General features: G+C 71.9%; 47 protein-coding genes (1 of these 47 running past the window's edge). 9 read left to right on the forward strand and 38 right to left on the reverse strand.

Annotated elements, in window-relative coordinates:
- Window positions 1-39 precede the first annotated feature (39 nt).
- From ACFC1X_RS29370 to ACFC1X_RS29380, 3 genes are all read right to left on the reverse strand, one after another.
- Complete coding sequence (locus ACFC1X_RS29370) at window positions 40-237, reverse strand: acyl-CoA carboxylase epsilon subunit (protein WP_064729996.1); 198 nt, start codon at window positions 235-237, stop codon at window positions 40-42.
- A gap of 17 nt (window positions 238-254) precedes the next feature.
- On the reverse strand, window positions 255-1,838 hold the full coding sequence (locus ACFC1X_RS29375; RefSeq protein WP_376359055.1) for an acyl-CoA carboxylase subunit beta: 1,584 nt from the start codon (window positions 1,836-1,838) through the stop codon (window positions 255-257).
- 154 nt (window positions 1,839-1,992) lie between these two features.
- Window positions 1,993-4,347: a polysaccharide lyase 8 family protein gene (locus ACFC1X_RS29380; RefSeq protein WP_376359058.1), complete on the reverse strand. Its 2,355-nt coding sequence runs from the start codon at window positions 4,345-4,347 to the stop codon at window positions 1,993-1,995.
- A gap of 173 nt (window positions 4,348-4,520) precedes the next feature.
- On the opposite strand from ACFC1X_RS29380, the gene ACFC1X_RS29385 reads away from it, so the two are divergent.
- Complete coding sequence (locus ACFC1X_RS29385; protein ID WP_376359061.1) at window positions 4,521-5,078, forward strand: YceI family protein; 558 nt, start codon at window positions 4,521-4,523, stop codon at window positions 5,076-5,078.
- On the opposite strand, the gene ACFC1X_RS29390 is transcribed toward ACFC1X_RS29385, so the two are convergent.
- The gene (locus tag ACFC1X_RS29390; protein ID WP_376359064.1) at window positions 5,065-5,616 is read right to left on the reverse strand and encodes a cysteine hydrolase family protein; all 552 of its coding nucleotides are present in this window, start codon (window positions 5,614-5,616) and stop codon (window positions 5,065-5,067) included. The two genes, ACFC1X_RS29385 and ACFC1X_RS29390, sit on opposite strands and share 14 nt — an antisense overlap.
- 4 nt (window positions 5,617-5,620) lie before the next feature.
- Entirely contained in the window at window positions 5,621-6,244 is a 624-nt protein-coding gene (locus ACFC1X_RS29395; RefSeq protein WP_376359067.1) for a TetR/AcrR family transcriptional regulator, read from the reverse strand.
- An 87-nt stretch (window positions 6,245-6,331) separates the two neighbouring features.
- Between ACFC1X_RS29395 and ACFC1X_RS29400 the strand changes: the two genes are divergently transcribed.
- Window positions 6,332-7,288 carry a DMT family transporter gene (locus ACFC1X_RS29400; RefSeq protein WP_376359070.1) on the forward strand — a complete coding sequence of 319 codons (957 nt, stop codon included), beginning with the start codon at window positions 6,332-6,334 and terminating at the stop codon, window positions 7,286-7,288.
- A 14-nt stretch (window positions 7,289-7,302) separates the two neighbouring features.
- On the opposite strand, the gene ACFC1X_RS29405 is transcribed toward ACFC1X_RS29400, so the two are convergent.
- The 6 genes from ACFC1X_RS29405 to ureA all read right to left on the reverse strand — a co-directional run bounded on the left by ACFC1X_RS29405 (window position 7,303) and on the right by ureA (window position 14,754).
- On the reverse strand, window positions 7,303-8,646 hold the full coding sequence (locus ACFC1X_RS29405) for a hypothetical protein (protein WP_376359073.1): 1,344 nt from the start codon (window positions 8,644-8,646) through the stop codon (window positions 7,303-7,305).
- A 71-nt stretch (window positions 8,647-8,717) separates the two neighbouring features.
- Window positions 8,718-10,322 carry a citramalate synthase gene (gene cimA, locus ACFC1X_RS29410; RefSeq protein WP_376359076.1) on the reverse strand — a complete coding sequence of 535 codons (1,605 nt, stop codon included), beginning with the start codon at window positions 10,320-10,322 and terminating at the stop codon, window positions 8,718-8,720.
- Window positions 10,323-10,625: 303 nt separating this feature from the next.
- Complete coding sequence (locus tag ACFC1X_RS29415) at window positions 10,626-11,228, reverse strand: TetR/AcrR family transcriptional regulator (protein WP_376359079.1); 603 nt, start codon at window positions 11,226-11,228, stop codon at window positions 10,626-10,628.
- 18 nt (window positions 11,229-11,246) lie between these two features.
- Window positions 11,247-12,281, reverse strand: a complete 1,035-nt coding sequence (locus ACFC1X_RS29420; protein WP_376359081.1) for an agmatine/peptidylarginine deiminase — start codon at window positions 12,279-12,281, stop codon at window positions 11,247-11,249.
- An 11-nt stretch (window positions 12,282-12,292) separates the two neighbouring features.
- Window positions 12,293-14,008, reverse strand: a complete 1,716-nt coding sequence (locus tag ACFC1X_RS29425; protein WP_376359084.1) for an urease subunit alpha — start codon at window positions 14,006-14,008, stop codon at window positions 12,293-12,295.
- Window positions 14,005-14,754 (reverse strand): urease subunit gamma, encoded by a 750-nt coding sequence (gene ureA / locus ACFC1X_RS29430; protein ID WP_376359087.1) that lies wholly within the window; start codon window positions 14,752-14,754, stop codon window positions 14,005-14,007. The genes ACFC1X_RS29425 and ureA overlap by 4 nt, the downstream gene beginning before the upstream one ends.
- Window positions 14,755-14,899: 145 nt before the next feature.
- Between ureA and ACFC1X_RS29435 the strand changes: the two genes are divergently transcribed.
- Window positions 14,900-16,354 (forward strand): cytosine permease, encoded by a 1,455-nt coding sequence (locus ACFC1X_RS29435; RefSeq protein WP_376359090.1) that lies wholly within the window; start codon window positions 14,900-14,902, stop codon window positions 16,352-16,354.
- A gap of 54 nt (window positions 16,355-16,408) precedes the next feature.
- On the opposite strand, the gene ACFC1X_RS29440 is transcribed toward ACFC1X_RS29435, so the two are convergent.
- The 5 genes from ACFC1X_RS29440 to ACFC1X_RS29460 all read right to left on the reverse strand — a co-directional run bounded on the left by ACFC1X_RS29440 (window position 16,409) and on the right by ACFC1X_RS29460 (window position 21,958).
- A complete protein-coding gene (locus ACFC1X_RS29440; RefSeq protein WP_376359093.1) occupies window positions 16,409-17,515 on the reverse strand; it encodes a branched-chain amino acid aminotransferase in 1,107 nt (368 codons plus the stop codon).
- Window positions 17,516-17,775: 260 nt separating this feature from the next.
- Complete coding sequence (locus ACFC1X_RS29445) at window positions 17,776-18,828, reverse strand: 3-isopropylmalate dehydrogenase (RefSeq protein ID WP_376359096.1); 1,053 nt, start codon at window positions 18,826-18,828, stop codon at window positions 17,776-17,778.
- 77 nt (window positions 18,829-18,905) lie between these two features.
- Window positions 18,906-19,037, reverse strand: a complete 132-nt coding sequence (locus tag ACFC1X_RS29450; RefSeq protein ID WP_376359099.1) for a hypothetical protein — start codon at window positions 19,035-19,037, stop codon at window positions 18,906-18,908.
- A 306-nt stretch (window positions 19,038-19,343) separates the two neighbouring features.
- Window positions 19,344-20,984, reverse strand: a complete 1,641-nt coding sequence (pruA, locus tag ACFC1X_RS29455) for an L-glutamate gamma-semialdehyde dehydrogenase (RefSeq protein WP_376359102.1) — start codon at window positions 20,982-20,984, stop codon at window positions 19,344-19,346.
- Window positions 20,985-21,031: 47 nt separating this feature from the next.
- Window positions 21,032-21,958: a proline dehydrogenase family protein gene (locus ACFC1X_RS29460; protein WP_376359105.1), complete on the reverse strand. Its 927-nt coding sequence runs from the start codon at window positions 21,956-21,958 to the stop codon at window positions 21,032-21,034.
- 164 nt (window positions 21,959-22,122) lie between these two features.
- Here ACFC1X_RS29460 and ACFC1X_RS29465 point away from each other — a divergent pair, with 164 nt between their 5' ends.
- On the forward strand, window positions 22,123-23,313 hold the full coding sequence (locus ACFC1X_RS29465) for a PucR family transcriptional regulator (RefSeq protein WP_376359108.1): 1,191 nt from the start codon (window positions 22,123-22,125) through the stop codon (window positions 23,311-23,313).
- Here the strand turns inward: ACFC1X_RS29465 and ACFC1X_RS29470 are convergent.
- Entirely contained in the window at window positions 23,294-23,872 is a 579-nt protein-coding gene (locus ACFC1X_RS29470) for a TetR/AcrR family transcriptional regulator (protein ID WP_376359111.1), read from the reverse strand. The genes ACFC1X_RS29465 and ACFC1X_RS29470 overlap by 20 nt on opposite strands.
- Before the next feature lie 97 nt (window positions 23,873-23,969).
- Here ACFC1X_RS29470 and ACFC1X_RS29475 point away from each other — a divergent pair, with 97 nt between their 5' ends.
- The gene (locus ACFC1X_RS29475) at window positions 23,970-25,517 is read left to right on the forward strand and encodes an MFS transporter (protein WP_376359113.1); all 1,548 of its coding nucleotides are present in this window, start codon (window positions 23,970-23,972) and stop codon (window positions 25,515-25,517) included.
- A 12-nt stretch (window positions 25,518-25,529) separates the two neighbouring features.
- On the opposite strand, the gene serA is transcribed toward ACFC1X_RS29475, so the two are convergent.
- The 6 genes from serA to ACFC1X_RS29505 all read right to left on the reverse strand — a co-directional run bounded on the left by serA (window position 25,530) and on the right by ACFC1X_RS29505 (window position 35,471).
- Window positions 25,530-27,119 (reverse strand): phosphoglycerate dehydrogenase, encoded by a 1,590-nt coding sequence (serA, locus tag ACFC1X_RS29480; protein WP_376359115.1) that lies wholly within the window; start codon window positions 27,117-27,119, stop codon window positions 25,530-25,532.
- Window positions 27,120-27,355: 236 nt separating this feature from the next.
- Complete coding sequence (gene ilvC, locus ACFC1X_RS29485) at window positions 27,356-28,354, reverse strand: ketol-acid reductoisomerase (protein WP_376359118.1); 999 nt, start codon at window positions 28,352-28,354, stop codon at window positions 27,356-27,358.
- A 118-nt stretch (window positions 28,355-28,472) separates the two neighbouring features.
- A complete protein-coding gene (ilvN, locus tag ACFC1X_RS29490; protein WP_122617626.1) occupies window positions 28,473-28,997 on the reverse strand; it encodes an acetolactate synthase small subunit in 525 nt (174 codons plus the stop codon).
- 34 nt (window positions 28,998-29,031) lie between these two features.
- A complete protein-coding gene (locus ACFC1X_RS29495; protein WP_376359122.1) occupies window positions 29,032-30,879 on the reverse strand; it encodes an acetolactate synthase large subunit in 1,848 nt (615 codons plus the stop codon).
- 243 nt (window positions 30,880-31,122) lie between these two features.
- Window positions 31,123-34,191 carry a putative bifunctional diguanylate cyclase/phosphodiesterase gene (locus ACFC1X_RS29500; protein ID WP_376359125.1) on the reverse strand — a complete coding sequence of 1,023 codons (3,069 nt, stop codon included), beginning with the start codon at window positions 34,189-34,191 and terminating at the stop codon, window positions 31,123-31,125.
- A gap of 338 nt (window positions 34,192-34,529) precedes the next feature.
- A complete protein-coding gene (locus ACFC1X_RS29505; protein WP_376359128.1) occupies window positions 34,530-35,471 on the reverse strand; it encodes a 2-hydroxyacid dehydrogenase in 942 nt (313 codons plus the stop codon).
- Between the two features lie 76 nt (window positions 35,472-35,547).
- On the opposite strand from ACFC1X_RS29505, the gene ACFC1X_RS29510 reads away from it, so the two are divergent.
- Together ACFC1X_RS29510 and ACFC1X_RS29515 are read left to right on the forward strand one after the other, a co-directional pair.
- Window positions 35,548-36,546 (forward strand): aldo/keto reductase, encoded by a 999-nt coding sequence (locus ACFC1X_RS29510; protein ID WP_376359130.1) that lies wholly within the window; start codon window positions 35,548-35,550, stop codon window positions 36,544-36,546.
- 99 nt (window positions 36,547-36,645) lie between these two features.
- Window positions 36,646-37,815, forward strand: a complete 1,170-nt coding sequence (locus ACFC1X_RS29515) for a PQQ-dependent sugar dehydrogenase (RefSeq protein WP_376359133.1) — start codon at window positions 36,646-36,648, stop codon at window positions 37,813-37,815.
- Window positions 37,816-37,821: 6 nt separating this feature from the next.
- Here the strand turns inward: ACFC1X_RS29515 and ACFC1X_RS29520 are convergent, their stop codons facing one another.
- The 15 genes from ACFC1X_RS29520 to ACFC1X_RS29590 form a co-directional block, all read right to left on the reverse strand.
- On the reverse strand, window positions 37,822-38,022 hold the full coding sequence (locus tag ACFC1X_RS29520; RefSeq protein WP_307015231.1) for a DUF6191 domain-containing protein: 201 nt from the start codon (window positions 38,020-38,022) through the stop codon (window positions 37,822-37,824).
- A 39-nt stretch (window positions 38,023-38,061) separates the two neighbouring features.
- Window positions 38,062-41,148, reverse strand: a complete 3,087-nt coding sequence (locus ACFC1X_RS29525) for an AAA family ATPase (protein ID WP_376359136.1) — start codon at window positions 41,146-41,148, stop codon at window positions 38,062-38,064.
- Window positions 41,149-41,252: 104 nt separating this feature from the next.
- Window positions 41,253-41,438, reverse strand: a complete 186-nt coding sequence (locus ACFC1X_RS29530; protein WP_376359139.1) for a hypothetical protein — start codon at window positions 41,436-41,438, stop codon at window positions 41,253-41,255.
- A 200-nt stretch (window positions 41,439-41,638) separates the two neighbouring features.
- On the reverse strand, window positions 41,639-42,208 hold the full coding sequence (locus ACFC1X_RS29535) for a hypothetical protein (RefSeq protein ID WP_376359141.1): 570 nt from the start codon (window positions 42,206-42,208) through the stop codon (window positions 41,639-41,641).
- Window positions 42,209-42,243: 35 nt separating this feature from the next.
- Entirely contained in the window at window positions 42,244-42,819 is a 576-nt protein-coding gene (locus tag ACFC1X_RS29540) for a GNAT family N-acetyltransferase (protein WP_376359144.1), read from the reverse strand.
- Window positions 42,797-45,043 carry an MMPL family transporter gene (locus ACFC1X_RS29545; RefSeq protein ID WP_376359147.1) on the reverse strand — a complete coding sequence of 749 codons (2,247 nt, stop codon included), beginning with the start codon at window positions 45,041-45,043 and terminating at the stop codon, window positions 42,797-42,799. Before ACFC1X_RS29545 ends, ACFC1X_RS29540 begins: the two co-directional genes overlap by 23 nt.
- A 212-nt stretch (window positions 45,044-45,255) precedes the next feature.
- Entirely contained in the window at window positions 45,256-46,770 is a 1,515-nt protein-coding gene (gatB, locus tag ACFC1X_RS29550; protein ID WP_376359150.1) for an Asp-tRNA(Asn)/Glu-tRNA(Gln) amidotransferase subunit GatB, read from the reverse strand.
- 15 nt (window positions 46,771-46,785) lie between these two features.
- On the reverse strand, window positions 46,786-47,025 hold the full coding sequence (locus ACFC1X_RS29555) for a hypothetical protein (RefSeq protein ID WP_055421828.1): 240 nt from the start codon (window positions 47,023-47,025) through the stop codon (window positions 46,786-46,788).
- Complete coding sequence (gene gatA / locus ACFC1X_RS29560; RefSeq protein ID WP_376359153.1) at window positions 47,022-48,515, reverse strand: Asp-tRNA(Asn)/Glu-tRNA(Gln) amidotransferase subunit GatA; 1,494 nt, start codon at window positions 48,513-48,515, stop codon at window positions 47,022-47,024. Before gatA ends, ACFC1X_RS29555 begins: the two co-directional genes overlap by 4 nt.
- Window positions 48,516-48,520: 5 nt before the next feature.
- Window positions 48,521-48,817 carry an Asp-tRNA(Asn)/Glu-tRNA(Gln) amidotransferase subunit GatC gene (gene gatC / locus ACFC1X_RS29565; RefSeq protein ID WP_070023066.1) on the reverse strand — a complete coding sequence of 99 codons (297 nt, stop codon included), beginning with the start codon at window positions 48,815-48,817 and terminating at the stop codon, window positions 48,521-48,523.
- A gap of 194 nt (window positions 48,818-49,011) precedes the next feature.
- Window positions 49,012-51,249: a putative bifunctional diguanylate cyclase/phosphodiesterase gene (locus tag ACFC1X_RS29570; protein WP_376359156.1), complete on the reverse strand. Its 2,238-nt coding sequence runs from the start codon at window positions 51,247-51,249 to the stop codon at window positions 49,012-49,014.
- Window positions 51,250-51,506: 257 nt separating this feature from the next.
- Window positions 51,507-53,711, reverse strand: coding sequence for an NAD-dependent DNA ligase LigA (gene ligA / locus ACFC1X_RS29575; RefSeq protein ID WP_376359159.1), 2,205 nt, complete (start codon window positions 53,709-53,711; stop codon window positions 51,507-51,509).
- Between the two features lie 9 nt (window positions 53,712-53,720).
- A complete protein-coding gene (locus tag ACFC1X_RS29580) occupies window positions 53,721-54,728 on the reverse strand; it encodes a methionine synthase (protein ID WP_376359162.1) in 1,008 nt (335 codons plus the stop codon).
- Between the two features lie 30 nt (window positions 54,729-54,758).
- Complete coding sequence (locus tag ACFC1X_RS29585; protein WP_376359164.1) at window positions 54,759-55,457, reverse strand: SDR family oxidoreductase; 699 nt, start codon at window positions 55,455-55,457, stop codon at window positions 54,759-54,761.
- Window positions 55,458-55,475: 18 nt separating this feature from the next.
- The gene (locus ACFC1X_RS29590; RefSeq protein WP_376359167.1) at window positions 55,476-56,015 is read right to left on the reverse strand and encodes a TIGR00730 family Rossman fold protein; all 540 of its coding nucleotides are present in this window, start codon (window positions 56,013-56,015) and stop codon (window positions 55,476-55,478) included.
- Between the two features lie 90 nt (window positions 56,016-56,105).
- On the opposite strand from ACFC1X_RS29590, the gene ACFC1X_RS29595 reads away from it, so the two are divergent.
- Together ACFC1X_RS29595 and ACFC1X_RS29600 are read left to right on the forward strand one after the other, a co-directional pair.
- Window positions 56,106-56,429 (forward strand): DUF427 domain-containing protein, encoded by a 324-nt coding sequence (locus ACFC1X_RS29595; protein ID WP_376359170.1) that lies wholly within the window; start codon window positions 56,106-56,108, stop codon window positions 56,427-56,429.
- 53 nt (window positions 56,430-56,482) lie between these two features.
- On the forward strand, window positions 56,483-57,209 hold the 5' portion of the coding sequence (locus tag ACFC1X_RS29600) for an alpha/beta fold hydrolase (protein ID WP_376359173.1). It continues 53 nt past the right edge of the window; only the first 727 of its 780 coding nucleotides appear in the window; the start codon lies at window positions 56,483-56,485; the stop codon falls past the right edge of the window.

Below are 57,209 nucleotides of genomic sequence, written 5' to 3' on the forward strand. Positions count from 1 at the left end.
TCCTTGCGGAGGGGCCTCGCTCGCATCTACAGGTCAGCGTCAGCGCCAGCTGTGCGGGGCGCGGAAGCCCGGCTCGCGTTCCAGGCGGCGCCAGCCCGCGCGGACGCGGCCGCCGCCGTGGGTCGGGGGGATCTCGGCGGGGCGGGCGGCGGCGCGGGCGAGGAGGAGGGCCGTGATGGCGGCGACCTCCTCGGGCTCGGCGTGGCCCTTCTCGACGCGGATGTCGGGAGTGGACATGGCGGTGGCTCCTCGGGTCACTGCGGCGGGTTGCCGTGCTTGCGGGAGGGCAGGTCGGCGTGCTTGGTGTGGAGCATCGCCAGGGACTGGACGAGCACCTCGCGGGTCTCGGCGGGGTCGATGACGTCGTCGACCAGACCGCGCTCGGCCGCGTAGTAAGGGTGCATCAGCTCGGCCTTGTACTCCTTGACCATGCGGGCCCGCATGGCCTCGGGGTCCTCGGCACCGGCGATCTGACGGCGGAAGATGACGCCCGCGGCACCTTCCGCGCCCATGACGGCGATCTCGTTGGTCGGCCAGGCGTAGGTGAGGTCGGCGCCGATGGACTGGCTGTCCATGACGATGTAAGCACCTCCGTACGCCTTGCGCAGGATGAGCGAGATCCGGGGCACGGTCGCGTTGCAGTACGCGTAGAGCAGCTTGGCGCCGTGGCGGATGATGCCGCCGTGCTCCTGGTCGACGCCGGGCAGGAAGCCGGGTACGTCCAGAAGGGTGATGATCGGGATGTTGAAGGCGTCGCACATCTGGACGAAGCGGGCGGCCTTCTCGGAGGCCTCGATGTCCAGGACGCCGGCCAGGGCCTGCGGCTGGTTGGCGACGATGCCCACGACCTGCCCGTCGAGGCGGGCCAGGGCGCAGATGATGTTGCGGGCCCAGCGCTCGTGGACCTCCAGGTACTCGCCCTCGTCGACGATCTCCTCGATCACCTTGGTCATGTCGTACGGACGGTTGCCGTCCGCCGGGACCAGGTCGAGCAGGACGTCCGAGCGGCGGTCCACCGGGTCCGAGGACTCGGAACGCGGCGGGTTCTCGCGGTTGTTCTGCGGGAGGAGGGAGAGGAGGTAGCGGACCTCGCCCAGGCACGTCTCCTCGTCGTCGTAGGCGAAGTGGGCGACACCGCTGGTCTCGGCGTGCACGTCCGCGCCGCCCAGGCCGTTCTGGGTGATCTCCTCGCCGGTGACGGCCTTGACCACGTCCGGGCCGGTGATGAACATCTGCGAGGTGTCCCGGACCATGAACACGAAGTCGGTGAGGGCGGGGCTGTAGGCCGCGCCGCCCGCGCACGGGCCGAGCATCACGCTGATCTGCGGGATGACGCCGGAGGCGCGGGTGTTGCGCTGGAAGATGCCGCCGTACCCGGCGAGCGCGCTGACGCCCTCCTGGATGCGGGCGCCCGCGCCGTCGTTGAGGGAGACCAGCGGGGCACCGGCCGCGATGGCCATGTCCATGATCTTGTGGATCTTCGTGGCGTGGGCCTCGCCCAGCGCGCCGCCGAAGATGCGGAAGTCGTGGGCGTAGACGAAGACCGTGCGGCCCTCCACCGTGCCCCAGCCGGTGACGACACCGTCCGTGTACGGCTTCTTCTCCTCCAGGCCGAACCCGGTCGCCCGGTGCCGGCGCAGCTGCTCGACCTCGCGGAAGGAGTCGGGGTCCAGGAGCAGCTCGATGCGCTCACGGGCCGTCAGCTTGCCCTTGGCGTGCTGCGCCGCCGTAGCCTTCTCGCTCGGTCCGGCCAGCGCCTGCGCACGGATCTCGTGCAGTTCGGCCACTCGCCCACGCGCGTCCGTCGGCTCACCCGGCGCCTCATCCAAAACGGTCATGTAGCGACTCTACGAAGCCGACCGACGAATGCGAGCCGTCGACTCCGTACAGTCTCCGGCGTGTTTTCCTGGTAGCACCGAACAGAACCCCTGCGCCATGCAGCCGTTTCGACTGCTCAGAGGGCCTCTCCCTTGTAGGGGTCGCACAAAGCCGTCAGCTGAGAGCCACCTCACATTCATGGGTGGTACATACCACCCCTGGAGTGACGCGGAGGCGCAGACGGCGGCCCGTGGCCAGGATCTCGACCATCTCGTCGGACCGCACCGCGGCCCGTACCGGGTGGTCCCAGACGATCTCCAGGGGCTCCCCGGAGCGCGGCGGTTCGCTCACGCAGAGGGTAGCGGTACGGCCCTTGCGGCGGACCAGCACACTGGCCCCGGCCGTGGCGGTGAGCGGGCCCACTGCGCCGGCCCGCCAGAAGTTCGCCGCGGTGAGGCCGAGCGAGGGGACGGCGACCGCCTGCTGCCGGTCGTCGTTGGCGAGGACCCGCACCCTGCGGCGGTCGGCGGCGCGGCGGGCGACCGCGCCCCTGGAGGCGCCGGGCATGAGGACGTAGACGTAGTCGGCGTCGGAGGGGTCGGTGCCGTGGTCCAGCCAGAGGGTCTGCCAGCGGCGGGTGCGGCGCTCGGTGGTGCTGGTGGTGTTGATGTCGGACCAGGCGCCGGTGCGATCCTCGCGCAGGGTCCGCAGGCCGCCCCCGGGCACGATCCAGCCGCCGTGGCCCTCCAGGTGGGCCCAGTCCCGGCCCCGCACGAGGGCCTGGGTGCCGCCCTCGCCGAGGTTGCGGTTGTCGACGACCGTCTCGACCGGGACCCCGTCCGTACAGGTGATGCCGGCGCCGAGGCAGACCACCTCGTCGTCGAGGAAGAACCAGGACTTGCGGGCCTCCAGGGTCGAGCCGAGGCCCTTGAGGTGCTGGCCCACGGCCGCGTACGCGCCGTCGGTGGTGCCGCCGACCCAGCGCACGTCGGGTTTGGGAGCGCCCCACTCGCCGCCCGCCCGGTCGGCCAGGCGCTTGGTGGAGACGGTGGTGCCGGGCAGCCGGTACCAGTCGACGGTCGGCCAGAACCAGTCTGTGTACTGGTCGGAGGGCCTCCCGTTCGCCCACCAGCTGAGCATGCCCGCGCCGGTGTGCCAGCCGCGCGGGTTCTCGCCGTTGCCGCACTCGTAGTACGAGATGCGGTCACTGGCCATCGCGAGGCCCGCGGTGAAGGCGGGGCGGCGGTGGACGGCGCGGTCCATGGCCGCGAAGAGCCGGTGCCCGGTGGGCTCGGGCGCGGCCTCGACGGGGGCGGCGGCGATCGCGTGCAGCCGGGCCAGGTCGGCGACCGGGAACTGGGGTGCCGTGAGGACCGGAGTGACGGTGTCCCGTTCGATCCAGCCCTTGATCCGCGCGTACCAGCGGTCGCGCTCGGCCCCGCTCGCGCCGCCCGCGAGGACGGCCATGGCGGCGATGATCTGCTGGCCGTGGAAGTGGTCGCTGCGCATGACGTGCAGGTCGTCGCCGGCCAGGTAACCCCGGCTGATGGCACGGCCGTTGACGGCGTCCATCACCAGTCCGTCGTGGATGAGGGGGGCGTAGGCGTGCTCGACGCTGTCGAGGACGATCTGTCTGCCGGGGTCGGTCACCTCCCACTGCGAGCCGGCGAGCAGGGTGAACAGCCGGCCGAGGCCGTCCAGCATGACCTGGCCGTACGTGCCCGAGTAGGCGACCCAGGTGTGCTGCACGAACGAGCCGTCGGCGTAGAGGCCGTCGCCCTTGGTGACGTAGGGGAAGACCGGCGAGAGGGCGTCGCGGGCCAGGGCGATCTTGTCGGGCGCGCGGCCCAGGATGCCGCGCAGGGCGACGGAGCGGCAGAGGTCGACGCGGTTGGCGCCGGTGGAGGTGCCGGAGTAGTCGCGGAGCATCGCGTCGGGGATGAAGTGGTCCACGGCGGCGCAGGCGGCGGCGACCCGGTCGGCGCCCAAGTGGTCGTACAGGGCGGCCGTGATGTCCGTCAGGAGGCGCGGGCTGCCGATCTGCCACTCCCACCAGTTGCCGTAGCGGGTGGTGCCGGGGTGGTAGACGGTGGCCGACAGGTGGTCGAGGCCGCGCAGGATGTCGGCGAGGAGCGCGGGGTCGCCGGTGGAGCCGGTGCCCTGCTGCACGTACGCCTCGGTCATCGTCCACAGGCGGCCGTAGGCGAACGTGATGCCGGCGGGCGGGTCGAAGGGGTGGCCGGGCCACAGGGAGGTGGGGGTCGGCGCCATGGTGGCGCGGTGGTCGCGGGCGCGTTCGCCGGTCTCCGCCAGGCGGGATGCGTACGGCTCGGCGGCCGGGTCGTAGCCGGTGCCGAGGGCGATGTCGAGCCAGCGTCGGCGGAGGGTGTCGTAGGGGTCGGCGGCCGCCGCGGCGGGCGTTCCCCCGAGAGCGGGGGGCAGCGCGGCGGCCACGGCGGCCGTCAGGAGGAGGGAGCGGCGGGTCGGTCCGGCGCCGGTGCGGGGGACGTGCGGCCACGTGGAGGTCATGCTCATGACCCTTCCCCGTCGTCCAGGGCGCTACGTCTTCGCGGCCGTCCGGGTGAACATGCGGCGACACGCCGCCCACATCCGTTGAATGTTGAACGGAATAGGGCTAGAGTCGGCACCGTTGAATTGGTTGAACATTCAACATCAAGCGTCCAGACCCCCCGGAGGACATCATGACCAGCACCCCCGACCTCGCCACCCTGACCGGCGAGTACACGATCGACCCCGCCCACACCACGATCGGCTTCACCGCGCGCCACGCGATGGTCACCAACGTCAAGGGCAAGTTTCTCGACTTCAGCGGCACGCTACACCTGGACGGCGGCGACCCGAGCCGCTCCACGGCGTCCCTGGACGTCACGATGGACAGCATCGACACGGGGTCCCCGGACCGCGACGGCCACCTGAAGAGCTCGGACTTCTTCAAGACGGACGAGTTCCCGACGATGACCTTCCGCTCCACCGGTGCGGAGTCCCTCGGCGGCGACGACTACCGCATCACGGGCGACCTCACGATCCTCGGCACCACCAAGCCGCTCGCCATCGAGCTGGAGTTCAACGGCGCGGCCAAGGACCCCTTCGGCAACGAGCGCGTCGGCTTCGAGGGCAAGGCCGAGATCAAGCGCTCGGAGTGGGGGCTCACCTGGAACGCGACCCTGGAGACGGGTGGCGTCCTGGTCTCCGACAAGATCAAGCTGAACTTCGACATCTCGGCGATCAAGCAGGGCTGAGGTCCACGTCGGCGGCGGCCCGGAGGCGGACACGCCGGCCGGGCCAGCCGATCGTCCGGTAGATCGCGTTGTACTGGGCGACGGAACGGTCCGCCGGCATCAGATCACCGTCGTCCTCGGGGCCCCGGACCGACGTGGTGTGCCCGTCGGCGACGACGACCAGGTCGTACCCCCGGCTCAGGGCCTGCCGTGCCGTGGTGTCCACGCAGATCTCGGTGGCGAACCCGGTCACGATCACCTCGGTGACGCCGAGCCGCTGCAGCAGCGCGTCGAGATCGGTGTCCAGGAAGCTGTCCGGGGTCGTCTTGTCGACGACCGGCTCGCCTTCGCGCGGTGCCAGCTCGGGCACGACCCGCCAGCCCTCGGTGCCGAACACCATGTCCTCGTCCCGCTGCCGGACCGTCACCACCGGCACCCCGGCGGCGCGGGCCCGCTCGCCGAGGCCCGCGATCGCGGCGACCGTCTCGGCGGCCCGGTGCGCCATGGCGACCGTGGCGTTCTGCATGTCGATCACGAGGAGTGCGCTGCGGGTCGGCATGGGCTCACCGTAGCGACGCGGGACCGCCGGCCGCCTCCGCATTTCCCAGCAGCTCCCGCACCCGGTCCAGGGCATGGCCGAACGGGTCCGGGAAGACCCCCACGCCGTGTGCGACCAGCGCGCCCTCGTGCAGCAGCATCAGCGTGCGCGCCAGCCGGTCCGCCCCGGCCGCGTCGATCTCCCGGGCGAGGCCGGTGAAGAGGTCGAGCATCCACCGCTTCTGCCCGGTGATGACCGGATACGCCGGGTGGGACGGGTCGCTGATCTCGGCGTGCGCGTTGATCATGCTGCACCCTTTGGCGCCGTACTCCCCCGCCCACGCGCGCGACGCCTCGAAGACCGCCAGGACCCGTGCGTCCGGCCCCTGTCCCGCGACCGCTTCGAGGCGGCCGGCGAGGAGTTCCCGCCAGCGCTCGTCACGACCGGCCAGGTACTCCACGACGATCTGCTCCTTCGAGCCGAACCGGTCGTAGAGCGTCTTCTTGGTGACCCCCGCCTCGGCGGCGATGAGGTCCACGCCCACGGCGTGGATGCCGCGCTCGTAGAACAGCCGCTCGGCCGCCTCCAGGACACGTCGCGCACCGGGTGTCATGCGGACGCGGTGCGGCTTCTTCTGCACAGGCTCCATGCCAAGAAGTATACAGATCTGTATAGTGGGCACCCAAGACGAGTAAACCGATCTGTCTACTCATCGAGATGGGAAGGTGGGTTCCTCGTGAACGCCCTGCTCTCGATCGCGTTCGTCCTGTGCTGGAGCTCCGGTTTCATCGGCGCCAAGCTCGGCGCCGGGACCGCGGACGCGACGACGCTCCTGATGTGGCGCTTCGTGCCGCTCGCCCTGGTCCTGATCGCTGTCGCGGCCGTCTCACGCGAGGCGTGGCGCGGGCTGACGCGCCGGGAGGCCGGCCGGCAGGTCGCGGTCGGCGCCCTGTCGCAGAGCGGCTACCTGCTCAGCGTCTACTACGCCATCCAGCTCGGTGTCTCCAGCGGCACCACCGCCCTGATCGACGGCGTGCAGCCGCTGGTCGCCGGCGCGCTCGCCGGTCCCCTGCTGCGGCAGTACGTCTCGCGCCGGCAGTGGCTCGGACTGTGGCTGGGGCTGGCCGGTGTCGCCACGGTGACGACGGCCGATGCCGCGGCGGCCGGTGCGGACGTGCCGTGGTGGGCGTACTTCGTGCCCTTCCTCGGCATGCTGTCGCTGGTGGCGGCCACCTTCCTGGAGGGCCGGTCGCGGGCCGCGGTCGCGCCCCGGGCCGCGCTGACGATCCACTGCGTGACCAGCGCCGTGCTCTTCTCCGGCCTGGCCGTCGGCGCCGGGGCCGCCGCGCCGCCCGCCGACTCGTCCTTCTGGCTGGCGACGGCGTGGCTCGTGGTGCTGCCGACGTTCGGCGGCTACGGGCTGTACTGGCTGATCATGCGCCGGTCCGGTGTCACCGAGGTGAACACCCTGATGTTCCTCATGGCACCGGTCACCGCCGTGTGGGGCGCCCTGATGTTCGGCGAGCACTTCGGGCCGCAGACGGCCGTGGGTCTGGCGGTCGGCCTCGCGGCGGTGGTCGTCGTGCGGCGCGGGGCGAAACCCTCACGGGCGGCGCGGGTGGAACGGGCCGAGGAGACCGACGTGACACATCGGGACGCGGGCCGCGCGAACGTGCGGGTGGCCTCCCGGTGACCACGGTCTCCCGCTCAGAATCCGCCGCCGAAGTCCCCGCCGCCGAATCCGCCGCCTCCGCCGAAGTCGCCGAACCCGCCCCCGAAGTCGCCGGAGTCGAAGTCGCCGCCGGAGACGTCGCCGCCCTCGTGGCCGCCGAAGTCGCCGTAGCCGTCGCCGTATCCGGCGCCGTAGGCCGGGCCGGCCATCATGCTGCCCAGCATGGTGCCGACCAGCAGGCCGGGCAGGATGCCGGCGCCGAAGTAGCCGCCCGCCCAGGGGCCGTACGCCGGGCCCGCGTCCCAGTAGGGGCGGCGGCCCTGGTCGGTGTCCACCTCGCGGACCATCGGGTCCAGGCCGTCGGACAACCGGGCCTGGTCGGCCGCGCAGACCGGCACCTCGCGGGTGGCGCTGCCCGGCGGGGTCCAGGTGGCGTCGGCGACGGACGGGCCGTGGCGCGGATCGAAGAAACAGGGCGGGCGGCGGTCGGGCAGCGGCCGGCCCTCACGGCGGGCGGCGAGCCGCGCCAGCGAGAAGCGGCCGTCCTCCAGCGACTGGGTGACCGCCCGCACGTCCTCGGGTTTGCGGGCGTTGCCCATGAACGTCTTGGCCTGCTCGTACGCGTCGAGGCCCTGTTCGTAGTCCGTGCGCATCGCGTCGTCGGCGCCCGGTTCCCCAGGGTGGAAGTCCAGGCGGTCCAGCTCCTCGCCGAACGCCGTGATGTCCTCGTCGACCACCACCCGCAGCCGCTCCAGGGCCTGTCGCTGCTCCTCCTCGCGGCGCAGCCGGTTGCGCCGGGCGATCGCGTAGGCGCCCGCGCCGCCGGCCGCGACGACCGCGCCCGCGGTGATCAGGGCGCCGGTCGGCACGGTGGCGCCGCCGGAGTCCCAGGAGGAGGGGGACGAGCCGCGCACGCTGCGCAGCGCGTCGTCGACGAAGTCGTTGAGCTGGGCCTTGGTGTCGCCCGCGCCCTGCGCCGCCGTGACCAGGTTGTTCACGCCCTGGCGGCTCAGCACGCTGCTGTCGGCGCGGGCGTCGAACTCGTCGCCGAGGCGAACGCCGTACAGGCCGGTGATGCCGGTCTCGGTGCGCAGGTTCTGGAAGAGGTTGTCCGTCGGGTAGTCGGCCGGGAGGACCGCCACGAAGACCGGTTCGCCCGCGTCCTCGATCTTGTCGGCGAGCGCGTCGGCGTCCGCGTCGGAGAGCAGGCCGGAGGCGGCCGGGTCGACGTACACGGGACTCTCGCGCAGGGCCGCCCCGATCTCGGAGACGTCGGTGGCGGCCTGCGCGCCGGGCGCACCGGCCATCAGCACCGCCAGCGCGGCGATGACCGGCGCGATCAGGAGGCGTAGGAGGACTTGAACGCGAACGCCCTTCATACCTCGAAAGTACCCGAACACACCTCAATCAGACATAAGTGCGGGTCGGAAATTCGCGGCGGGAGACCGGGTCACGCCGCGGGCGTCACCCCGGCCCGCAGCAGCCCGTACGTGTACGCGTCCTCCAGGGCCTGCCACGAGGCCGCGATGACGTTCTCCGCGACGCCCACCGTGGCCCACTCCCCCGTGCCGTCGCTGGTGGAGATGAGGACCCTGGTCGTGGACTGGGTGCCGTGCACGCCCTCCAGGATGCGGACCTTGTAGTCGACCAGGTCCAGCTTGGCCAACTCCGGGTAGAGCTTCTCCAGCGCCACGCGCAGGGACCGGTCCAGGGCGTTGACCGGGCCGTTGCCCTCGGCGGTGGCGACGATGCGCTCGCCCTTGGCCCAGAGCTTGACCGTGGCCTCGTTGGCGTGGGTGCCGTCGGGGCGGTCCTCGGTGATCGCGCGCCAGGACTCGACCTCGAAGTACTTGAGCGGCCTGCCCTCGGCCTCGGCGCGCAGCAGCAGTTCGAAGCTGGCGTCGGCGGCCTCGTACGTGTAGCCGGCCAGCTCGCGCTCCTTGACCCGCTCGACGACCCGGCCGACCAGTTCGCGGTCGCCGCCGAGGTCGACGCCGAGTTCCTTGCCCTTCAGCTCGATGGAGGCGCGGCCGGCCATGTCGGAGACCAGCATCCGCATGGTGTTGCCGACCAGCTCGGGGTCGATGTGCTGGTAGAGGTCGGGGTCGACCTTGATCGCGGAGGCGTGCAGGCCGGCCTTGTGCGCGAAGGCGGAGACACCGACGTAGGGCTGGTGGGTGGAGGGGGTGAGGTTCACGACCTCGGCGATGGCGTGCGAGATCCGGGTCATCTCGCGCAGCCGGCCCTCGGGCAGCACCTGCTTGCCGTACTTCAGCTCCAGCGCGGCCACGACCGGGAACAGGTTGGCGTTGCCGACGCGCTCGCCGTAGCCGTTGGCCGTGCACTGGACGTGGGTCGCGCCCGCGTCGACGGCGGCCAGGGTGTTGGCGACGGCGCAGCCGGTGTCGTCCTGGGCGTGGATGCCGAGCCGGGCGCCGGTGTCGGCCAGCACCGTGGCGACCACGGCCTGGATCTGCGCCGGGAGCATGCCGCCGTTGGTGTCGCAGAGGATGACGACGTCGGCGCCCGCCTCGGAGGCGGTGCGGACGACCGCCTTCGCGTACTCGGGGTTGGCGCGGTAGCCGTCGAAGAAGTGCTCGCAGTCGACGAAGACCCGGCGGCCCTGGGCCTTCAGGTGGGAGACGGTGTCGGCCACCATCGCCAGGTTCTCGTCCAGCGTGGTGCGCAGGGCCAGCTCCACGTGCCGGTCGTGGGACTTGGCGACCAGGGTGATCACCTGAGCGCCGGACTCCAGGAGCGCCCTGACCTGGTGGTCCTCGGCGGCGGTCGCGCCCGGACGGCGGGTGGCGCCGAAGGCCACCAACTGGGCGTGCCGGAAGTCGATCTCCTGCTGGGCGCGGGCGAAGAACTCGGTGTCGCGCGGGTTGGCGCCGGGCCAGCCGCCCTCGATGAAGCCCACACCGAAGTCGTCCAGGTGCCGTGCGATGGCCAGCTTGTCCGCGACCGTGAGGTTGATGCCCTCGCGCTGCGCGCCGTCGCGCAGGGTGGTGTCGAAGACGTGGAACGAATCGTCTAGTTCGCTGGGTGCGGTCATGATCTGAAGGCTCCTGTATGGGATCTCGGTCTACCGGAATGACCGGTTCCACCGTCCGTCTATGATCCCTCGCGCTCTCTTCCCGGCTTGGGGTGGGCCAGGAAAACGAAAAACCCCTCGCGGGTGCGAGAGGTCTGCGCGCGGGTCGAGGACGACGGTGTCCGCCCGTACCTGGTCGTACGTGGCGGTCACTGCGGACCGGCGCGCCTGCTGCCAATAATCATGGCGAACGAGAGCACGGGGGCAGTCTGGCACATTCCGTCCATCCGCTCACCGGGCGTCTCAGGATGCGAGCAGGCCAGCTCAGACGTCCGTGAAGAGGCCGTCCGTCAGGAACTCCCGGACATGGGCGAGTACCTGCGCCCGGTCCGTCCCCCGCAGGCCGATCGCCACGTGGATGGCGAGGCCGTCGAGGAGGGCCCGCAGCCGGGACGCGAACCGGTCGGGGTCGACGCGGCGGAACTCGCCGCGGGAGACGCCCTCGGCGAGCAGGGCGACCAGGTCGCGGTGCCAGGCGCCCTCGATGGCGGCCTGCCGGTCGCGGGCGTCGTCCTCGGCGTTCTGCGAGCGGTTCCACACCTCCAGCCACAGCGTCCAGTGCGGGTCGCGGTGGCCGTCGGGGACGTAGAGGTCGACGTACTCCTGGAGGCGTTCGCGGGCGGTGCCGGGCCGGGTGAGCAGCCGGCCGCGTTCGACGCCCAGGCGGCCCTCGCTCCACTCCAGGGTGCGCAGCAGCAGTTCGTCCTTGGAGTGGAAGTAGTACAGGAGGTGGCCGCTGCTCATGCCGACCTCGCGGCCGAGCGCCGCCATGGTCAGCTTCTCCAGGCCGCGCTCGGCGATCATCTCCATGGCGGCGGCGAGCACGTCCTCACGCGGCGGCGCCTGTCTGCGCCCACCACCGGCCATGTCCTGCTCCTAGATCCTCTAGATCCTCGGCTGCTGCTGCGTGATGCAGTGGATGCCCCCGCCCCCCGCGAAGATCGTACGCGCGTCCACCAGGGTCACCGTCCGCCGAGGGTGCAGGCGGCGGAAGATGCCGGCCGCGATCTCGTCGCGCGGGTCGTCGAAGGCGCACAGGACGACGCCGCCGTTGCACAGGTAGTGGTTGATGTAGGAGTAGTCGGCCCAGTGGCCGTCGGCCTCCAGGACGGTCGGGGCGGGCACCTCGACGACCTCCAGGCGGCGTCCCCGGGCGTCGGTGGCCGCGCGCAGGACGCCGATGGCCTCCTTGGTCACCTCGTGGTCGGGGTGGGCCGGGTCCGGCTGGTGGTGGGCGACGACGACGCCCGGCGCGGCGAAGGCGGCGACGATGTCGACGTGGCCGAGGGTGCCGAAACCGTTCGGCGGGTAGTCGCCGGTGAGGCCGCGCGGCAGCCAGATCGCCCTGCTGGTGCCGAGGTGCGCGTGGATCTCCGCCTCGACCCGCTCCTTGGTCCAGCCGGGGTTGCGTTCGGGCCCGAGCTGCACGGTCTCGGTGAGCAGCACAGTGCCCTCGCCGTCGACGTGGATGCCGCCGCCCTCGTTGACGAGCGGCGAGGTGTACGTCCGGGCGCCCGCGAGGTCGGCGACGTGCGCGCCGATCTTCGCGTCGTGCTCCCAGCGGGCCCACTCCTGCGCGCCCCAGCCGTTGAAGGTCCAGTCGACGGCGGCCAGCCCGTCCGGTCCGGTGAGGAAGGTGGGGCCGATGTCCCGCATCCAGGCGTCGTCCAGCTCCCGTTCGACGGTGTCGATGCCGTCGCCGAGCAGCGCCCGCGCCTCGGCGGACCGGCCCGGACCGCACACCACCGTCACCGGTTCGAAGCGGCGCACCGCGCGGGCGACACCGGCCCAGGCGATGTGCGCGGCGGCCAGGTCGCCGGGGTCCTCGAAGGTGGGGTTGGGGCCCGGCCACGCCATCCAGGTGCGTTCGTGCGGGGCCCACTCGGCGGGCATGCGGAAGCCGTCGGCGGCAGGGGTCATGGCGGGCACCTTCACAGGAAGTAGAGGCGGTTGAGGGAGACGGACTCGGCGGGTTCGGAGCGCAGCGGGTCGCCGTCCAGGGTGACCAGGCCGGTGCGCCGGTCGACGTCGACCTGTCCGGTACGGGAGTTCAGGCGCAGGTCGGCCGGTCCGATGCCGCGGGTGCCGCGCACGGCGACCCGGCGGCGGCGGGTGGGCATCGTGTCGTGCCCCTGGTCCACGGCGGCCTGCGCGACGAAGGCGACGGAGATCTCGGCGGGGGTGGCGCCGTGCGCGCCGAACTGCGGCCCGAGGACCAGGGGTTCGCAGGTGTCGGTGGCCGCGTTCGGGTCGCCGACCACGCCGTACGCCGGGAAGCCCGCCTTGAGCACGAGCTGCGGCTTGGCGCCGAAGTACTCCGGGCGCCACAGCACGATGTCGGCGAGCTTGCCGACCTCGATGGAGCCGACCTCGTGCGCGAGGCCGTGGGCGATGGCGGGGTTGACGGTCAGCTTCGCCATGTAGCGCAGGACGCGCTCGTTGTCGTTGTCGTCGTCGGGGGCGCCGAACTCGGCCTTCATCTTCCCGGCCATGGCGAAGGTGCGGCGGACCGTCTCGCCGGCCCGGCCCATGCCCTGCGCGTCGGAGGAGGTGATGCCGATGGCGCCGAGGTCGTGCAGCACGTCCTCGGCGCCCATGGTCCCTTCGCGGATGCGGTCGCGGGCCATGGCGGCGTCGCCCGGCAGCTCGGTCTTGAGGTCGTGGACGGAGACGATCATGCCGTAGTGCTCGGCGACCGCGTCCCGGCCGAAGGGCAGGGTGGGGTTGGTGGAGGAGCCGATGACGTTGGGGACGCCGGCCATCTTCAGCACGTTGGGGACGTGTCCGCCGCCGCAGCCCTCGATGTGGAAGGCGTGGATGGTGCGGCCCTCCAGGACACGGAGGGTGTCCTCCACCGACAGGCACTCGTTCAGGCCGTCGCTGTGCAGGGCGACCTGCACGTCGTGCTCCTCGGCGACGCGCAGGGCGATGTCGAGGGCACGGGTGTGGGCGCCCATGTCCTCGTGCACCTTGAAGCCGGACGCGCCGCCCTCGGCCAGCGCCTCGATCAGCGGTGCCTCGTGGGACGAGGAACCCCGGCCCAGGAACCCGATGTTGACCGGCCACGCGTCGAAGGCGCCGAACGCGTGCTTCAGCGCCCAGGGCGAGTTGACGCCGACGCCCCAGACCGGCCCGAACTCCTGGCCGATGATCGTCGTCACGCCGGAGGCGAGCGACGCCTCCATGATGCGCGGGGAGAGCAGGTGGACGTGGGTGTCGACGGCTCCGGCGGTGGCGATCAGGCCCTCGCCGGAGACGATGGACGTGCCGGTGCCGACGACCACGTCGACGCCGTCGAGGGTGTCGGGGTTGCCGGCCCGGCCGATGGCGTGGATGCGGCCCTCGCGGATGCCGATCGACACCTTGCGGATGCCCTGGACCGCGTCGATGACGACGACGTTGCTGATGACGACGTCGCAGGTCTCGCGCACCGCGGCGGCCTTGAGGTGCAGCCCGTCGCGGGCGGTCTTGCCGAATCCGGCCAGGAACTCGTCGCCCTGGAGCTGGGCGTCGGACTCGACGCGGATCACCAGCCCCGAGTCGCCGAGGCGCAGCCGGTCGCCGGCCCGGGGGCCGTGGGTGGCGGCGTAGGCGTACGGGTCGATGTGGATCGACTCGCTGATCTCGCGTCCCTTGGAGCGGCTCATCGCACGCCTCCTTCCGGTGTTTCCTGTGGGGCGGACGGGCCGGGGTGGCCCGAGGTGCCGGGTGTGCCGGGGGTGCCCAGATATCCGCAGGCCGCCGCCCGCCGCAGGGCCTCCTCCTTGGCGCCCGGTGCGTCCAGCGGTCCGTCGACCAGTCCGGCGAACCCGATCGCGATCCGGCGGCCGCCGATGGGCACCAGGCCGACCTCGGCGCTCTCGCCGGGCCCGAAGCGGACCGAGGACCCGGCGGGGACGGCGAGGCGCATGCCGTAGGCCCGCTCGCGGTCGAAGTCCAGGCGCGGGTTGGCCTCGAAGAAGTGGAAGTGGGAGGTCACGGAGACCGGCACGGTGGCGGTGTTGGTGACCGGCAGCCGGAGCGCCGCCTCGGGTTCGGCGTGGTCGGGTCCCGGCAGCAGGGCCCCCGGGCCCGCCGGGCCCAGTCCCCCGCCCCCGATCGGGCCGGAGACGACCGCGAGCCGGGAGCCGTCGTCGAAGACGGCCTCCACGTGCACCTCGGTGACCACGTCCGCGACGCCGGGCAGCACGTCGTCCGGGCCGAGCACGGACCGGGCCCGCTCGACGGCCTCGGCGAGACGGGCGCCGTCGCGGGCGGCCTCGCACACGGTGTCCGCGATCAGCGCGGTCGCCTCCGGCACGTTCAGCCGGAGCCCGCGGTTCCGGCGGGCCCGGGCCAGCTCGGCCGCCCCGAAGAGCAGCAGCCGGTCACGTTCCGTGGGGGTCAGTCTCACGACGCGGCACCTCCTTGCCATCCAGACGTTAGAGCATCACTCTAAACCGAGCATTCGCTGAACGGAACCATTGACGGACGGCGCTGGAAGACGTCACATTGAACGTCGCTCTAAACCATCAGGCGGCCGTCGAAGGAGACCAGCCATGCCGATCGAACAGCGCGGAGTCGACACCATCCCGGAGGAGGAACGCACCAGCGGGCCCAGGGATCTCGTCTCGATCCTGCTGGGCTCCAACCTCTGCCTCGGCGTGATCGTCTTCGGCTGGCTGCCGCCGTCCTTCGGCCTGGGCTGGTGGGCGTCGGTCGGCGCGGTGGTGGCGGGCACGGTGGCCGGCACGCTGTTCACGGCACCGCTCGCGCTGGTCTCGCTACGCACCGGCACCAACCTGTCCACGTCGTCCGGCGCCCAGTTCGGCGTGCGCGGGCGGCTCGTGGGTTCGGTGGTCGGGCTGCTGCTGGCCCTCGGCTACACCGCGCTGACCGTGTGGATCGGCGGGGACGTGATGATGGGCGTCCTCGGCCGCCTCTTCGGACTCCCGCAGGGCGGGGCCGCGTACGCCGTCGTCTACGGCCTGCTGGCCGCGGCGACCGTCGCGGGCGCGGTCTACGGCTACCGGGTGCTGCTCGCCATGTCCAAGGTGCTGGCCTACGGCATGACGGCCCTGCTGGTCCTGGGCGTGATCGCCTACGCCCCCGACTTCACCACCGCCGCGCTCCCCGAGGCCGGCGGCTACCTGCTGGGCGGCTTCTGGCCGACGTGGCTGCTCGCCGCCGTGGCCGCGGGACTGTCCGGGCCGATCGCCTTCATCACGCTGCTCGGCGACTACACCCGCTACATCTCCCCGGCCCGCTTCTCCTCGCGCCGGGTGCTGCACGCGACCTGGCTGGGGCTGATGCTGGGGCTGCTCGTGCCGCAGCTCTTCGGCACCTTCACGGCGTACGCCGCCCGTGCCGCCCTCGACTACGCGGGCCCGCTGGTCGACGCCGCCCCCACCTGGTACCTGGTCCCGCTGCTGCTGGCCGCCTCGGCGGGCTCGGTGGGCAACGCCGGGCTGATGCTCTACTCGATGGGCCTGGACCTGGACGCCATCCTGCCGCGCGCCTCCCGCGCCCGCGCCACCTGTGCCGTCGCCGTCGTCGCGACGGCCTGCGTCTTCGCGGGGCACTACGCCTGGGACGCGCAGTCGGCCATGACGTCGTTCGTGCTGCTGCTCACGGCGATCGGCACGCCGTGGGCGGTCATCACGATGATCGGCTCGGTCCGCTGCGGCGGGGTGTACGACGCCGACGCGCTCCAGGTCTTCAACCGCCGCGCGCGGGGCGGGATCTACTGGTACCGCGCCGGCTGGAACGTCCCCGCCACGGCCGCCTGGGCGGTGGGCGCGACGGTCGGCGTCCTGGCCGTGTCCCTGCCGTCGTACGAGGGCCCGCTGCTGTCCCTGACCGGCGGCGTGGACTGCAGCTTCCTGCTGTCGGGTCTTGTGGGCGGGGTGGTGTACGTGATCGCGGTGCCGGGTGCCGTCGCGCCTGCGGCGAGCGGGACGGAGCTCGCGACGGCCGCCTCTTCTCCGACCGAGTCGGGTGGTGGGCGGGCATAGGCCGGGGGTCCGGGGGCGGAGCCCCCGGCGAGGCCCGCCCCCACGCGGGGTGCCTCAGGCCAGCCGGTGCATCCAGCCGTGCTTGTCCTCGGCGGTACCCCGCTGGATGTCCAGCAGCGCCGTACGCAGACGCGTCGTCACCTCACCCGGCTCGCCCCCGCTCTGCTGCCACTGGGCCCCGGCCCGCTTCACCGTGCCGACCGGCGTGATCACGGCCGCGGTCCCGCAGGCGAAGACCTCGGTGAGGGTGCCGTTCTCCGAGTCGCGCTGCCACTGCTCGACCGAGACGCGGCCCTCCTCCGCCTCGTAGCCGAGGTCGCGGGCGACGGTGAGCAGGGAGTCGCGGGTGACGCCCTCCAGGATGGAACCGGTGAGGGACGGGGTGACGATCACAGGCTTTGAATTGGACTCAGCGCCGTACACGAAGTACAGGTTCATGCCGCCCAGTTCCTCGACCCACTGGTGCTCGACCGCGTCGAGGTAGCAGACCTGGTCGCAGCCCTTGGCCGCCGCCTCCGCCTGCGCGAGCAGCGACGCGGCGTAGTTGCCGCCGGTCTTGGCGTCGCCCATGCCGCCGGGGACGGCGCGGACGCGGTCCTCGGAGACCCAGATGGAGACCGGCTTGACGCCGCCGGGGAAGTAGGCGCCGGCCGGGGAGGCGATGACCAGGAAGAGGTACTCGCCGGCCGGCTTGACGCCCAGGCCGACCTCGGTGGCGATCATGAAGGGGCGCAGGTAGAGGGATTCCTCGCCGCCGTGCGCCGGGACCCAGTCCTGGTCCTGGCGGACCAGCGCGTCGCACGCCTCGATGAACGTCTCCACCGGCAGCTCGGGCATGCCGAGGCGGCGCGAGGACGCCTGGAAGCGGCGGCCGTTCTTCTCCGGCCGGAAGGTGGCGACGCTCCCGTCGGGCCGGCGGTAGGCCTTCAGGCCCTCGAAGATCTCCTGCGCGTAGTGCAGGACCATCGTGGCCGGGTCGAGGGAGAGCGGGGCGTACGGGACGAGCTGACCGTCGTGCCAGCCGCGGCCCTCGGTCCACTTGATCGTCACCATGTGGTCGGTGAAGTGGCGGCCGAACCCGGGGTTGGCCAGAATCGCCTGCCGCTCCGCGTCGGAGAGCGGGTTGGCGGAGGGCTTGAGCTCGATCGTGCGCGTCGTCATGGGTTGATGTCCTTCACCGGTTTGATGTGTGACGGGCCGCTGTCACGCCCGTACGGCCGGTGGCCGGTGCTAGGACGTCCGAGCATTCCCTCATGTCGCGGCTTCGCGTTCGATTATCGCGCGCGGCCGGTGACGGATGAAACGGGGTGAATGCGGCCCAGGGTCTGATGGTCGCACCTGGCGGACGCAGGAGAAAGCCGCCGGGTGCCTTGTTTCTCGGACCCGGCGGCTTCGAATGGTTGGATTTCGAGTGCGCCGGATCAGCCGGCTACTCGTACGGCGAGCGCGTCGCCGATCTCTGAGGTGCTCCGTGCGGGCAGGTCACCGCGCTCGCCGAGGTCCGTGGCGACGGCCTCCTCGATCCGGGCCGCCTCGCCCTCGTACCCGAGGTGGCGCAGGAGCAGGGCGACGGACAGGACCGTGGCGGTCGGGTCGGCCTTGCCCTGGCCGGCGATGTCGGGCGCGGAGCCGTGCACCGGCTCGAACATCGAGGGGAAGTCGCCGGACGGGTTGATGTTCCCGCTGGCGGCGACGCCGATGCCGCCGGAGACGGCCGCGGCGAGGTCGGTGATGATGTCGCCGAAGAGGTTGTCGGTGACGATGACGTCGAACCGCTCGGGCTGGGTGACCAGGAAGATCGTGGCGGCGTCGACGTGGATGTAGTCGGTGGTGACCTCGGGGTACTCCTCGGCCACCTTGTTGAAGACGTTCGTCCACAGGTGGCCCGCGAAGGTCAGCACGTTGTTCTTGTGGACCAGCGTGAGCTTCTTGCGGGGGCGGGCCTGGGCGCGGGCGAAGGCGTCGCGGACGACGCGGTCGACACCGTAGGCCGTGTTGACGGAGACCTCGGTGGCGACCTCGTGCTCGGTGCCCTTGCGGATGGTGCCGCCATTGCCGGTGTAGGGGCCTTCGGTGCCCTCGCGGACGACGACGAAGTCGATCTCCGGCTGTCCGGCGAGCGGGGTGGCGACACCCGGCAGCAGCTTGGACGGCCGCAGGTTGACGTGGTGGTCGAAGGCGAAGCGGAGCTTGAGCAGGAAGCCGCGCTCCAGGACGCCGGACGGCACCGTCGGGTCGCCGATGGCGCCGAGCAGGATGGCGTCGTGGCCCTTGAGGGCGTCGAGGTCGGCGTCGGTGAGGGTCTCACCGGTGGCGTGGTAGCGCCGGGCGCCGAAGTCGAACTCCTTGGTCTCCAGCTTCACATCCTGCGGAAGGACGGCGGAGAGGACCTTCAGGCCTTCGGCCACGACCTCCTGGCCGATGCCGTCACCAGGAATCACTGCGAGATTGAGGCTGCGAGAACTTGCCGACATGTGCGGCACCCTACTCCTCGTCCCACGGGATGACATGCGGCGTCCGGCATGCGGACGCCGCACCTGCTGCCCGTGGCTCAGTGCCCGGTGGCGCCGCCGTTGTCCCGGCGGTCGAGGGCGCGCTGGAGGGCGGCCGCGGCGTTCTTGCGGTCGGAGTCGGCGCTGCGGGAGAGGTGGCGGACTCGGCGGCGGACGGTCGTCTCGGCCATGGGAATCGACTCCTTCGGCACTAAGGGAGCGCGGAGAGCGAGCGGTACGGAGAGACGCCGGAAGGGGCGGGGAGCACGGTGCCGCAGGGGTTGCCTGCGCGGGGCCCGGCTCACGACCGCCATCCGCTCGATCGAGCGGGACGTTCGGCTCCTACCAAGCTAAGGGAGTGCGGAGCGTCTGTCTCCACAATTACTCGGACTTCCTACTATCTGAGACGGTGCCCTCGGTCACACGCCCCCGAACTGCGAAAACGCCCGGGGGGCCAGGTCGGTCGACCTGGCCCCCCGGGCGTCACTCACAGGGCGTCAGCCCATGTGCGGGTACGTGTAGTCGGTCGGCGCGACCAGCGTCTCCTTGATGGCGCGGGTCAGCGTCCAGCGCATCAGGTTCTGCGGGGCGCCGGCCTTGTCGTTGGTGCCGGAGGCACGGCCGCCGCCGAAGGGCTGCTGGCCGACCACGGCGCCGGTGGACTTGTCGTTGATGTAGAAGTTGCCGGCCGCGTAGCGCAGCTTCTCCATCGTGTACGCCGCCGCCGCGCGGTCGTTCGAGACGACCGAGCCGGTGAGGGCGTAGTCGGAGACCGACTCCATCTGGGTCAGCATCTCGTCGTACGCCTCGTCCCGGCTGTCGTCGTACACGTGCACGGCGAGGAACGGGCCGAAGTACTCGGTGCGGAAGACCTCGTTCTCCGGGTCGGTGCACTCGACGACGGTCGGGCGGACGAAGTAGCCGACCGAGTCGTCGTAGGAGCCGCCCGCGACGATCGTGCAGGTCTCGTCGGCCTTGGCGCGGTCGATGGCGGCCTTGTTCTTGGCGAAGGACCGCGCGTCGATGACGGCGCCGACGAAGTTCGACAGGTCGGTGACGTCACCCATGGTGAGGTAGTCGACCTCGGCGGCGAACTCCTCCTTGAAGCCGGAGTTCCAGATGGACGCCGGGATGTACGCGCGGGAGGTGGCGCTGCACTTCTGGCCCTGGTACTCGAAGGCGCCGCGGGTCAGCGCGGTCTTGAGCACGGCGCGGTCGGCGCTCGGGTGGGCGACCAGGAAGTCCTTGCCGCCGGTCTCGCCGACCAGGCGCGGGTAGGTGCGGTACTTCTCGATGTTGTTGCCGACCGTCTTCCACAGGTGCTGGAAGGTCTTGGTCGAGCCGGTGAAGTGGATGCCGGCGAGGTCCCGGTGCTCCAGGGCGACCTTGGAGACCTCGATGCCGTCACCGGTGACGAGGTTGATGACGCCCTTGGGCAGCCCGGCCTCCTCCAGTAGCTGCATCAGCAGCACGGCGGCGTGGGTCTGCGTGGGGGACGGCTTCCAGACCACCACGTTGCCCATGAGGGCCGGGGCGGTGGGCAGGTTGGCCGCGATCGCGCTGAAGTTGAACGGCGTGATCGCGTAGACGAAGCCCTCCAGCGGGCGGTGGTCCATGCGGTTCCACACGCCCTGGGAGTTGGCCGGGGGCTGCTCGGCCAGGATGTTGCGGGCGTAGTGGACGTTGAAGCGCCAGAAGTCGATCAGCTCGCAGGGGCTGTCGATCTCGGCCTGCTGGGCCGTCTTGGACTGGCCGAGCATCGTGGAGGCGGCGATGGTCTCGCGCCACGGGCCGGACAGCAGCTCGGCGGCGCGCAGGATGATCGCCGCGCGGTCGTCGAAGGACATCGCGCGCCACGCGGGGGCCGCGGCCAGGGCGGCGTCGATCGCGTCCTGGGCGTCCTGCTGGGTGGCGTTCGCGAAGGTGCCCAGGCGGGACTTGTGGTTGTGCGGCTGCACGACGTCGAAGCGCTCGCCACCGCCCATCCGCTTGACGCCGCCGATGGTGCAGGGCAGGTCGACCGGGTTGTCGGCCAGCTCCTTGAGCTTGACCTCCAGACGGGCACGCTCGGGCGAACCGGGCGCGTAGCCGTGCACCGGCTCGTTGACGGGGGTGGGGACCTGGGTCACAGCGTCCATGGTTTCCGTTACTCCTTACTGAGCGGGTCTTGCGAGCGGGTGCGGGCTCAGCCCTTGCTGACCATCGAGCGGGCGAAGAACCGGAGGTTCGCCGGCTTCTCCGCCAGACGGCGCATGAAGTAGCCGTACCAGTCGGTGCCGTAGGCGGTGTAGACGCGCATGCGGTGGCCCTCGGCGGCCAGCCGCAGGTGCTCGTCGCCGCGGATGCCGTACAGCATCTGGAACTCGTACTCGTCGAGCTTTCGCCCGGCGGTGCGGGCCAGCTCCTGGCCGATGGAGATCAGGCGCGGGTCGTGCGACCCGATCATCGGGTAGCCGTCGCCCTCCATCAGGGTGCGCAGGACGCGGACGTACGCCTTGTCGATCTCGTGGCGCTGCTGGTACGCGACCTCTGCGGGCTCCTTGTAGGCGCCCTTCACCAACCGTACGCGACTGCCGCTGTCGGCGAGGCGGCGCGCGTCGGCCTCGGTGCGGAAGAGGTAGGACTGGATGACGCAGCCGGTCTGCGGGACGTCCTTCCGCAGCTCCTCGTGGATGGCGAACATCGAGTCGAGGGTGGTGTGGTCCTCGGCGTCGAGGGTGACCGTGGTGCCGATCTCGGCGGCGGCCTCGACGACCGGGCGGACGTTCTTCAGGGCCAGCTCGTGGCCGCCGTCCAGCGCCTGGCCGAACATCGACAGCTTCACCGACATCTCGGCGCGGGTGCCGAGGTCGAGCGGCTTCAGCCGGTCGACCAGCTCCAGGTAGGCGTCGCGGGCGGCCTCGGCCTGCGCGGGGTTCGTGATGTCCTCGCCGACGACGTCCATCGTCAGTTCCAGGCCCTGGTCGGTCAGGTCCCGGACGATCGGCACGATCTCGTCGACCGTCTCGCCGGGGATGAACCGGTCGACGACCGGCTTGGTCACGGGCGCGGCCGACACCAGCCGGCGCATCCGGTCGCTGCGCGACGCGGCGAGAATCACGGGACCCAGCACGGGGCACCTCCACTTACCAACCAACACGAGGCCGTAGCCCGACGAGCGGGGGACGGCACGGAGAACCACCGTGAAATCTAAGGATCCCCCCGATCGTCGGCCATCGACAGCTGTCACGCATCCGTGCCGCAGATCTCAGACATGTGTATGAAAGCGGCGCGCAAATGCGGCAGAATGCCCGGGTGACGACGGATTCCAAGGGTGACTACCAGGAGCTGGTCGACGAGATCTCCGAGCTGCTGGGCGCCCCGGCGACCCTGGAGAACCGCGACTTCGAGCTGATCGCCTTCGGTGCCTACGACAGCGAGGGCGACCTCGACCCCTCCGCCCTGGACCCGGTGCGCACCCGCTCGATCCTGACCCGGCGCTCCACCGCGGCCGTCCGGGCCTGGTTCGAGGGCTTCGGCATCACCCGCGCCACCGGCCCGGTCCGCATCCCGCCGACCCCGGAGGCGGGGGTGTACCGGGGTCGCACCTGTCTGCCGGTACGCCATCGGGGCGTGGTCCTCGGCTACGTGTGGCTCCTGGACACCGACCCCGGTCCGACGGAGCGGCAGCTGACCGCGGCCATGGCCGTGACCACCCGGATCGGCGCGCTGCTCGCGGACGAGGCGCAGCACGGCGCGGACCTGAGCCGGGAGCTGCGGGCGGTGCTGACCGCGGAGCGGGACTGGCAGCGGGACATGGCGGTGGCGGAACTGCGCACCGCGCTGGGCGCCCGGGCGGACGCCCTGCACGCGGTGGTCTGCGTGGCGCCCTGGCCGTCGGCCGATCCCGAGGACGCACCCTCGGTCCGCACGGTGCCGGCGGCGACGGCGCTGTGCACGGTGCCGTGGGGTACCGCGGGCGAGTCGCTGGCCCTGCTGGTGCGGCTGCGCTCGGCGGACGTGCTGACCCCGGCGACCTCGGCGGCGGGCCGGCTCCTTGAACGGGCCCGTGGCGGCGGGATCGCGGCCGGGGTCTCCGCGCCGCGGTCGGGACTGGCGGAGCTGGGGGCGGCCTGGTGGGAGGCGTCGGCGGCGGCGCGGGCGGCACGCGCGGAGTCCCGCTTCGGTCCGGTCGCGGAGTGGACGTCCATCGGGGCGTTCCGCCTGCTGACCGCGCTGCCCCCGCGGTCCGCGCACGACCCCGCCCTGCGGGTCCTGCTCTCCCCCGCCCACCGGGAGCTGGTCCGCACCGCCGAGATCTACCTCGACTGCGCGGGCCAGGCCGGCCGCGCCGCCGCCGAGCTGGGCATCCACCGCCAGACCCTGTACTACCGCCTCTCCCGCGTCGAGCAGCTCACCGGCCTGGACCTGGACGACGGGGAGGACCGGCTGCTGCTGCACATGGCGCTCAAGGCGCACCGCCTGTAGCGGCGTCCATCACCTGCCGCAGGCCCTCGGTGAGCTGGGCGGCCTCGGGAGCGCCCTTCGGATCGAAGGTCCACTGCGCCATGAGGCCCATCATCAAGGTCGTGTAGAACGCGCCGAGCGTGTCGATCACGTCGTCCGGCACGTCCTCCTCGCGGGCGCCCGTGAACAGGGCGACGAAGCCGCGCGAGCCGTCGCGCTGGGCGCGCGCCAGATGGTCGCGGACCTCCGGCAGCTGATCACCCAGGGCCACGATCTCCATGCTCAGGCGCCACATCGAGCCCGGCTGCCGCATGGTGCCGATGATGTTCGCCCACGCCGAGGTGAACCGCTCCAACGAGCCGGGCTCGCCGCCGACCTCGCCGTCGAACGCCTCCGACATGTTCTCGACCATCGCCACGTACGCCTGCGCGAGGAGCGCGTCCTTCGACCCGTAGTGGTAGCCGATGGAGGCCAGGTTGGTCCCCGACTCCTTGACGATGTCGCGGGCCGTGGTGCGCACGAACCCCTTGGCGAGCAGGCAGCGCTGGGCGCCCTCCAGCAGATCCTCACGGTGTCCCATGGCGCCACCTTACCGGGCTCCCTATACGTCTGTCCTATACGATTGTTCTATACGGTCGTTCTAGACAACCGTATAAGACGTGCGTACAGTCCTCGTCATGACAACGAACCCACCCAGGGCCGGCCGTCGCGAATGGACCGCGCTGACCGTGCTCATGCTTCCGCTGCTCCTGGTCTCGATGGACGTCTCGGTCCTCTACTTCGCGGTCCCGGAGATCAGCGCGGACCTGGACCCCACCGGCACCCAGCAGTTGTGGATCTTCGACATCTACGGCTTCGTGCTCGCCGGGCTGCTGATGACCATGGGTGCGGTGGGCGACCGCATCGGCCGGCGCAGGCTGCTCCTCGTGGGTGCGGCGGCCTTCGGTGCCGCCTCCCTGCTCGCGGCCTACGCCCACACCGCCGAGACGCTGATCGCGGCCCGCGCGGTCCTCGGCATCGGCGGCGCCACCCTGATGCCGTCGACGATGGCGCTGGTCCGCACGATGTTCACCGACCCCTCCCAGCGGGCGAAGGCGATCGGGCTGTGGTCCGGGGTGATGACGGCCGGGATCGCGCTCGGCTCGGTGATGAGCGGCGTCCTCGTCGAGCACTTCTGGTGGGGCTCGGTCTTCCTGGTCAACCTGCCGGCGATGGCCCTGCTGCTGATCCTCGGCCCGCTGCTGCTCCCCGAGTCCCGCAACCCCTCCCCCGGCCGCTTCGACCTGCTGAGCGTCCCGCTGTCGATGGCGGCCGTGCTGCCCGTCGTCTACGGCCTGAAGGAACTGCCCTCCGAGGGCTGGAACGTCCGCTACGTCGTCTCGATCACCGTCGGCCTGCTGTTCGCGGCGCTGTTCGTGCACCGTCAGCGCACGTCGGCCTCGCCGATGATCTCGCCGGCCCTCTTCCGCGGCCACGGCTTCACCCCGGCGCTGGTCCTCAACACCGTGTCGGCCTTCGGGATGATGGGCTCCGCGTACTTCTCCACCCAGTACCTTCAGTCGGTCCTGGGCAAGAGCGCGCTGGAGGCCGCGCTGTGGAGCCTGCTGCCGTCGGTGCTCATCGGCGTCGCCGCACCGGTCGCCGCCCAGCTGGTCCAGCGCGGTGTCGAGCGCGCGTACGTCGTGACGGCCGGCTTCGGCACGGCGGCGGTCGGTTACGTGCTGATGGCCCTGGCCGGTACCGACTCGCTGTGGCTGGTGCTGACCGCGTGCGGCGTCCTCGCCGCCGGAATCGTCATCGTGATGTCCCAGCTCACCGACCTGGCGCTCGGCTCGGCGCCGGTCGAGAAGGCGGGCTCGGCCTCGTCACTGCTCGAAACGGGCACCGAGTTCGGCGGCGCGATGGGCATGGCCGCCCTCGGTTCCATCGGTACGGCCGTCTACCGCCACGGCATGCCGTCGGACGCACCCGCTCCGGCCCAGGAGACCCTCGGCGGCGCGCTGGCCGTCGCCGCCGAACTGCCCGGGCGCGCGGGAGACGTCCTGGCGACGGCGGCACGCGAGGCGTTCACCGACGGCATGCGGGGCGCCGCGCTCGCGGGGGCGCTGGTGCTCCTGGCGGCCGCGGGGCTGGCGGCGAGGGGACTGCGGCACATCAGGGTGCGTCCGGAAGCGCCCACGGAAAACGCCGAACAGGCTGACCGACTCAGCCCGTCCGGCGTTTGAGGACGCGGTTCCTCAGACCAGGTTCACCGACCGGGCGGACGTCGCGCCGATCTCCGACGCGACCTCCGCCAGGACCCCGGAGGGCACCGTGTCGTCGACGGTCAGCACGGCCAGCGCCTCGCCGCCGACCGTCGCACGGGCGACCTGCATGCCGGCGATGTTGATGCCGGCCTCGCCGATGACGCGGCCGACGGTGCCGACGACGCCGGGACGGTCCTCGTAGCGCAGGACGACCATGTGGTCGGCGAGGGCGAGGTCGACGTCGTACTCACCGACGGCGACGATCTTCTGGAGGTGCTTCGGGCCGGCCAGCGTGCCGGAGACCGACACCTCCTCGCCGTCCGCGAGGGTGCCGCGCACCGTGACCACGTTGCGGTGCTCCGGGGACTCCGAGCTGGTGGTCAGCCGGACCTCGACGCCGCGCTCCTGGGCGAACAGCGGGGCGTTGACGTACGACACCGTCTCGTCGACGACGTCCTCGAAGACACCCTTGAGGGCGGAGAGCTCCAGCACCTTCACGTCGTGCTGGGTGATCTCGCCGTAGACCTCGACGTCGAGGCGGACGGCGACCTCGCCCGCGAGCGCGGTGAAGATCCGGCCGAGGCGCTCGGCGAGCGGCAGACCCGGCTTGACGTCCTCGGCGATGACACCGCCCTGGACGTTGACCGCGTCCGGGACCAGCTCACCGGCGAGGGCGAGGCGGACCGACTTGGCGACCGCGATGCCGGCCTTCTCCTGGGCCTCGTCGGTGGAGGCGCCGAGGTGCGGGGTGGCGACGACCTGGTCGAACTCGAACAGCGGCGAGTCCGTGCACGGCTCCTTGGCGTACACGTCCAGGCCGGCGCCCGCGACGCGGCCCTCCTTGAGCGCCGAGTACAGCGCCGCCTCGTCGACGATGCCGCCGCGCGCGGCGTTGACGATGCGGACGCTCGGCTTGACCCGGCGCAGCGCCTCGTCGCCGATCAGGCCGAGGGTCTCGGGGGTCTTGGGCAGGTGGACGGTGATGAAGTCGGCGACCTCGAGCAGCTCGTCCAGCGACAGCACCTTGACGCCCATCTGCGCGGCCCGCGCGGGCTGCACGTAGGGGTCGTAGGCGACGACCTTCATGCCGAAGGCCGACATGCGCTGCGCGACGAGGGCGCCGATGCGGCCGAGGCCGACGACACCGAGGGTCTTCTCGGCCAGCTCGACGCCGGTGTACTTGCTGCGCTTCCACTCGCCGTTCTTCAGCGCGGCGTTGGCCTGCGGGATGTTGCGGGCGGTGGCGACGATCAGGCCGCAGGCCAGCTCGGCGGCGGTCACGATGTTGGACGTCGGCGCGTTGACGACCATCACGCCGGCCTTGGTGGCGGCGGAGACGTCGACGTTGTCCAGGCCGACGCCGGCCCGGGCGACGACCTTGAGCTTCTTGGCGGCGGCGATGGCCTCGGCGTCGACCTTGGTGGCGGAGCGGACCAGGATCGCGTCCACGTCGGCGATGGCGGGGAGCAGTTCGGCCCGGTCCGCGCCGTTGCACTGGCGGATCTCGAAGTCGGGGCCGAGCGCGTCCACGGTCGCGGGCGACAGCTCTTCGGCGATGAGTACGACAGGTTTCGAGCTCACGTGAGTCCTTACAAGTCCAATGCGGACGGCCGTCCCGACGGCCGCATTCGGTGTCGCTGAGCCGCGTGGAAGACGCACGACGCTGTGGGCCTGACGCGTATGTGTTCAGCAGTCTAGTGGCGTGGCGGACGTCGTCCTGCGCCTCTGCGGAAGGATCACCCGGAAGGGGTTGGACAGGTCGGCCAACGCCCCGTGCCGGCGCCCGGTACGCGGGCGCCGGCACGGGGCGAGAGGACCTACGCCTCTTCGTCGACCCAGCTCATGAGCTTGCGCAGCTCCTTGCCGGTGGTCTCGAGGAGGTGCTCGGAGTCCTGCTTCTTGTACTCGTTGTACTTCTTCAGACCGCCGTGGTACTCGTCCATCCACTGCTGGGCGAAGGTGCCGTCCTGGATCTCGGCGAGGACCTTCTTCATCTCGGCCTTGGTGGCGTCGGTGATGATCCGCGGGCCGGTGACGTAGTCGCCCCACTCGGCGGTCTCGGAGATCGACCAGCGCATCTTCTCCAGGCCGCCCTCGTACATGAGGTCCACGATCAGCTTCAGCTCGTGGAGGCACTCGAAGTAGGCGATCTCCGGCTGGTAGCCGGCCTCGGTCAGGGTCTCGAAGCCCGCCTTGACCAGCGCGGCCGTGCCACCGCAGAGGACGGCCTGCTCGCCGAAGAGGTCGGTCTCGGTCTCCTCGGTGAAGGTCGTCTTGATGACGCCGGCGCGGGTGCCGCCGATGCCCTTCGCGTACGACAGGGCCAGCGCGAAGGCGTTGCCCGAGGCGTCCTGCTCGACGGCGGCGATGCAGGGAACGCCGCGGCCCTCCTCGTACTGGCGGCGCACCAGGTGGCCCGGGCCCTTGGGGGCGACCATGCAGACGTCCACGCCGGCCGGGGGCTTGATGAAGCCGTAGCGGATGTTGAGGCCGTGACCGAAGAACAGCGCGTCGCCGTCCTTCAGGTTGTCCTTGATGTGCTCCTGGTAGACCTGGGCCTGGATGGGGTCCGGGACGAGGACCATGATGACGTCGCCCTCGGCGGCGGCCTCGGACGGGCTCACCACGCGCAGGCCCTGCTCCTCGGCCTTGGCCTTGGACTTCGAGCCCTCGTGCAGACCGACGCGCACGTCGACGCCGGAGTCGCGCAGCGACAGGGCGTGGGCGTGGCCCTGGCTGCCGTAGCCGATGACCGCGACCTTGCGGCCCTGGATGATGGACAGGTCGGCGTCGGCGTCGTAGAACAGCTCGGCCACTGGGTTCTCTCCTTGTGTGCAGGTGTTGCGTCCCACCGTATGCCGGTGGGGGGAAGGGAAGTTTCGGGGTCTCGGCATACGGGCGGCCGGTCGTGGGACCGGCCGCCCGTCGCCGTCGTTATGCGGACCGGTCGAGTGCGCGCAGCGAGCGGTCCGTGATCGAACGGGCGCCGCGGCCGATGGCGATCGTGCCGGACTGGACGAGCTCCTTGATGCCGTACGGTTCCAGCATCCTGAGCATGGCGGACAGCTTGTCGCTGCTGCCGGTGGCCTCGATGGTGACGGCCTCCGGGGAGACGTCGACGGTCTTGGCGCGGAACAGCTGGACGATCTCGACGATCTGGGAGCGCGTCTCGTTGTCGGAGCGCACCTTCACCAGAACGAGTTCACGCTGGACGGCCTGGGCGGGCTCCAGCTCGACGATCTTGAGCACGTTGACGAGCTTGTTGAGCTGCTTCGTCACCTGCTCCAGCGGGAAGTCCTCGACGCTCACCACGATGGTGATGCGGGAGATGTCCGCGTGCTCGGTGACGCCGACGGCGAGCGAGTCGATGTTGAAGCCGCGGCGGGAGAAGAGGGCGGTGATCCGGGCGAGGACGCCGGGGGTGTTCTCCACCAGGACGGAGAGCGTGTGCTTGGACATGGTCTGCTTCCTCTGCTTGAAGTCCTGACGGCTCTCAGTCGTCTTCGTTGTCGCCGAAGTCCGGGCGGACGTCCCGGGCGGCCATGATCTCGTCGTTGGAGGTGCCGGCGGCGACCATCGGCCAGACCATCGCGTCCTCGTGGACGATGAAGTCCACGACGACGGGCCGGTCGTTGATGGAGTTCGCCTCCTCGATGACCTTGTCGAGGTCGGCGGGGTCCTCGCAGCGGATGGCGTAGCAGCCCATGGCCTCCGACAGCTTCACGAAGTCGGGGACGCGGGTGCCGCGGGCGTCCGGGTTGACGTCCTCCGGGCCGGAGTGGAGCACGGTGTTGGAGTACCGCTGGTTGTAGAACAGGGTCTGCCACTGGCGGACCATCCCGAGGGCACCGTTGTTGATGACGGCGACCTTGATCGGGATGTTGTTCAGGGCGCAGGTGGTCAGTTCCTGGTTGGTCATCTGGAAGCAGCCGTCGCCGTCGATCGCCCAGACCGCGTTGCCGGGCATGCCGGCCTTGGCGCCCATGGCGGCCGGGACCGCGTACCCCATGGTTCCGGCGCCGCCGGAGTTCAGCCAGGTGGCGGGCTTCTCGTACTGGACGAAGTGCGCGGCCCACATCTGGTGCTGGCCGACGCCGGCCGCGAAGATCGTGCCCTCGGGCGCGAGCTGCCCGATGCGCTCGATGACCTGCTGCGGGGAGAGCGAGCCGTCCTCGGGCTGGTCGTAGCCCAGCGGGTAGGTGTCGCGCCAGCGGCTCAGGTCCTTCCACCAGGCGGTGTAGTCGCCCTTGTTGCCCTCGTCGTGCTCCTTCTGGACGGCCTGCACGAGGTCGGCGATGACCTCGCGGGCGTCGCCGACGATCGGGACGTCGGCGGCGCGGTTCTTGCCGATCTCGGCCGGGTCGATGTCGGCGTGGACGATCTTGGCGTACGGGGCGAAGCTGTCCAGCTTGCCGGTGACGCGGTCGTCGAAGCGGGCTCCGAGGGCGACGATCAGGTCGGCCTTCTGCAGCGCGGTGACGGCGGTGACCGCACCGTGCATGCCCGGCATTCCCACGTGCAGCGGGTGGCTGTCGGGGAACGCGCCGAGCGCCATCAGGGTGGTGGTGACGGGCGCTCCGGTGAGTTCGGCGAGGACCTTCAGCTCGGCGGTGGCGCCGGCCTTGAGTACGCCGCCGCCGACGTAGAGCACGGGGCGCTTCGCGGCGGAGATGAGCTTGGCGGCCTCGCGGATCTGCTTGGCGTGCGGCTTGGTGACCGGGCGGTAGCCGGGCAGGTCGGTGGCGGGCGGCCAGGAGAAGGTCGTCCGCGTCTGCAGCACGTCCTTCGGGATGTCGACGAGGACCGGTCCCGGACGGCCGGTCGAGGCGATGTGGAACGCCTCGGCGATCGTCTTCGGGATGTCCTCGGCCTTGGTGACCAGGAAGCTGTGCTTGGTGATCGGCATCGTGATGCCGACGATGTCCGCCTCCTGGAAGGCGTCCGTGCCGATCGCCTTGGAGACGACCTGGCCGGTGATCGCGACCAGCGGCACCGAGTCCATGTTGGCGTCGGCGATCGGCGTCACCAGGTTGGTGGCGCCGGGTCCTGACGTGGCCATGCAGACGCCGACCTTGCCGGTGGCCTGCGCGTAACCGGTGGCGGCGTGGCCCGCGCCCTGCTCGTGACGGACCAGCACGTGGCGCACCCGGCTGGAGTCCATCATCGGGTCGTAGGCGGGAAGGATCGTGCCGCCGGGAATGCCGAATACGGTGTCGACCCCGACCTCCTCAAGCGAGCGGATGAGGGACTTCGCACCCGTGACGTGCTCGGGGGCGGACTGCTGTCCTCCGGAACGGGGCCGCGGCTGCGGGTGATGGGCCCCGGTGGCCTGCTCGGTCATCGGCATTCTCTTCTCGATGCTGAGGGTTTTTGCGAGGTTTCGTGCGATCTGCGGCTGCTGCTCGGCGGGTGCCTGTGCAACAAAAAACCCCTCGTGCCATAAGGCAAGCGAGGGGAGCGCGTCGGGTGTGGGTCGCCGGGAGTCCGGGTGGTCCGGACGTCACCAGCTTCAGCCGACGCGCTTTCCAAGTACGAGAATTCGGGTGCGCATGGCACTGACCCTCCCCCCGGCGCGCACCCACTGTCAAGTGGGTGGGACGGGAGTCTCATTATGTGAGCGCAGTGCCGTGCCACCTCCGAGGACGGCCGGCAGTCCCGACGGGAGTCCGCCGGGGACCTGGCCGGTGGCGGTGGCGGTGGTGCCGACGCTCTTGCCGTACACCCCCTTGGCGCCGCCCGCGAAGGCCGGTTCGGCCGGTCCGTGCGGCACCGGGTAGTGGCCGGTGCCCAGCGCTCTGCGCAGCCGGTACTCGTCCAGCGGCCCGGAGAACGCCATGCCCTGTCCGTGCGTGCAGCCCATCGCGCGCAGGGCGACGATCTGCTCGGGCAGGTCCACGCCGTCGGCCACGGACTTCAGCCCGAGGTCGGTGGCGATGCGCAGCAGACCACTGGTGATCTTGTGCAGCCGCGCCGACTCCACGACGCCCTCGATCAGCCCGCGGTCGAGCTTGAGCACGTCCACGGGCAGGCGCCGCAGCGCGGTGATCGCCGCGTAGCCGCTGCCGAAGCCGTCCAGCGCGATCCGGACACCCACCCTGCGCAGCGCGTTCAGCCGGCGGTCCAGCTCGTCCAGGCCGACCCGTGGGTCGATGTCCGACAGCTCGATCAAGAGAGAACCCGGCGGGAGCCCGTGCCGGGTCAGCTGGGCCTCCACGGAACCCAGCGGCATCGAGCGGTCCAGCAGGCGGCGGGCGCCGATGCGTATGGCCACGGTGACCGGCAGGCCGGTCGCCGCGCGTTCGGCGGCCTGCTCGACGGCCTCCTGGAGCACCCAGCGGTCCAGTTCGGCGGTCTTGTCGGCGTCCTCGGCGACGCGCAGGAACTCGGCGGGGGTGAACAGCACGCCCTGCGAGGAGCGCCAGCGCGCCTGGGCGCAGACCGACGTGATCCGGCCGTCCGTCAGGGAGACCACGGGCTGGTGCAGCAGCGCGAACTCGCCGTCGTGCAGCGCGACCCGCAGCCGGGTGGCCAGTTCGGCCTTGCGCACGACGTCCTGCTGCATCTGCGGCCGGTACAGCTCGACGCGGCCCTTGCCGCTCGCCTTGGCCCGGTACATCGCGAGGTCGGCGTTGCGCAGCAGCTCGCCCGCGCCGAGGCCCGGTTCGGCGAAGGCGACGCCGATGGAGGCGTTGACACGGACATCGTTGCCGTCGATGAGGTAGGGCTGGGAGAGGGTCATCCGGAGGCGGTCGGCGAGTTCGCGGATGTGGCCCTCGCGGGCGGCCCGGTCCCGGGCCCCGTCCCCGACGATCAGCGCCGCGAACTCGTCGCCGCCCAGTCTGGCGGCGGTGTCCCCCTTGCGGACGGCCTCGTGGAGTCTGCGGGCGGCCTGTACGAGCAGTTCGTCCCCGGCCTGGTGGCCGATGGTGTCGTTGACGCCCTTGAAGCCGTCGAGGTCGATGAAGAGCACCGCCGTACCGCGCAGGGCGGCACCGCGGTCCAGGGCGCGGCGGCCGGAGAGGGCCTGCTGGACGCGCCGGGTGAACAGGGCGCGGTTGGGCAGGTCGGTGAGCGGGTCGTGTTCGGCGTTGTGCTGGAGCTGGGCCTGGAGGCGCACGCGCTCGGTGACGTCCCGGCTGTTGAAGATGAGGCCGCCGTGGTGGCGGTTGACGGTGGACTCGACGTTGAGCCAGCCGCCGTCCCCGGAGCGGAAGCGGCACTCGATGCGCGCGGTCGGTTCCTCGACGGGGCTGGCGGCGAGGAAGCGGCGCACCTCGTGCATCACGCAGCCGAGGTCCTCCGGGTGGATGAGCCCGGCCAGTTCGCTGCCGACCAGTTCCTCGGCGGGGCGGCCGTAGACACCGGCGGCGGCCGGGGAGACGTAGCGGAGGATGCCGGTGGGCGCGGCGATCATGATGACGTCGCTGGAGCCCTGCACCAGGGAGCGGAAGTGGTTCTCCTTCTGGGCCAGTTCCTGGGTGAGGACGATGTTGTCGAGCAGCATGATGCCCTGCCGGACGACGAGTGCGAGCACCACGGTGCCGCCGGTCAGCAGCACCACGCGGTCGACGCTGCGGCCGTTGAGCACGTTGTAGAGGATGCCCAGGGTGCAGACCGCGGCGGCGAGGTACGGCGTGAGCGCGGCCAGGGATCCGGCGATGGGCCGGGCGGCCGGATAGCGCCCTCGCTCACCGCCCGGTACGGGCACGGGCGGGGGCACCTGCGGGTGGCCGGAGCCGCGCTGTCCGGGCACGTGTTCGCGCACCACGCGGGTGTGTCCGCCGGTGCCCTCCGCGTCCGGCGTCCGTCCGCGCCGGGTCGCGGCCCAGGGGGCGTAGGCGAGCAGCAGGGAGCCGGCGAACCAGCCGGCGTCGAGCAACTGGCCGGAGCGGTAGTTGTTGTGGAGCAGCGGCGAGGTGAACAGGGCGTCGCACATCACCGTCAGGGCGAGCGCGCCGATGGCGGTGTTGACGGCCGACCGGCAGACGGGCGAGCGCCTGAAGTGCAGCGCCAGCACCATGCTGACCAGCGCGATGTCGAGCAGCGGGTACGCCACCGAGAGCGCGGAGTGCGCCACGCTGGACCCGCCCCCGGCCTTGGCCGCCTGGGCGAGCGCGAGGCTCCAGGCCAGCGTCAGCAGCGAGCCGCCGATCAGCCAGGCGTCCAGGCCCAGGCAGATCCAGCCGGCCTTGGTGACCGGCCGTTTGGCCAGGACCAGCAGCCCCACGATGGCGGGCGGCGCGAAGCACAGGAAGAACAGGTCGGCGTAGCTGGGACTGGGCACGGGCACCCGCAGGACGACCTCGTACCACCCCCAGACCAGGTTGCCCAGGGACGCCATGGCCGAGGAGAGGGCGAAGAGCAGCCACGCCGGTCGGAAACGGACGCGGCGTCCGCGGGCGTAGAGGAAGCAGGAGACGGCGGCGGCGCCCGCGGCGGCGCTCAGCCCGAAGTCGCCCATGACCTTGGCGGCGTACTCCGAACCCCAGCCGAGCGCGGACCCGACGGCGTAGCCCGCGCAGACCAGGGCCAGCACGAGCTGGCGGACGAAGGTGGGGCCGCGGGAGGCGGCCGAGGGCCGGGGCAGCAGCGGTCCGGGTGCCGGCTGCGCGCGCAGCGCTCCGTCCAGCGTGGGCACGGGCGGCGGGCTCACCGGAGCCTCCCGCGGCCGCCCGGCCGGCGGCGGTGAGGGCCGCGCTGGGCGTGATGGCTGTGCTGACCCCGTCTGCGCGCGGTCGTGGTCGTGCGCCAGGGTCGCCGGCGGCGGCTCCGCCGCGTCGGGTCGTTCGTCCATAGGCCGTGCATCGCCCGTCGCCCCCCTCACAGTCTGAGATGTCCATCCCCGGCGCCGAACGGTGCGCGGCGCATCCCCTGTCGGACGATACACCAGGATCGTCACTCAGGGACATAGGTTCTCTACGCTCCGTGACGACCAGCGGATATGCGCGCACCCACCGCATCCGGGGGGTTGCGGAGGGTACCGGAAGCGGATTACGCGCCCGTCGTCAGGATCACGTTGCGCAGTGGTTCCTGGTTCACGAAACGGTTCAACTGGTCCACCAGCAGCCGCTTGGCGCGCGGCAGGAAGGCGGAGGTCGGCCCGCCGGCGTGCGGGCTGATGACTATGCCGGGAGCATGCCACAGCGGGTGGCCCGGCGGCAGCGGTTCGGGGTCGGTCACGTCGAGGGCGGCGGTGAGGCGTCCGCTCTCCAGTTCGGCGAGCAACGCCTTCGTGTCGACGACCGGCCCGCGCGCGACGTTGACGAGCAGGGCGCCGTCCTTCATCCGGGCCAGGAACTCCGCGTCGACGAGACCGCGGGTGGTCTCGGTGAGCGGCGTGGAGAGGATGACGACGTCGGCCTCCGGGAGCAGGGCGGGCAGTTCGGTGAGCGGGTGCACCGGACCGCGCGCCGTGGTGCGTGCGGAGCGCGCGACGCGCACGACCGGCGCGACCTCGAAGGGCACGAGCCGGTCCTCGATCGCGGCGCCGATCGATCCGTACCCGACGACGATCACTTTCCGGTCGGCGAGCGCCGGCCGGAACCCGCCGAGCCACTCGCCCCGGTCCTGGGCCCGCACGAAGTCCGGGATGCCGCGCAGGGACGCCAAGATCAGGGCGAGGGTCAGCTCCGCGGTGCTGGCCTCGTGCACCCCGCGGGCGTTGCACAGCCGGACGCCCGGGGGCAGGTACTGGAGTCCGGGCTCCACGTGGTCGATGCCCGCGGAGAGGGTCTGGACGACCTGGACGGAGCGCATGCCGGGCAGCGGGCGGGTCCCGATCCCGCTGGGCTTCATGTAGGGGACGACGTAGTACGCGCAGTCGGCCGGGTCGGCGGGAAAGGTCTCCTCGCCGTTCCAGTGGCGGTACACGGGGCCCTCGGGGAGGCCCTCGATCTCGTCCGGCGGGATGGGCAGCCACACGTCAGCAGTCATGGTCAGGAGGCTATGTCAGGGAGGCGGAGGGGCAGAGGTTAGGTTGGGTGGCCTGACGAGGGAGGGTCACGACCAGGTGGAGCGCAGGACGATCGGCGCGACGGCGCTCGCGGTGGGGGCCGTCGGACTGGGGTGCATGCCGATGAACTGGGCGTACAGCACGTCGCGGCAGCGGGGCGACGAGTCGGTCAGGGCGGTGCACCGGGCCCTCGATCTGGGCGCCACCCTGCTGGACACGGCGGACATGTACGGCCCGTTCACCAACGAGCTGCTGCTGGGGCGGGTGTTGCGGGAGCGGCGGTCCGACGCCTTCGTGTCGACCAAGGTCGGACTCCTCGTGGGCGAGCAGCACATCGTGGCCAACGGCCGCCCGGGCTATGTGCGACGGGCCTGCGACGCCTCGCTGCGCCGGCTGCAGACGGACGTCATCGACCTCTACCAACTGCACCGGGCCGACCCCGAGATACCGGTCGAGGAGACCTGGGGCGCGATGGCGGACCTGGTGCGGGCGGGGAAGGTGCGGGCGCTCGGGCTCTGCGCGGTCGGCGCGCGGTCGGCCCGGCGGCCGGGGGCGCGGCTGCACGACGCGACGGTCCGGCAGCTGGAGCGGGTGCAGCAGGTCTTCCCGGTGAGCGCGGTGCAGGCCGAGCTGTCGGTGTGGTCGCCGGAGGCGCTGCGCACGCTGCTGCCGTGGTGCGTCTCGCGCGGCGTGGGCTTCCTCGCCGCGATGCCGCTGGGCAACGGCTATCTGACCGGCACGCTGACGCCCGGGCAGGGCTTCGAGCCGGAGGACCTGCGCGCCCGGCATCCCCGCTTCACCGCCGAGATGATGGCCGCCAACCAGCCGATCGTGGCCGGCCTGCGCCGGATCGCGGCCCGGCACGGCGACGACGTCACCCCGGCGCAGGTGGCGCTGGCGTGGGTGCTGGCCCAGGGACGGCATGTGGTGCCGGTGCCGGGCACCAAGCGGGAGCGCTGGGTGGGCGAGAACGCGGGGGCGGCCGGGCTGCGGCTGACCGAGCGGGACCTGGCGGAGGTGCGGGGGCTGCCGGCGGCGCGGGGCTCCTGGGACTGACCGGCGCGGGGGCCTGCCCGGGTTCGGGTTGCGGCGATCGGGAACTTGGAAGGCCCGTGCGGTGTATGACAGGGAAGAACCCGCCGCGTCGAAGGGACCATGATCGTGCAACGTCGAGCCGTGTCGGCCGTGTTGGCCGCCGCCGCCCTCCTGCTGACGGCCGGCTGCTCCTCCGGCGACGGGGACCCGTCGGACACGGACGGCAGCGCCTCCCCCGCGACCACGACCGCGCAGTCCTCGCCGTCGGGGCCTGCCGCCGAGGAGACGCCGCCGGCGAAGGGCTCCGTGAAGGTGCTCCGTACGGTCACCACGGGACTGGACAGCCCCTGGGGACTGGCCCCGCTGCCGGGCGGCGACCTGCTGGTCTCCTCCCGCGACGACGCCATCATCACGCGCGTCTCCGAGAAGAACGGCGACAAGACGGAGCTGGGCGAGGTGCCCGGGGTCTCCCCGTCGGGCGAGGGCGGCCTCCTGGGCATCGCGCTCTCCCCCGACTACGCCTCGGACCACATGATCTACGCGTACTACACCTCCGCCTCGGACAACCGCATCGTGCGCATGCTGTACGACGAGAAGAAGCCGGCCGGTGAGCAGCTGGGGGCGCCCGACACGGTCTTCCGGGGCATTCCCAAGGGCGTGATCCACAATGGCGGCCGGATCGCGTTCGGCCCCGACAAGATGCTCTACGCGGGCACCGGCGAGAGCGGTGACACCGGGCTGTCGCAGGACAAGGACTCCCTCGGCGGCAAGATCCTCCGGATGACGCCGGACGGCGAACCGGCGCCCGGCAACCCCTTCCCCGACTCCCCGGTGTACTCCTACGGCCACCGGAACGTGCAGGGGCTGGCCTGGGACGGCAAGCAGCGCCTGTTCGCCTCGGAGTTCGGCCAGGACACCTGGGACGAGCTGAACGCGATCAAGCCGGGCGACAACTACGGCTGGCCGGAGGCGGAGGGCGAGGGCGGCGGCTCCGGCTTCCACGACCCGGTGACCCAGTGGAGCACCGACGAGGCCTCCCCCAGCGGCATCGCGTACGCGGCGGGCTCGGTGTGGATGGCGGGGCTGCGCGGCGAGCGGCTGTGGCGGATCCCGCTGAAGGGCACGGAGACCTCGGCCGACCCGCAGTCGTTCCTGGAGGAGGAGTACGGCCGGCTGCGCACGGTGGCACCGGCGGGCGGCGACAAGCTGTGGCTGGTCACCAGCAACACCGACGGCCGGGGCGACGCGAAGGGCGACGACGACCGGATCCTGGAGCTGCAGGTGAGCTAGGGCCTGTCACTCCTCCTCGGGAGGCGCGGGCTTCGCGGCCTCCTCGGGGTGCGGCGGGTGGACGACGACCCGGCCCGAGCCGAGGTCTATCGGGCCCCGGCCGGGGTCGCCGTCGCCGACGTCCTCGCGGGTCAGCTCCAGGCGGTTCTGCTCGTCGCGGGTGTGCTTGCGGCCGGGGGAGAACAGTTCGTCGAATGCGTTGAACACGCGTGCCTCCGTCGTTCGGCGTCCCTTACAGCGTAAGCGTCACTCCGTCGAACCGGACGTGAGCCGTTCGGCGGGGAACAGCGCCAGCCGGTGGGCCAGTGCCGCCGCCTCGCCTCGGCCGGAGACGCCGAGCTTCGCCAGGATGTTGGAGACGTGCACGCTGGCCGTCTTGGGCGAGATGAACAGCTCCTCGGCTATCTGGCGGTTGGTGCGGCCGTCCGAGACCAGGCGCAGCACGTCGCGCTCGCGGCCGGTAAGCCCCAGGGCCTCGGCCGGATCGGCGGGGGCGGTGGCGGGGCCCGTGGGGTGGCCGAGGGTGAGGCGGGCGCGCTGGGCGAGCAGGGCGACGGCGTCGGCCAGCGGGCGCGCGCCGAGGTGTTCGGCGACGGTGCCGGCCAGGCGGAGCAGGTCCGTGGCGCGGGCGCGCTCGTCCTCGCCGCCGGTGGCCAGGAGGGCGCCGGCCAGCCGGTGGCGGACGCGGGCGAGATCGTAGGGCCGCTCCAGGCGCTCGAAGTCGGTGACCGCCTCCGACCAGGTCTGCGGGGTGTCCTGGTCCCGGGCGCGGTGCAGTTCGGCGCGGACCCACTTCTCGTGGGCCTCCCAGACGGGGACGCCGGTGGTGAGGGACTTGGCGGCGGCCGCGATGCGTTCGAGGACTTCGGCCCGGCCCTCGTCGGCGGCCGGCACCGTGCGGGCGTCGGCCTCCGCCTCGGCGGCGGACAGCAGCAGCGGCCAGCCGTAGCGCTGGGTGCCGGGCGGGAAGCCCGCGTCCAGGACGCGGCCGAGTTCGGCGCGGGCGTCCGGGAGGCGGCCGTCGGCGGCGGCGATGCCGACAGCGAGGGCGGCCAGCGGCAGGTGGTGCTGCGGCATCGGGTCGTGGGTGCCGTAGGCGGCGCGGGCCTCGGCGTGCAGCCGGGCGGCCTCGGCGCGCTCGCCGCGGGCGAGGCTGACGACGGCCCGCTTGAGGGCGGCGCCGCCGCGGGGTGCGGGGCCCCGGCCGGGGGCAGCGGCCATGTCCGCGGCCCGCATCGCCTCGTCCCAGCGGCCCAGGGAGATCAGTGACTCGGCGAGATTGCCCCAGACCCAGGCCTCGGAATCCAGCAGTCCCATCCGGCGCGTGAGGTCGACGCCCTCACGCAGGATGCCGATGGCGTCCTCGGACCGGCCCAGGCTCTCCAGTGTCGAGGGCAGGTTGACGTGGCTGCGGGCCACCGCGGGGGAGCGTCCCTGCGCCACCACCAAGTCTCTGACCTGGAACATCTCCGCGAGTCCGGCCTCGATGTGCCCGGCGTCCACCATCAGGCCGCCGAGGGTGAGCCGGGCGTTCAGCTCGATGTCGTCGGCGCCGACCATGCGCGCGTACTCCACGGCCCGCTCGGCGGCGGTGACCGCGCCGGGGCCCGGGCTGTGCAGCATCTGCCAGTTGGCGGCCATGGCGAGGACCTCGGCGTGCACCTGGGAGGGCGGCAGGCCGCGGACCAGTTCCTGGGCGATGCCCAGCTCGCGCCAGCCGTCGCCGCGGCCCTGGGCCTGGACCAGGAGGGAGCGCTGCGTCCAGAACCAGGCGGCGCGCTGCGGGTCCCGGCCGCTCGCGCCCGTCCCGGCCCCCGCGTCCGGCTCGTCCTCCAGGAGCCGCAGCGCCCGCTTGGTGATCTTCATCGCGCGTTCGCGCTCCCCGCACAGCCGTCCGGCGACGGCGGCCTCGGCCATCAGGTCCAGGTAGCGCAGGGGCGTGGTGGCCGGGTCGCAGCCGCAGGGAGGGTAGACCTCGGTGTAGTCGACGGGGCGCAGCGTGTCGCGTACGTCGTTGGGGGCGGAGTCCCACAGCTCCATGGCCCGCTCCAGCAGCCGGAGCTGTTCGGAGTAGGCGTGGCGGCGGCGGGCCTCGACGGAGGCGTCGAGGACGGCGGGCAGGGCCTTCGCGGCGTCGTGGGCGTGGTACCAGTAGCTGGCCAGGCGCATCACGCGCTCCGTCGCGGGCACCAGCGTGGGCTCGGCGTCCAGGGCCTCGGCGTAGCGGCGGTTGAGGCGGGAGCGCTCGCCGGGCAGCAGGTCGTCGCCTACGGCCTCGCGGACCAGGGAGTGGCGGAAGCGGTAGCCGTCGCCGTCGGGCGCGGGGAGCAGGATGTTGGCGTTCACCGCGGACCGCAGCGCCTCGATGAGGTCGTCCTCGGCGAGCCGGGCGACCGCGGCGAGCAGCCGGTACTCCACTGTGGAGCCGCCCTCGGCGACGATCCGGGCGACCCGCTGGGCGCTCTCGGGGAGTGCCTCCACGCGGACCAGGAGCAGGTCGCGCAGGGAGTCGGTGAGCCCGGTGCAACTGCCCTCGTGGGCGGCCACGGCGAGTTCCTCGACGAAGAAGGCGTTGCCGTCGGAGCGTTCGAAGATCTCGTCGACCTGGAGGGGGTCGGGTTCCTGGGCGAGGATGCCGGCGATCTGGCGGCCCACCTCGTCGCGGGTGAAGCGGCCCAGTTCGAGGCGGCGGACGGTGCGCAGCCGGTCGAGTTCGGCGAGCAGGGGGCGCAGCGGGTGGCGGCGGTGGATGTCGTCGGAGCGGTAGGTGGCCAGGACCACCAGGCGGCCGGTGCGCAGGGTGCGGAAGAGGTAGGCGATCAGGTGGCGGGTGGACGCGTCGGCCCAGTGCAGGTCCTCCAGGACGAGGAGGACGGTGTGCCGGGCGGCGACGCGCTCCAGCAGGCGGGCGGTGAGTTCGAAGAGGCGGGCCATGCTCTCCTCGTCGTGCCGGCCACCGGTGCCCGGGGTGGCCTCGCCCAGTTCGGGCAGCAGCCGGGCCAGCTCCTCCTCCTGTCCGGCGGCCGCGGCGGCCAGCTCCGTGGGCAGGTGGCGGCGCAGGGCGCGCAGCGCGGTGGAGAAGGGCGCGAAGGGCAGCCCGTCGGCGCCGATCTCGACGCAGCCGCCCAGCGCGACGACGGCGCCCTGCCGGCTGGCGGCGGCGGCGAACTCCTCGACGAGGCGGGTCTTGCCGACGCCCGCCTCGCCGCCGAGCAGCAGGGCCTGCGGTTCGGCGGCGTCGGCGCGCCCGAGCGCGTCCTTCAACGTGCCCAGTTCACCGGCGCGGCCGACGAACACGGGACTCACGGACCTGGTCTCCACGGACCAGAGCATCGCACGCGGGTCCGACAGTGGAGCATCGGTTTTCGGCGGCGGGACGGCGACGGAGACGACGGCGGGGAGGGAGGCCGTGCGGCCTCCCTCCCCGGTCCCCCCGTTCACGCGACCCGGGCGAACCGGTGTCGGCGCTGTCGCGGCGTATGGCTCTCCGTCTCGGCGGCGGCGTGCCGGGCCTGACGGCGCTCGGCGCGACGGGCCCGGGCGGCCTCGCGGGCCAGCCGGGCCTCGTCGGCGCGGCGGATGAGTTCGGCGGAACGGGTCTGGTGGATCTCGTACTCGAACATGGTGTGTCCCTTGTCCCTTGGTGAGAGGCCGGTTTCGGCTTCGCTTTCCGCGATGCCTCAACCTTCGTCTCCCAGGGGGGTCCGCCACATCGGGTAAGTGCCGCATCTTCGGCGGCGGGCGGGGCCTTAGACGTGCGTGAGGGGTCTTAGGAACGGCGCCAGGTGGGCGCCGACGTCCTAAGACCCCTCAGAGGGCCCGGTCAGCCGGCCGACGGCAGGCCGAGAAGGATGTCCGTGTACTTCAGGACGGCCAGCAGCAGTCCGATGACGCCGAGGGCGACGCCGGCCCAGGCGACCGACTTGATCCACGGGGCCTGCGGGCGGCCGGGCGCGCCGAACGCGGGGCGGGCCAGCACCACGACGCCGACGATCAGGGCGACCAGGGCGAAGATGCCGCCCCACATCGCGGTGGCCTGCCAGGCGTTGCCGTAGCCCTTCTCGATCAGCGCGCCGACGTCGGAGGTCGACGTCGACTGGAGCTGGCCGAGCAGCGACTCGCGCGCGGAGGCCACGGTGCCGACCCAGCTGCCGGTCAGGGAGACGATGCCCAGTCCGGCGGAGACGACGGCGCCCGCGCCCTGGCCGACGCCGGTGGGGCCCTCGTTCTCGGCGGCACCGGTGACGGCGTCGTCCTTCAGGACGTCGTCCTCCACTGCCTCGTCGTCCACGGCGTCGGCGGTCTCGACCTCCGCATTCTCGGGCGCCTCGGCCACCGCGTCCGTCTTGTCCTCGGTCTTCACGCCGGTCTCGTCCACTGTCTTCGTTCCCATGCCTCGCACCGTACGGACGCTGTCTGAGAGGTCCCTTAATGATCCTTGTGAGCGGTACGCGCGCGTGCTTCACGCCACTCGGGCGCGAGCACCGCCCACACCTCCATGTCCTGGCGGGCACCCCGGTAGGGGAAGCTCTCGCGCAGTACACCCTCACGCATCATGCCGAGTCGCCGCGCGGCGTTGACACTCGGGGTGTTCGCCGAGGAGGCGTGCCACTCCACGCGGTGCATGCCGCGCTCGTCGAAGGCCCAGTCGATCAGGACACGGGCGCCGCGGGTGACCAGGCCGCGGCCGGTTCCGGCGGGCTCCAGCCAGCAGCCGATCTCGCAGACGCCGGTGGCGGCGTCGAAGACGCGGTAGAGCAGGCCGCCGACGAGCTTGCCGTCCAGCCACAGCCCGTGCAGGAAGCCGCTGTCGGCGGCGTGCCGGTCGGCGTAGGCCTGGAGCACCTCGCGCGCGGAGTCGACGTCGGTGGCCTTCGCCCCGAAGGGGATGTGCTCGGTGATGAAGTCCCTGCCCCGGTCCAGGTGGGCCAGGAACTCCTCGGCGTGCCAGGTCTCCAGTGGGCGCAGTTCGGCGCCGTCGTCACCCAGTGATATCGCGTACATCCCGCTGCCGCTCCTCCTCCGCGAGAACGTCCGCCACCTCGGCGTCCGTCGCAGCGGCCAGCCTCTCATGGGCGGCCCGGCACTCGGGCGGCTCGATGCTGATGCGCGGCAGTACGGCGTCCAGGCGGCGGGGCAGCCACCAGTTGGCGCGGCCTAGGAGGTGCATCAGGGCGGGCACCAGCAGCGTGCGCAGGACGAAGGCGTCCAGGGCGACGGCGGCGGCGAGCGCGATGCCGAACATGGCGATCACCCGGTCGCCGCTGAGCACGAAGGCGAGGAAGACCGAGATCATGATGACGGCGGCGGAGTTGATCACGCGGCCGGTCTCGGCGAGCCCGACCCGGACCGCACGGCGGTTGTCGCCGGTCTCCAGCCACTCCTCGTACATCCGGCTGACCAGGAACACCTGGTAGTCCATGGAGAGCCCGAAGAGCACCGAGACCATGATCACGGGCAGGAAGGGTTCGATCGGTCCCGCGCTGCCGAGACCGAGCAGTTCGCTCCCCCAGCCCCACTGGAAGATCGCCACGACCACGCCGAAGGCGGCGGCCACGGCGGCGACGTTCATGACGGCGGCCTTGAGGGGGATGCCGACGGAGCGGAAGGCGAGCAGGAGCAGCAGGCAGCCCAGGCCGACGACGACGCCGACGAAGAGGGGCAGCTTGCCGACGATGACCTCGGCGAAGTCGTCGTATCCGGCCGTCACGCCGCCCACGTGCACGTCGAGCGCGGTGCCGGCCTCGGCACGCGGCAGCACCTCGGAGCGCAGCCGCTCGACGAGGTCGCTGGTGTCCCGGGACTGCGGCGCCGACTCGGGTACGACGGTGAGGTACGCGGCGTCGCCGGCCGAGTTGTACATCACCGGAGTCACCGAGGAGACGCCCTCGGTGGTGCGCAGGGCGGCGTCGAGGTTGTCCAGCGCGAGGCGGTCCTCGGCGCCGCGGACGTCGGTGACCAGGGTGAGCGGGCCGTTGACGCCGGGGCCGAAGCCGTCGGCGAGGAGGTCGTAGGCCTGGCGGGTGGTCGTGCCGCGGGGGTCGTTGCCCTGGTCGGAGGTGCCGAGGCGCAGATCGAGGGTGGGCAGCGCGAGCACGGTGATGACGACGAGGGCGACGGCGCCGAGCAGCTTGGGGTGCCGCTCGACGAAGGCCGACCAGCGGGCGGCGAACCCGGTCGGCACCTCGGGTTCGGGCCCGTGCTCCGCGAGGCGGCGCCGCTCGCGCCGGCTCAGGGCGCGCGGGCCGATGTACGACAGCAGGGCCGGCAGCAGGGTCACGGAGGCCGCGACGGTGAGGAGCACGGTCAGCGAGGCGGCGACGGCGACGCCGTTGAGGAAGCTGAGCCGGAGGATCAGCATGCCCAGCAGCGCGATGCAAACGGTCGCACCCGCGAAGACGACGGCGCGTCCTGTGGTCGCCACGGCACTGGCGGCGGCCTCGGTCACGGACAGGCCGCGCTTCAGTCCGCGCCGGTGTCTGGTGACGATGAACAGGGCGTAGTCGATCCCCACGCCGAGTCCGATGAGGGTGCCCAGCATGGGCGCGAAGTCGGCGACGGTCATGAAGTGACCGAGGAGCGTGATGCCGGCGTAGGCGGTGCCGACGGAGACCAGCGCGGTGGCGATGGGCAGCAGGGCCGCGGCCACGGAACCGAAGGCGAGGAACAGTACGACCGCGGCCACGGCCACGCCGACGGCCTCGGCGAGGTGGCTGCCGGCCGACTCGGTGAGCGCGACGGCGCCGCCGCCCAGTTCGACGCGGAGCCCGTCGGTCTCGGCCGCCTCGGCGGTCTCGACCACGGCCCGCGCGTCGCCCGCGTCGATGTCCCGGGAGGCGTCCTCGAAGGTGACCGTGGCGTACGCGGTGCGGGCGTTCTCGCTGATCCGGGGCGAGTCGGGGTCGTCGTACGGGTTGGTCACCGCGGCCACCCCGGGCAGCTCCGCGATGCGCTCCAGAGTGCCGGTCATGGCCTGTTCGACGTCGGGGGCGCGGACGGTGCCGTCGGTGGTGTGCCAGACGACCGTGTCGGTGTCGCCGTCGAGGCCGGGGAAGCCCGAGGCGAGCAGCCGGGAGGCGTGGTCGGAGTCGGTGCCGGGGATCGCGTAGTCGTTGGAGTACGCGGAGCCCGCGACCGTGGCGGCCGTGGCCACGCCGCCGAGGGCGAGCAGCCACAGCAGGACGGCGATGAGCCGACGTCGAACACACCAGCGTGCGAGGGCTGCCACGAATCGTGCTCCCAGGTGTCTGATTGTGGATCTTTGACCGGGGGCAGTCGTCCATGGCGTGAACGGCCCGCAAAGAACGCATGAGCAATGCGGAATCACTCTTGCAGGCGGAATTGATCGTTTGCGGACTTAGTGGGCTTATTCACAACAACGGCCCTGGGGGGACGCGCCGTGGTCGGCGCGTCCCCCCAGGGCTCGCGGTGTACCGGTGCTCAGCCCTCGGCCACGCCCAGCTTCTCCAGGATCAGCTCCTTGACGCGGGCCGCGTCCGCCTGGCCCCGGGTCGCCTTCATGACGGCGCCGACCAGGGCGCCGGCCGCGGCCACCTTGCCGCCGCGGATCTTGTCCGCGACGCCCGGGTTGCCGGCGATGGCGTCGTCGACGGCGGCGGTCAGCGCGCCCTCGTCGGAGACGACCTTCAGACCGCGCTTGTCGACGACCTCGTCCGGCGTGCCCTCACCGGCGAGGACGCCGAGGATGACCTGCCGGGCCAGCTTGTCGTTCAGGTCGCCCTTCGTGACCAGCTCGGTGAGCCGGGCGACCTGCTGCGGCGTGATCGCCAGCTCGTCCAGCGTCTTGCCGGACTCGTTGGCGCTGCGGGCCAGCTCGCCCATCCACCACTTGCGGGCGGAGGTCGCGTCGGCACCGGCGTCGATCGTGGCGACGATCGGGTCCAGTGCTCCGGCGTTGAGGATGGACTGCATGTCGTTGCCGGAGATGCCCCACTCCTCGCGGAGCCGGTTGCGGCGCACCAGCGGCAGCTCGGGCAGGCCGGACCTGATCTCCTCGACCCACTCGCGCGTCGGGGCCACCGGCACCAGGTCGGGCTCCGGGAAGTACCGGTAGTCCTCGGCCTCCTCCTTCACGCGGCCCGAGGTGGTGGACCCCGTGTCCTCGTGGAAGTGGCGGGTCTCCTGGATGATGGTGCCGCCGTCGTTCAGCACGGCGGCGTGCCGCTGGATCTCGAAGCGGGCCGCGCGCTCGACGGAACGCAGCGAGTTGACGTTCTTGGTCTCGCTGCGGGTGCCGAACTTCTCCCGGCCGTGCGGGCGCAGCGACAGGTTGACGTCGCAGCGCATCTGGCCCATCTCCATGCGGGCCTCGGACACGCCGAGGGCACGGATCAGCTCGCGCAGCTCGCGGACGTAGGCCCGGGCGACCTCGGGGGCGCGCTCGCCCGCTCCCTCGATCGGCTTGGTGACGATCTCGATGAGCGGGATGCCGGCGCGGTTGTAGTCGAGGAGGGAGTGCGAGGCGCCGTGGATACGGCCCGTCGCGCCACCGACGTGCGTCGACTTGCCGGTGTCCTCCTCCATGTGGGCGCGCTCGATCTGGACGCGGAAGGTCTCGCCGTCCTCCAGCTGCACGTCGAGGTAGCCGTCGAAGGCGATCGGCTCGTCGTACTGGGAGGTCTGGAAGTTCTTCGGCATGTCCGGATAGAAGTAGTTCTTCCGGGCGAAGCGGCACCACTCGGCGATCTCGCAGTTCAGCGCGAGACCGATCCGGATCGCCGACTCGACGCCGGTCGCGTTGACGACCGGGAGGGCGCCGGGCATGCCGAGGCAGACGGGGCAGGTCTGGGTGTTCGGGTCGGCACCGAGCGCGGTCGAACAGCCGCAGAACATCTTGGTCTTGGTGCCGAGTTCGACATGGACCTCGAGGCCCATGACGGGGTCGTACGACGCCAGCGCGTCCTCGTACGACACCAGGTCGGTCGTGGTGGTCACGGTGAAACTTCCCTCTCAGCCCAGCAGGACGTCGTCGTCGCCGAGCCGCTTCAGCTCGCGGTAGAGGATGGCGAGGTTGGTGACGACCGCGGCGCCCGTGACGACGGCGTCGAGCAGCCGCAGCGTGTCGTTGTCACCACGGGCCTTCTTGATCTGCTTGTAGACCCCGACGGCGCCGAACGCCGACGTGGCCATCGAGACGTACAGGCCGGACCGGGACTTCTTGAAGCCCTTTGCCTTGGTCAGTGCGCTCACAGCGACGGTGCCTCCTCGATCAGCGGGTGGCCCCACTGTTCCACGAAGGCGGCCTCTACGGCGGCGCCGACCTTGTACAGCCGGTCGTCCTTCATGGCGGGGGCGATGATCTGCAGACCCACCGGCAGGTTGTCCTCGGGGGCGAGGCCGCAGGGCAGCGACATGGCCGCGTTGCCCGCCAGGTTGGTGGGGATGGTGCACAGGTCGGCCAGGTACATCGCCATCGGGTCGTCGGCGCGCTCGCCGATCGGGAAGGCGGTGGTCGGGGTCGTCGGGGAGACGATCACGTCGACCTGCTCGAACGCCTTCTCGAAGTCCCGCGTGATGAGGGTGCGGACCTTCTGCGCGCTGCCGTAGTAGGCGTCGTAGTACCCGCTCGACAGGGCGTACGTGCCGAGCATGACGCGGCGCTTGACCTCGGGGCCGAAGCCGGCCTCGCGGGTCAGGGAGGTGACCGCCTCGGCGGAGTGCGTGCCGTCGTCGCCGGTCCGCAGGCCGTAGCGCAGGCCGTCGAAGCGAGCGAGGTTGGAGGAGCACTCGGACGGCGCGATCAGGTAGTACGCCGACAGCGCCAGGTCGAAGGACGGGCAGTCCAGCTCGACGATCTCGGCGCCCAGCGACTTCAGCAGCTCGACGGACTCGTCGAAGCGCTGGATGACGCCGGCCTGGTAGCCCTCGCCGCGGAACTGCTTGACGACGCCGACGCGCATGCCCTCGACGCTGCCGTTGCGGGCGGCCTCGACGACCGCGGGGATCGGGGCGTCGACGGAGGTGGAGTCCATCGGGTCGTGCCCGGCGATCACCTCGTGCAGCAGGGCCGCGTCCAAGACCGTGCGGGCGCAGGGGCCGCCCTGGTCGAGGGAGGAGGAGAAGGCCACCATGCCGTAGCGGGAGACGCCTCCGTAGGTCGGCTTGACGCCGACCGTGCCGGTGACGGCCGCGGGCTGGCGGATGGAGCCGCCGGTGTCGGTACCGATGGCGAGCGGGGCCTGGAAGGCGGCGAGCGCGGCGGAGGAGCCGCCTCCGGAACCGCCGGGGATCTTGGTGAGGTCCCAGGGGTTGCCGGTCGGGCCGTAGGCGCTGTTCTCCGTGGAGGACCCCATGGCGAACTCGTCCATGTTGGTCTTGCCGAGGATGACGACGTCGGCGGCCTTCAGACGCTTGGTGACGGTCGCGTCGTACGGCGGGATCCAGCCTTCGAGGATCTTCGAGCCGACGGTGGTCGGGATGCCCTCGGTGGTGAAGATGTCCTTCAGCGCGAGCGGCACGCCGGCCAGCGGGCCGAGCTTCTCGCCGCGCTCGCGCTTGGCGTCGACCTCGCGGGCCTGCGCGAGCGCGCCCTCGCGGTCGACGTGCAGGAAGGCGTGCACCTTCTCGTCGACGGCCTCGATGCGGGCCAGGTGGGCCTCGGTGACCTGGACGGCGGTCAGCTCGCCGGCGGCGATCTTCGCGGCGATCTCGGCCGCGGTGAGCCTGATGATGTCGCTCATGGCGGTTACTCCTCCCCCAGGATCTGCGGCACCTTGAAACGCTGCTGCTCCTGGGCCGGGGCGCCGGAGAGCGCCTGCTCGGGCGTGAGCGACGGACGGACCTCGTCCGCCCGCATGACGTTCGTCAGCGGGAGCGGGTGCGAGGTCGGCGGTACGTCTTGGTCGGCGACCTCGCTGACGCGGGCGACCGCGCCGATGATGTCGTCGAGCTGTCCCGCGAAGTGCTCTAGCTCTTCGGGCTTCAGCTCCAGACGCGCCAGCCGGGCGAGGTGGGCGACCTCCTCGCGCGTGATGCCAGGCATGCAGCGTTCCTCTGGGGTGAGTGTGTGTACTTCGGGCAGGTCGGTTTGGCCCAATCCTATGGGGCGGGACCGGGTGCGCGTTAAACGGTTTCCCTCAGGACTGGAGCTACGGCCCGGCAGCACCGCTCAGGGGCGCGGGGAACTGCGCGACCAGCCACGACGAAGCCGCAGACGGTCGCCGGCCGTAAGTGGACCTATCCGACCCGCCCCGGGTCGTCCCCGGCCGCAGCCGGCAACGCCGGCGCAGGCCGCTGCCACCCCCGAGACCCCCGCGCCCGCAGCCACGCCGTCGTCTCCTCCGGCGGCATCGCCGCCGCGACCAGCCACCCTTGTACGGCGTCGCAGCCCAGGTCGCGCAGGCCCTCCCAGGTCTCGTCGTCCTCGACGCCCTCGGCGACGACGAGCAGGCCGAGCGAGTGGGCGAGGTCGACGGTGCAGCGCACGATGGCCGCGTCCTCGGCGTCGACGGCCAGCCGGGCCACGAACGAGCGGTCGATCTTCAGCTCGCTGACCGGGAGCCTGCGCAGGTGGACGAGGGAGGAGTAGCCGGTGCCGAAGTCGTCCAGGGACATCTTCACGCCGTGCCCGGTCAGAGCGTTGAGGGTGTCGGCGGCACGCTGCGGGTCCTCCAGCAGGACGTGCTCGGTGATCTCCAGTTGGAGCGCTCCCGCGGGGACTCCGTGCCGGGCCAGCCGGGCGGCCACCGAGCCCGCGAAGCCGGGGGTGTGGACGTCGCGCGGGGAGACGTTGACCGCGACCGGCACGAAGAGTCCCTGCGAGCGCCACTGGGCGACCTGTTCGAGCGCCGTCTCCAGCACGTACTCGGTGAGGTGGGGCATCAGCCCGGAGGACTCGGCGATCGCTATGAACTCGTCCGGCGGGACCTTGCCGCGCTCGGGGTGCACCCACCGGACCAGGGCCTCCAGGCCGGCGACCTGTCCGTCGAAGCGCACCTTGGGCTGGTAGTGGAGCTGGACCTCGTGGGCGTCCAGGGCCCGGCGCAGGTCGCCCAGCAGGCCGAGGCGGTCCGGGGTGTTGGAGTCCCGCTTGGACTCGTAGACCTCCACGCCCGTACGGTCCCGCTTGGCCTGGTACATCGCCACGTCGGCGCGGCGCAGCAGTCCTTCGGCGTCCAGCGCGTGGTCGGGGAAGACGGCGACGCCGGCGCTGGCCTCCAGGACGAGGGTGAGTCCGTCCAGATCCATCGGGGAGCTGAGCGCGGCCACGAGTCCCCGGGCGATCCGGGTCGCCGACGTGGTGGAGTCGGCGACGGGCAGTAAGACGGCGAACTCGTCGCCGCCGAGCCGCGCGGCCTCCGCCCCGCGCGGCAGGGCCTGCCGCAGCCGGTCGGCGGTCTGGAGCAGCAGCCGGTCGCCGGCGAGGTGGCCGAGGGTGTCGTTGACCGAACGGAAGCGGTCGAGGTCGATCAGCATCAGGGCGGCGCGGGCGCCGATGCGCTCGGCGTCGTCCAGCGCGGTCCAGGTCCGCTCCAGGAGCCACTGCCGGTTGGGCAGTCCGGTGAGGGGGTCGCGGAGCTGTTCCTCGGCGCGGGCGCGGGCGATCCACAGGGTGGAGTCGAGGGCGATCAGCGGGATGGCGAACAGCGGCAGCAGCAGCGGCTTGGCGACGGCGACGACGCAGATCAGCGGGGCTATGCCGAGCAGGGCGACGGCGACCAGGCCGTGCCTGACCAGGGCGGTGCGGGCAACGGTGGTCAGACCGGGGCGGGGCGTCTGGAGGTACCACAACAGACCGCGGGTGACGGCGAGATAGGCGGCGGCGACGAGCACCACCTTGGGTGCCGCGTACACGCCCCAGGTGTTGGGGTCCCAGGGCTCCTCCACCGACGGTACGGAGCCGCAGACGCCGAGCAGCAGGGCACCCGCGGCGACGCCGAGGATGTCCACCGCGCCGTGCAGGACGCCCTGCCGCCAGCGGCCCCGGCGGGCTATGCCGACCAGGACGACGACGGTGAGGCTGACCATGCCGGCCGGAACCCAGCCGTACAGCAGCAGGACGGCGAGGGTGAGGGCGGCGCCGGAGCCGGTGCCGCCCCACCAGCGGGAGCGGCCGAGCATGACGAGGTGGCCGACGACGATGCCGGCCAGTACGGCCAGGGACCAGCCGGCGGTGCCGGCCGGGAAGAGGGCGTGGCCGCCGGTGAACGCCCGGTAGAACCCGGCGCCCAGCACGAGGGCGGCGGTCGCGACGATGGCCGCGGGCAACGCGGGCCAGGACGGGTGCCGTTCGCTCTCGGCGTCGGACAGGCCGGGGGCGTGGCCCGGGGCCGGCGGCACCGACCCGCGGGCGCCCGCCGCGGGATACGGGGCACCACCCGCGCGTTGCCCCACCCACCGGCCCGCGTGCCACGCGTCCAGCATGCGACGCAGGCGCAGCCGTGAGCCCGCGGCGGCGCTCTCGGTCGGTTCCATTCCCGTCCCTCTCACAGCCTGCGGTGCCCACGCCACGCGGTCCGACGCCCGACAACCATCAACGGCTCCGCGTTGGAAGACCCTGCCCCTGTCCCTCGCGGCAGGGGGATGCACCGACCGCGGCTGGGCACGGCAGGTGCACACCTCAACAGTAGGCCGCGGAAGGCTTCCAGGGGCACCGGTCGTCGACGGTTGCCCGAATGCGACCCGGCCACCCTTATGCATCTGATATGCGCCGATCGGGTGGCCTTCAACCGCTATTCCTCAGCCGAAAGTGCGACGTCGGCCGCCGCTTCGGCTCCTTGTTCGAGCAGGACGGTGAAACCGTCCTCGTTCAGAACCGGCACCTTCAGTTGCATCGCCTTGTCGTACTTCGACCCGGGGTTGTCACCGACCACGACGAACGACGTCTTCTTGGAGACCGATCCGGTCACCTTGGCGCCCCTGGTCTGGAGGGCGTCCTTGGCGCCGTCGCGGGTGAAGTTCTCCAGGGTGCCGGTGACGACGACGGTGAGCCCTTCGAGGGGGCGCGGGCCTTCGTCCTCGCCGCTCGACCGGTCCTCGAGGGGAACTCCGGCCGCCTTCCACTTGCGCACGATCTCGCGGTGCCACTCCTCGGCGAACCACTCCTTGAGGGCGGTGGCGATGATCGGGCCGACGCCGTCGGTGTTCGACAACTCCGCCTCGGTGGCCTGCTCGATGCGGTCGAGCGAGCGGAACTCGCGGGCCAGGGCCTGCGCGGCGACGGGCCCGACGTGCCGGATGGAGAGGCCGTTGATGAAGCGGGCGAGCGGGCGGGTGGTCTTGGCCTCCTCGATGTGCTGGAGCAGCGCGAGGGTGTTCTTCTTCGGCTCGCCCTGCTTGTTGGCGAAGACCGTGACGATCTTCTCCTCGCCGGTCTTGGGGTCGCGCTTGGGCAGTCCGCTGTCCTGGTCGAGGACGTACGCCTTGATGGGCAGCAGTTGCTCGACGGTGAGGTCGAAGAGGTCCCCCTCGTCCACCAACGGCGGCTCGGCGGGCTCCAGCGGCCCGGTCAGCGCGGCCGCCACGACGCCGCCGAAGTGCTCGATGTCCAGGCACTCCCGGCCCGCGAGGTAGGAGACACGCTCACGCAACTGGGCCGGGCACGTACGGGCGTTGGGGCACCGCAGGTCGATGTCGCCCTCCTTCATCGCCTTCAGCGGCGTCCCGCACTCGGGGCACTTCGCCGGCATCACGAACTCCCGCTCGCTGCCGTCCCTGAGGTCGGCGACCGGCCCGAGGATCTCCGGGATGACGTCGCCGGCCTTGCGGAGCACCACGGTGTCGCCGATGAGCACGCCCTTGGCCTTGACGACCTCCTGGTTGTGCAGCGTGGCGAACTCGACCTCGCTGCCGGCCACGGTGACCGGCTCGACCTGCGCGTAGGGCGTGACCCGGCCGGTGCGGCCGACGCCGACCTTGATGTCGACGAGCTTGGTGTTGACCTCCTCGGGCGCGTACTTGTAGGCGATGGCCCAGCGGGGGGCGCGGGCGGTGGAGCCGAGCCGGCCCTGGAGGCGGATCTCGTCGAGCTTGACGACGACTCCGTCGATCTCGTGGGCCACGGAGTGCCGGTTCTCGCCGTAGTAGGCGATGAACTCCCGTACGCCCTCCAGGCCGTCGACCACCCTGTTGTGCGGGGAGGTGGGCAGGCCCCAGGTCTTCAGCAGGTCGTACGCCTGGGAGAGGCGGGTCGTGCCCGAGTAGCCCTCCAGGACGCCGATGCCGTGGACCACCATGTGCAGCGGGCGGGTGGCGGTGACGCGCGGGTCCTTCTGGCGCAGGGAACCGGCCGCCGCGTTGCGGGGGTTGGCGAAGGGCTTGTCCCCCGCCTCGTTCAACCGGGCGTTGAGTTCCTGGAACTTCTCCATCGGGAAGTAGACCTCGCCGCGGATCTCCACGCGGTCGGGGACCTTGTCGCCCCCCAGGCGCTCGGGGATCTCGGCGATGGTGCGGACGTTGGGCGTGATGTCCTCGCCGGTCCGGCCGTCGCCGCGGGTGGCCGCGCGGACGAGGCGGCCGCGCTCGTAGGTGAGGTTGACGGCGAGTCCGTCGACCTTCAGCTCGCACAGGAAGTGGTACTCCTGCTCGCCCAGCTCCCTGGCGATGCGCTCGGTCCAGGCGGCCAGCTCCTCGTCGTTGAAGGTGTTGTCGAGGGAGAGCATGCGCGTGGGGTGCGCGACGGCCGTGAAGTCGGTCTCGTAGGAGCCGGCGACCTTCTGGGTCGGGGATTCGGGGGTGCGCAGCTCGGGGTGGCGCTCCTCCAGCTCCTCCAGGGTGCGCAGCAGCCGGTCGAAGTCCGCGTCGCTGACGACGGGGGCGTCCTTCACGTAGTACCGGAAGCGGTGCTCCTCGATCTGCTCAGCGAGTTGCGCGTGCTTCTCGCGCGCCTCGGCGGGCACGCTTGTCGTCTCCGCTTGCTTGTCGCCGGCCACCGTCATGTCCTCCCGTTACTCTGGGTTGTCCGCGAGGGATCTCGCCGCCCGGACGCACTGGGCGAGGGCCCGGCGGGCGTACGCGGGGGAAGCGCCCGCGAGTCCGCACGACGGGGTGACGGTGACCGCCTCCGCGAGCAGCTCCGGCCGCAGCCCCAGCCTGCGCCACAGCGTCCTGACACCCATGACGCTACCGGCAGGGTCTGACAACGGGCCGTCGGTGCCGGGCACGACACCGGCGAAGAGCCGGGTGCCCGACTCGACCGCCTCGCCGAGCGCGTCGTCGTCACGCTCGGTGAGGAGCGAGAAGTCGAAGGAGACGCCCGCGACGCCCGCCCGGCGCAGCAGGGCGAAGGGGACGTCCGGTGCGCAGGAGTGGACCACGACGGGGTCGCCGCCGTGGGCCCCGGCGACGTCGCGCAGGGTGGCCTCGACGACCTGGCGGTCCACGGCACGGTGGGTGCGGTAGCCGCTGGCGGTGCGTACCTGGCCGCGCAGGACGGCGGTGAGCGAGGGTTCGTCGAGCTGGAGCACGACACGGGCGCCGGGCACGCGGCGCCGTACCTCCGCCAGGTGCAGGCGCAGGCCCTCGGCGAGCGAGGCGGCGAGGTCGCGGCAGGCGCCGGCGTCGGACAGGATCGCCTCACCGCCCCGGAGTTCGAGGGCCGCGGCGAGCGTCCACGGGCCGACGGCCTGGACCTTCAGCGGCCCCTGGTAGCCCTGCGTGAACTCCTCCAGGGCGTCGAGGTCCTCCCGGAGCCAGGCGCGGGCCCGTTTGGTGTCCCGTCCGGGCCGGTCGCCGAGCCGCCAGCCGCTGGGCTCCACGCGCGCGTACAGCTCGACGAGCATCCCGGCGGTGCGGCCGATCATGTCGGCGCCGGGGCCGCGGGCGGGCAGTTCGGGGAGGAAGGGGAAGTCCTCGAAGCTGCCGGTGGCGGCCTTGACCGCCTCGCGGGCGTCGTCTCCCGGGAGGGAACCGACGCCCGTGGCGGGGCCGAACCTGGACTGGCTGTTTTCGCTCACCGCAGCAGCCTACGGAACACCCCCTCGCCGTCACCTTCCCGGGCGCACCGTGAGGTCGTTGATCTCCGCGTCCCTCGGGAGGTCGAGGGCCGTCAGGATGGTCGTGGCGACCGACTCGGGGTCGATCCACTGCGACGCGTCGTACTCCTTGCCCTCCTGCTGGTGGACCTTGGCCTGCATGGGGCTGGCGGTGCGGCCCGGGTAGACCGAGGTGACGCGGACGCCGTTCGCGTGCTCCTCCTGGCGCAGGGCGTCGGCGAGCGCCTTGAGGCCGTGCTTGGAGGCGCCGTACGCCGACCAGCCGGCGTGGGCGTTGAGGCCGGAACCGGAGTTGACGAACAGCACCTGGCCCTGGGCGACGCGGAGCTGGGGCAGGAAGAGGCGGGTCAGCTCGGCGGGGGCGATCAGGTTGACGGCCAGCTGGTGGCGCCAGGTCTTCGGGGTGAGGTCGCCGACCGGTCCGAGGTCGACGACGCCGGCGATGTGCAGCAGCGAGTCCACACGGTCGGGCAGCGTCTGGTGCGAGAAGGCCCAGGAGAGCTTCTCCGGGTCGGCCAGGTCGCCGACCAGCGTCTTCGCACCGGGGTAGGCGGCCGCCAGTTCCTTGGCGCGGCCCGCGTCGCGCGCGTGCAGGACGATTTCGTCGCCGCGCTCGTGCAGGCGGCGGGTGACGGCCGCGCCGATGCCGGAGCCCGCTCCGGTGATCACATGTGTAGCCATGCCCGCCATGCTCGCACCAGCGGCGGCCTACTCGATGCCCTGGCTCTCCTCCAGGTAGGCCAGCGCGCCGACCGGCTCCTCGGCGAAGAAGACCAGCTCGGTGAGGGGGCGGGGCAGGAAGCCCTCGTCCTCCATGCGGCGGAACTGCTCCTTGAGGCCGTCGTAGAAGCCGGCCGTGTTGAGCAGGACGACCGGCTTGTCGGTGTGCCCGTGCTTCTTCAGCTCCAGGATCTCCGTCGCCTCGTCGAGGGTGCCGGTACCGCCGACCATGATCACCACGGCGTCGGCCTTCTCCAGCAGCAGCCGCTTGCGCTCGGCGAGGTCCCCCGCGATCACCATCTCGTCGGCGCCCTCGCGCGCCTTGGCGGCCAGGAAGTCCACCGAGACGCCCAGCAGCCGCCCTCCGGACCCCTGCACGCCGTCGGCGACCACCTTCATCAGGCCGACGTCGGAGCCGCCCCAGACGAGGGTGTGGCCGCCCTTGCCGAGGAGTTCGGCGAACTCCTTCGCGGGGCCGGTGTAGCGCGCGTCGAGGTCGGCGGCGGAGAGGAAGACGCAGATGTTCATGGGGCAACGGTACGTTCGGCGCCCGGCGGGGAAGAACCCGGCTTCCGGACGCGCTGAAGTGACCGAACCCACTGTCCGAGGAGGACGATCGTGAGCAAGGGACACATCATCACCGTGGAGCCGAGCGACCGGCACGTGCGCGCGGTGCACGGCGGCCAGGTCCTGGCGGAGAGCGACAAGGCGCTGGTCCTGCACGAGACGGGCTGCCCCGACCGCTTCTACATCCCGGCCGAGGACGTACGGCTCGACCTGCTGACGCCCTCCGGCACGCGGACGCACTGCCCCTTCAAGGGCGACGCGTCCTACTGGTCACTGCCCGAGGCGGCCGACCTGGTCTGGGCGTACCCGGACCCGAAGACGGAGGTGGCGGAGATCAAGGACCACCTCTGCTTCTACGACGTCGAGGTCTCCTGAGCCGTCCGTGTCCTGAGCGATTAATCGCGTGCTTTAGGGCACTCTGCACAGACATGGAGAAGAACACTCTTTCGCGCGACGGCACGCGCATCGCCTACGAACGCACCGGGCGGGGACCCGCGGTGGTCCTCGTCAGCGGCGCCATGTCGACGGGCGCCACGACCGCACCCCTGGCAGCGGAGCTGTCGGACCGCTTCGACGTCACCGTGTACGACCGCCGGGGCCGCGGCGGGAGCGGCGACACGGCGCCCTACGCGGTGGAGCGCGAGATCGAGGACCTGGCCGCCCTGATCGAGGCGGTGGGCGGCGAGGCGTGCCTGTACGGCATGTCGTCGGGCGGCGCGCTGGCGCTCCGCGCGGCGGCGAGCGGGCTGCCGGTGCGCCGGGTCGCCGTGTACGAGGTGCCGTACGCGATGGACGACGCCGCGGCGCGGTCCGCCGCGGAGTACACCGAGGGGCTCGCCGAGGCGCTCGGCAAGGACCGGCGCGGGGACGCGGTGGAGCTGTTCCTGCGCCGTACCGGCCTGGGCGAGGACATGATCCGGGGCGCCCGGCAGTCGCCGATGTGGGCGGGCATGGAGTCGGTCGCGCCGAGTCTGGCGTACGACGACGCGGTGATGGGCGACAGCCGGGTCCCGGAGGCCGGGATCGCCTCGATCACCGCTCCCCTGCTGGCCCTCGCGGGCGGCGCGAGCGACGCCTGGTGGCACGAGGCGGCCCGAGCGGTCGCCGACGCGGCACCGCGCGGCACCTACGGCACCGTGGCAGGACAGGCCCACA

The organism is Streptomyces sp. NPDC056128 (genome assembly GCF_042263835.1).
GTDB lineage: Bacteria > Actinomycetota > Actinomycetes > Streptomycetales > Streptomycetaceae > Streptomyces.

Bases quoted from the DNA above. Each gene is read 5' to 3' on its own strand.
- ACFC1X_RS29370 (WP_064729996.1), bottom strand. From the start codon at position 237: ATGTCCACTCCCGACATCCGCGTCGAGAAGGGCCACGCCGAGCCCGAG.
- ACFC1X_RS29375 (WP_376359055.1), bottom strand. From the start codon at position 1,838: ATGACCGTTTTGGATGAGGCGCCGGGTGAGCCGACGGACGCGCGTGGG.
- ACFC1X_RS29380 (WP_376359058.1), bottom strand. From the start codon at position 4,347: ATGACCTCCACGTGGCCGCACGTCCCCCGCACCGGCGCCGGACCGACC.
- ACFC1X_RS29385 (WP_376359061.1), top strand. From the start codon at position 4,521: ATGACCAGCACCCCCGACCTCGCCACCCTGACCGGCGAGTACACGATC.
- ACFC1X_RS29390 (WP_376359064.1), bottom strand. From the start codon at position 5,616: ATGCCGACCCGCAGCGCACTCCTCGTGATCGACATGCAGAACGCCACG.
- ACFC1X_RS29395 (WP_376359067.1), bottom strand. From the start codon at position 6,244: ATGGAGCCTGTGCAGAAGAAGCCGCACCGCGTCCGCATGACACCCGGT.
- ACFC1X_RS29405 (WP_376359073.1), bottom strand. From the start codon at position 8,646: ATGAAGGGCGTTCGCGTTCAAGTCCTCCTACGCCTCCTGATCGCGCCG.
- cimA (WP_376359076.1), bottom strand. From the start codon at position 10,322: ATGACCGCACCCAGCGAACTAGACGATTCGTTCCACGTCTTCGACACC.
- ACFC1X_RS29415 (WP_376359079.1), bottom strand. From the start codon at position 11,228: ATGGCCGGTGGTGGGCGCAGACAGGCGCCGCCGCGTGAGGACGTGCTC.
- ACFC1X_RS29420 (WP_376359081.1), bottom strand. From the start codon at position 12,281: ATGACCCCTGCCGCCGACGGCTTCCGCATGCCCGCCGAGTGGGCCCCG.
- ACFC1X_RS29425 (WP_376359084.1), bottom strand. From the start codon at position 14,008: ATGAGCCGCTCCAAGGGACGCGAGATCAGCGAGTCGATCCACATCGAC.
- ACFC1X_RS29435 (WP_376359090.1), top strand. From the start codon at position 14,900: ATGCCGATCGAACAGCGCGGAGTCGACACCATCCCGGAGGAGGAACGC.
- ACFC1X_RS29440 (WP_376359093.1), bottom strand. From the start codon at position 17,515: ATGACGACGCGCACGATCGAGCTCAAGCCCTCCGCCAACCCGCTCTCC.
- ACFC1X_RS29445 (WP_376359096.1), bottom strand. From the start codon at position 18,828: ATGTCGGCAAGTTCTCGCAGCCTCAATCTCGCAGTGATTCCTGGTGAC.
- ACFC1X_RS29450 (WP_376359099.1), bottom strand. From the start codon at position 19,037: ATGGCCGAGACGACCGTCCGCCGCCGAGTCCGCCACCTCTCCCGCAGC.
- pruA (WP_376359102.1), bottom strand. From the start codon at position 20,984: ATGGACGCTGTGACCCAGGTCCCCACCCCCGTCAACGAGCCGGTGCAC.
- ACFC1X_RS29465 (WP_376359108.1), top strand. From the start codon at position 22,123: ATGCGGCAGAATGCCCGGGTGACGACGGATTCCAAGGGTGACTACCAG.
- ACFC1X_RS29470 (WP_376359111.1), bottom strand. From the start codon at position 23,872: ATGGGACACCGTGAGGATCTGCTGGAGGGCGCCCAGCGCTGCCTGCTC.
- ACFC1X_RS29475 (WP_376359113.1), top strand. From the start codon at position 23,970: ATGACAACGAACCCACCCAGGGCCGGCCGTCGCGAATGGACCGCGCTG.
- ilvN (WP_122617626.1), bottom strand. From the start codon at position 28,997: ATGTCCAAGCACACGCTCTCCGTCCTGGTGGAGAACACCCCCGGCGTC.
- ACFC1X_RS29495 (WP_376359122.1), bottom strand. From the start codon at position 30,879: ATGACCGAGCAGGCCACCGGGGCCCATCACCCGCAGCCGCGGCCCCGT.
- ACFC1X_RS29505 (WP_376359128.1), bottom strand. From the start codon at position 35,471: ATGACTGCTGACGTGTGGCTGCCCATCCCGCCGGACGAGATCGAGGGC.
- ACFC1X_RS29515 (WP_376359133.1), top strand. From the start codon at position 36,646: ATGATCGTGCAACGTCGAGCCGTGTCGGCCGTGTTGGCCGCCGCCGCC.
- ACFC1X_RS29525 (WP_376359136.1), bottom strand. From the start codon at position 41,148: ATGCTCTGGTCCGTGGAGACCAGGTCCGTGAGTCCCGTGTTCGTCGGC.
- ACFC1X_RS29530 (WP_376359139.1), bottom strand. From the start codon at position 41,438: ATGTTCGAGTACGAGATCCACCAGACCCGTTCCGCCGAACTCATCCGC.
- ACFC1X_RS29535 (WP_376359141.1), bottom strand. From the start codon at position 42,208: ATGGGAACGAAGACAGTGGACGAGACCGGCGTGAAGACCGAGGACAAG.
- ACFC1X_RS29540 (WP_376359144.1), bottom strand. From the start codon at position 42,819: ATGTACGCGATATCACTGGGTGACGACGGCGCCGAACTGCGCCCACTG.
- gatA (WP_376359153.1), bottom strand. From the start codon at position 48,515: ATGAGCGACATCATCAGGCTCACCGCGGCCGAGATCGCCGCGAAGATC.
- gatC (WP_070023066.1), bottom strand. From the start codon at position 48,817: ATGCCTGGCATCACGCGCGAGGAGGTCGCCCACCTCGCCCGGCTGGCG.
- ACFC1X_RS29570 (WP_376359156.1), bottom strand. From the start codon at position 51,249: ATGGAACCGACCGAGAGCGCCGCCGCGGGCTCACGGCTGCGCCTGCGT.
- ligA (WP_376359159.1), bottom strand. From the start codon at position 53,711: ATGACGGTGGCCGGCGACAAGCAAGCGGAGACGACAAGCGTGCCCGCC.
- ACFC1X_RS29585 (WP_376359164.1), bottom strand. From the start codon at position 55,457: ATGGCGGGCATGGCTACACATGTGATCACCGGAGCGGGCTCCGGCATC.
- ACFC1X_RS29590 (WP_376359167.1), bottom strand. From the start codon at position 56,015: ATGAACATCTGCGTCTTCCTCTCCGCCGCCGACCTCGACGCGCGCTAC.